The sequence below is a fragment of the Pigmentiphaga humi genome (genome assembly GCF_900606115.1).
Taxonomy (GTDB): Bacteria; Pseudomonadota; Gammaproteobacteria; order Burkholderiales; family Burkholderiaceae_B; genus Pigmentiphaga; species Pigmentiphaga humi.
On the sequence record NZ_UWPJ01000014.1, the window covers coordinates 113,044 to 169,286 of the forward strand.

At 67.9% G+C, this 56,243-nt stretch carries 53 protein-coding genes (2 of these 53 only partly in view); 19 read left to right on the forward strand and 34 right to left on the reverse strand.

What is annotated here, in order from left to right:
* The 3 genes from PIGHUM_RS07860 to PIGHUM_RS07870 form a co-directional block, all read left to right on the forward strand.
* Positions 1–12, forward strand: the final stretch of a protein-coding gene (locus PIGHUM_RS07860) for a ribonucleotide-diphosphate reductase subunit beta (protein ID WP_124078912.1). Its footprint begins 1,146 nt before the window's first position; only the last 12 of its 1,158 coding nucleotides appear in the window; the start codon falls outside the window, past its left edge; the stop codon is at positions 10–12.
* Between the two features lie 382 nt (positions 13–394).
* Positions 395–961 (forward strand): histone H1-like DNA-binding protein, encoded by a 567-nt coding sequence (locus PIGHUM_RS07865; RefSeq protein WP_124078915.1) that lies wholly within the window; start codon positions 395–397, stop codon positions 959–961.
* A 213-nt stretch (positions 962–1,174) separates the two neighbouring features.
* A complete protein-coding gene (locus PIGHUM_RS07870; protein WP_124078917.1) occupies positions 1,175–1,732 on the forward strand; it encodes a YggT family protein in 558 nt (185 codons plus the stop codon).
* A 252-nt stretch (positions 1,733–1,984) separates the two neighbouring features.
* On the opposite strand, the gene PIGHUM_RS07875 is transcribed toward PIGHUM_RS07870, so the two are convergent.
* The 9 genes from PIGHUM_RS07875 to PIGHUM_RS07915 form a co-directional block, all read right to left on the reverse strand.
* Entirely contained in the window at positions 1,985–2,485 is a 501-nt protein-coding gene (locus tag PIGHUM_RS07875) for an outer membrane lipoprotein (RefSeq protein WP_124078919.1), read from the reverse strand.
* Positions 2,486–2,651: 166 nt separating this feature from the next.
* Positions 2,652–3,608 carry a carbohydrate kinase family protein gene (locus PIGHUM_RS07880; protein WP_124078921.1) on the reverse strand — a complete coding sequence of 319 codons (957 nt, stop codon included), beginning with the start codon at positions 3,606–3,608 and terminating at the stop codon, positions 2,652–2,654.
* A gap of 5 nt (positions 3,609–3,613) precedes the next feature.
* Positions 3,614–4,840, reverse strand: a complete 1,227-nt coding sequence (locus tag PIGHUM_RS07885; protein WP_124078922.1) for a zinc-ribbon and DUF3426 domain-containing protein — start codon at positions 4,838–4,840, stop codon at positions 3,614–3,616.
* A gap of 12 nt (positions 4,841–4,852) precedes the next feature.
* Positions 4,853–5,746, reverse strand: coding sequence for a 50S ribosomal protein L11 methyltransferase (gene prmA, locus PIGHUM_RS07890; protein WP_124078924.1), 894 nt, complete (start codon positions 5,744–5,746; stop codon positions 4,853–4,855).
* Positions 5,747–5,755: 9 nt separating this feature from the next.
* Positions 5,756–7,105 (reverse strand): acetyl-CoA carboxylase biotin carboxylase subunit, encoded by a 1,350-nt coding sequence (accC, locus tag PIGHUM_RS07895; protein ID WP_124078926.1) that lies wholly within the window; start codon positions 7,103–7,105, stop codon positions 5,756–5,758.
* 165 nt (positions 7,106–7,270) lie between these two features.
* Positions 7,271–7,732 carry an acetyl-CoA carboxylase biotin carboxyl carrier protein gene (gene accB, locus PIGHUM_RS07900; protein ID WP_124078928.1) on the reverse strand — a complete coding sequence of 154 codons (462 nt, stop codon included), beginning with the start codon at positions 7,730–7,732 and terminating at the stop codon, positions 7,271–7,273.
* 21 nt (positions 7,733–7,753) lie between these two features.
* Positions 7,754–8,188 (reverse strand): type II 3-dehydroquinate dehydratase, encoded by a 435-nt coding sequence (gene aroQ / locus PIGHUM_RS07905; RefSeq protein WP_124078930.1) that lies wholly within the window; start codon positions 8,186–8,188, stop codon positions 7,754–7,756.
* 125 nt (positions 8,189–8,313) lie between these two features.
* Positions 8,314–8,853, reverse strand: a complete 540-nt coding sequence (locus tag PIGHUM_RS07910; protein ID WP_124078932.1) for a TlpA family protein disulfide reductase — start codon at positions 8,851–8,853, stop codon at positions 8,314–8,316.
* 26 nt (positions 8,854–8,879) lie between these two features.
* The gene (locus tag PIGHUM_RS07915) at positions 8,880–9,497 is read right to left on the reverse strand and encodes a hypothetical protein (RefSeq protein WP_124078934.1); all 618 of its coding nucleotides are present in this window, start codon (positions 9,495–9,497) and stop codon (positions 8,880–8,882) included.
* A 183-nt stretch (positions 9,498–9,680) separates the two neighbouring features.
* Between PIGHUM_RS07915 and mpl the strand changes: the two genes are divergently transcribed.
* Genes mpl through PIGHUM_RS07930 form a run of 3 tightly spaced genes read left to right on the forward strand, consistent with a single transcriptional unit; the run spans position 9,681 to position 13,789 of the window.
* Positions 9,681–11,084 carry a UDP-N-acetylmuramate:L-alanyl-gamma-D-glutamyl-meso-diaminopimelate ligase gene (mpl, locus tag PIGHUM_RS07920; RefSeq protein WP_124078936.1) on the forward strand — a complete coding sequence of 468 codons (1,404 nt, stop codon included), beginning with the start codon at positions 9,681–9,683 and terminating at the stop codon, positions 11,082–11,084.
* On the forward strand, positions 11,081–11,689 hold the full coding sequence (locus PIGHUM_RS07925) for a YqiA/YcfP family alpha/beta fold hydrolase (RefSeq protein WP_124078938.1): 609 nt from the start codon (positions 11,081–11,083) through the stop codon (positions 11,687–11,689). The genes mpl and PIGHUM_RS07925 overlap by 4 nt, the downstream gene beginning before the upstream one ends.
* A gap of 6 nt (positions 11,690–11,695) precedes the next feature.
* On the forward strand, positions 11,696–13,789 hold the full coding sequence (locus tag PIGHUM_RS07930) for a ribonuclease catalytic domain-containing protein (protein WP_124078940.1): 2,094 nt from the start codon (positions 11,696–11,698) through the stop codon (positions 13,787–13,789).
* Here PIGHUM_RS07930 and PIGHUM_RS07935 read toward each other — a convergent pair.
* Genes PIGHUM_RS07935 through PIGHUM_RS07950 form a run of 4 tightly spaced genes read right to left on the reverse strand, consistent with a single transcriptional unit; the run spans position 13,786 to position 17,368 of the window.
* Positions 13,786–14,202, reverse strand: coding sequence for a RidA family protein (locus PIGHUM_RS07935; protein ID WP_124078942.1), 417 nt, complete (start codon positions 14,200–14,202; stop codon positions 13,786–13,788). The two genes, PIGHUM_RS07930 and PIGHUM_RS07935, sit on opposite strands and share 4 nt — an antisense overlap.
* Before the next feature lie 17 nt (positions 14,203–14,219).
* On the reverse strand, positions 14,220–15,134 hold the full coding sequence (locus tag PIGHUM_RS07940; protein WP_124078944.1) for an alpha/beta hydrolase: 915 nt from the start codon (positions 15,132–15,134) through the stop codon (positions 14,220–14,222).
* Between the two features lie 19 nt (positions 15,135–15,153).
* Positions 15,154–16,377, reverse strand: coding sequence for an FAD-dependent oxidoreductase (locus PIGHUM_RS07945; protein ID WP_124078946.1), 1,224 nt, complete (start codon positions 16,375–16,377; stop codon positions 15,154–15,156).
* A gap of 13 nt (positions 16,378–16,390) precedes the next feature.
* On the reverse strand, positions 16,391–17,368 hold the full coding sequence (locus PIGHUM_RS07950; RefSeq protein WP_124078947.1) for a Bug family tripartite tricarboxylate transporter substrate binding protein: 978 nt from the start codon (positions 17,366–17,368) through the stop codon (positions 16,391–16,393).
* A 205-nt stretch (positions 17,369–17,573) separates the two neighbouring features.
* Here PIGHUM_RS07950 and PIGHUM_RS07955 point away from each other — a divergent pair, with 205 nt between their 5' ends.
* The 6 genes from PIGHUM_RS07955 (at position 17,574) to mgtE (ending at position 23,415) form a co-directional block, all read left to right on the forward strand.
* Positions 17,574–17,978: a VOC family protein gene (locus PIGHUM_RS07955; RefSeq protein ID WP_124078948.1), complete on the forward strand. Its 405-nt coding sequence runs from the start codon at positions 17,574–17,576 to the stop codon at positions 17,976–17,978.
* 117 nt (positions 17,979–18,095) lie between these two features.
* Positions 18,096–19,064, forward strand: coding sequence for an NAD(P)-dependent oxidoreductase (locus PIGHUM_RS07960; protein WP_124078949.1), 969 nt, complete (start codon positions 18,096–18,098; stop codon positions 19,062–19,064).
* A 94-nt stretch (positions 19,065–19,158) separates the two neighbouring features.
* Complete coding sequence (locus PIGHUM_RS07965) at positions 19,159–20,046, forward strand: TonB family protein (protein WP_124078951.1); 888 nt, start codon at positions 19,159–19,161, stop codon at positions 20,044–20,046.
* Positions 20,046–20,879, forward strand: a complete 834-nt coding sequence (gene aroE, locus PIGHUM_RS07970) for a shikimate dehydrogenase (protein WP_124078953.1) — start codon at positions 20,046–20,048, stop codon at positions 20,877–20,879. Before PIGHUM_RS07965 ends, aroE begins: the two co-directional genes overlap by 1 nt.
* 2 nt (positions 20,880–20,881) lie before the next feature.
* Positions 20,882–21,655 carry a monofunctional biosynthetic peptidoglycan transglycosylase gene (mtgA, locus tag PIGHUM_RS07975; protein ID WP_425466694.1) on the forward strand — a complete coding sequence of 258 codons (774 nt, stop codon included), beginning with the start codon at positions 20,882–20,884 and terminating at the stop codon, positions 21,653–21,655.
* A gap of 290 nt (positions 21,656–21,945) precedes the next feature.
* On the forward strand, positions 21,946–23,415 hold the full coding sequence (gene mgtE, locus PIGHUM_RS07980; protein WP_124078955.1) for a magnesium transporter: 1,470 nt from the start codon (positions 21,946–21,948) through the stop codon (positions 23,413–23,415).
* A gap of 52 nt (positions 23,416–23,467) precedes the next feature.
* Here mgtE and PIGHUM_RS07985 read toward each other — a convergent pair whose 3' ends face one another.
* Together PIGHUM_RS07985 and PIGHUM_RS07990 are read right to left on the reverse strand one after the other, a co-directional pair.
* Positions 23,468–24,451 carry a Bug family tripartite tricarboxylate transporter substrate binding protein gene (locus PIGHUM_RS07985; RefSeq protein WP_124078956.1) on the reverse strand — a complete coding sequence of 328 codons (984 nt, stop codon included), beginning with the start codon at positions 24,449–24,451 and terminating at the stop codon, positions 23,468–23,470.
* A 74-nt stretch (positions 24,452–24,525) separates the two neighbouring features.
* Positions 24,526–25,596, reverse strand: coding sequence for a mandelate racemase/muconate lactonizing enzyme family protein (locus PIGHUM_RS07990; RefSeq protein WP_124078959.1), 1,071 nt, complete (start codon positions 25,594–25,596; stop codon positions 24,526–24,528).
* A gap of 129 nt (positions 25,597–25,725) precedes the next feature.
* Here PIGHUM_RS07990 and PIGHUM_RS07995 point away from each other — a divergent pair, with 129 nt between their 5' ends.
* Positions 25,726–26,688: a LysR substrate-binding domain-containing protein gene (locus PIGHUM_RS07995; RefSeq protein WP_160142199.1), complete on the forward strand. Its 963-nt coding sequence runs from the start codon at positions 25,726–25,728 to the stop codon at positions 26,686–26,688.
* A 34-nt stretch (positions 26,689–26,722) separates the two neighbouring features.
* Here PIGHUM_RS07995 and PIGHUM_RS08000 read toward each other — a convergent pair whose 3' ends face one another.
* Positions 26,723–27,040: a YciI family protein gene (locus PIGHUM_RS08000; protein ID WP_124078962.1), complete on the reverse strand. Its 318-nt coding sequence runs from the start codon at positions 27,038–27,040 to the stop codon at positions 26,723–26,725.
* A 169-nt stretch (positions 27,041–27,209) separates the two neighbouring features.
* On the opposite strand from PIGHUM_RS08000, the gene PIGHUM_RS08005 reads away from it, so the two are divergent.
* On the forward strand, positions 27,210–27,707 hold the full coding sequence (locus tag PIGHUM_RS08005; protein ID WP_124078964.1) for a RidA family protein: 498 nt from the start codon (positions 27,210–27,212) through the stop codon (positions 27,705–27,707).
* A 118-nt stretch (positions 27,708–27,825) separates the two neighbouring features.
* Complete coding sequence (locus tag PIGHUM_RS08010) at positions 27,826–28,698, forward strand: GNAT family N-acetyltransferase (protein WP_124078965.1); 873 nt, start codon at positions 27,826–27,828, stop codon at positions 28,696–28,698.
* Here PIGHUM_RS08010 and PIGHUM_RS08015 read toward each other — a convergent pair.
* On the reverse strand, positions 28,676–29,953 hold the full coding sequence (locus PIGHUM_RS08015) for an aromatic ring-hydroxylating oxygenase subunit alpha (protein ID WP_246013021.1): 1,278 nt from the start codon (positions 29,951–29,953) through the stop codon (positions 28,676–28,678). The genes PIGHUM_RS08010 and PIGHUM_RS08015 overlap by 23 nt on opposite strands.
* Before the next feature lie 305 nt (positions 29,954–30,258).
* On the opposite strand from PIGHUM_RS08015, the gene PIGHUM_RS08020 reads away from it, so the two are divergent.
* Positions 30,259–30,999: a FadR/GntR family transcriptional regulator gene (locus PIGHUM_RS08020; protein ID WP_160142200.1), complete on the forward strand. Its 741-nt coding sequence runs from the start codon at positions 30,259–30,261 to the stop codon at positions 30,997–30,999.
* A 261-nt stretch (positions 31,000–31,260) separates the two neighbouring features.
* Positions 31,261–32,241 (forward strand): Bug family tripartite tricarboxylate transporter substrate binding protein, encoded by a 981-nt coding sequence (locus PIGHUM_RS08025; protein WP_124078970.1) that lies wholly within the window; start codon positions 31,261–31,263, stop codon positions 32,239–32,241.
* Between the two features lie 161 nt (positions 32,242–32,402).
* Here the strand turns inward: PIGHUM_RS08025 and secA are convergent, their stop codons facing one another.
* The 4 genes from secA to PIGHUM_RS08045 all read right to left on the reverse strand — a co-directional run bounded on the left by secA (position 32,403) and on the right by PIGHUM_RS08045 (position 38,195).
* Positions 32,403–35,147 (reverse strand): preprotein translocase subunit SecA, encoded by a 2,745-nt coding sequence (gene secA / locus PIGHUM_RS08030; RefSeq protein ID WP_124078972.1) that lies wholly within the window; start codon positions 35,145–35,147, stop codon positions 32,403–32,405.
* 205 nt (positions 35,148–35,352) lie between these two features.
* Positions 35,353–36,318, reverse strand: coding sequence for a tripartite tricarboxylate transporter substrate binding protein (locus PIGHUM_RS08035; protein ID WP_160142201.1), 966 nt, complete (start codon positions 36,316–36,318; stop codon positions 35,353–35,355).
* A 117-nt stretch (positions 36,319–36,435) separates the two neighbouring features.
* Positions 36,436–37,317, reverse strand: coding sequence for a substrate-binding domain-containing protein (locus PIGHUM_RS08040; protein ID WP_124078976.1), 882 nt, complete (start codon positions 37,315–37,317; stop codon positions 36,436–36,438).
* Entirely contained in the window at positions 37,317–38,195 is an 879-nt protein-coding gene (locus PIGHUM_RS08045) for an amidohydrolase family protein (RefSeq protein ID WP_246013023.1), read from the reverse strand. The genes PIGHUM_RS08040 and PIGHUM_RS08045 overlap by 1 nt, the downstream gene beginning before the upstream one ends.
* A 104-nt stretch (positions 38,196–38,299) precedes the next feature.
* Here PIGHUM_RS08045 and PIGHUM_RS08050 point away from each other — a divergent pair, with 104 nt between their 5' ends.
* Positions 38,300–39,235 carry a LysR substrate-binding domain-containing protein gene (locus PIGHUM_RS08050; RefSeq protein WP_124078978.1) on the forward strand — a complete coding sequence of 312 codons (936 nt, stop codon included), beginning with the start codon at positions 38,300–38,302 and terminating at the stop codon, positions 39,233–39,235.
* Between the two features lie 18 nt (positions 39,236–39,253).
* Here PIGHUM_RS08050 and PIGHUM_RS08055 read toward each other — a convergent pair whose 3' ends face one another.
* Positions 39,254–40,210, reverse strand: a complete 957-nt coding sequence (locus tag PIGHUM_RS08055) for a M23 family metallopeptidase (protein ID WP_124078980.1) — start codon at positions 40,208–40,210, stop codon at positions 39,254–39,256.
* Positions 40,211–40,291: 81 nt separating this feature from the next.
* On the opposite strand from PIGHUM_RS08055, the gene PIGHUM_RS08060 reads away from it, so the two are divergent.
* Positions 40,292–40,831: a DciA family protein gene (locus PIGHUM_RS08060; protein ID WP_160142202.1), complete on the forward strand. Its 540-nt coding sequence runs from the start codon at positions 40,292–40,294 to the stop codon at positions 40,829–40,831.
* A 21-nt stretch (positions 40,832–40,852) separates the two neighbouring features.
* Here the strand turns inward: PIGHUM_RS08060 and lpxC are convergent, their stop codons facing one another.
* The 12 genes from lpxC to murF all read right to left on the reverse strand — a co-directional run.
* Positions 40,853–41,776, reverse strand: coding sequence for a UDP-3-O-acyl-N-acetylglucosamine deacetylase (gene lpxC, locus PIGHUM_RS08065; RefSeq protein WP_124078982.1), 924 nt, complete (start codon positions 41,774–41,776; stop codon positions 40,853–40,855).
* 205 nt (positions 41,777–41,981) lie between these two features.
* Entirely contained in the window at positions 41,982–42,485 is a 504-nt protein-coding gene (locus PIGHUM_RS08070; protein WP_124078985.1) for a peroxiredoxin, read from the reverse strand.
* 268 nt (positions 42,486–42,753) lie between these two features.
* A complete protein-coding gene (ftsZ, locus tag PIGHUM_RS08075) occupies positions 42,754–43,932 on the reverse strand; it encodes a cell division protein FtsZ (protein WP_124078986.1) in 1,179 nt (392 codons plus the stop codon).
* 281 nt (positions 43,933–44,213) lie between these two features.
* Positions 44,214–45,446 (reverse strand): cell division protein FtsA, encoded by a 1,233-nt coding sequence (gene ftsA / locus PIGHUM_RS08080; RefSeq protein WP_124078987.1) that lies wholly within the window; start codon positions 45,444–45,446, stop codon positions 44,214–44,216.
* Positions 45,443–46,264, reverse strand: a complete 822-nt coding sequence (locus PIGHUM_RS08085; RefSeq protein WP_124078988.1) for a cell division protein FtsQ/DivIB — start codon at positions 46,262–46,264, stop codon at positions 45,443–45,445. Before PIGHUM_RS08085 ends, ftsA begins: the two co-directional genes overlap by 4 nt.
* Positions 46,265–46,284: 20 nt before the next feature.
* The gene (locus PIGHUM_RS08090; protein ID WP_124078990.1) at positions 46,285–47,229 is read right to left on the reverse strand and encodes a D-alanine--D-alanine ligase; all 945 of its coding nucleotides are present in this window, start codon (positions 47,227–47,229) and stop codon (positions 46,285–46,287) included.
* The gene (gene murC, locus PIGHUM_RS08095) at positions 47,226–48,668 is read right to left on the reverse strand and encodes a UDP-N-acetylmuramate--L-alanine ligase (RefSeq protein ID WP_124078991.1); all 1,443 of its coding nucleotides are present in this window, start codon (positions 48,666–48,668) and stop codon (positions 47,226–47,228) included. The genes PIGHUM_RS08090 and murC overlap by 4 nt, the downstream gene beginning before the upstream one ends.
* Before the next feature lie 5 nt (positions 48,669–48,673).
* Entirely contained in the window at positions 48,674–49,720 is a 1,047-nt protein-coding gene (murG, locus tag PIGHUM_RS08100; protein WP_124079069.1) for an undecaprenyldiphospho-muramoylpentapeptide beta-N-acetylglucosaminyltransferase, read from the reverse strand.
* 41 nt (positions 49,721–49,761) lie between these two features.
* Positions 49,762–50,955 carry a putative lipid II flippase FtsW gene (gene ftsW, locus PIGHUM_RS08105; RefSeq protein ID WP_124078993.1) on the reverse strand — a complete coding sequence of 398 codons (1,194 nt, stop codon included), beginning with the start codon at positions 50,953–50,955 and terminating at the stop codon, positions 49,762–49,764.
* A gap of 4 nt (positions 50,956–50,959) precedes the next feature.
* The gene (gene murD, locus PIGHUM_RS08110; protein WP_124079071.1) at positions 50,960–52,498 is read right to left on the reverse strand and encodes a UDP-N-acetylmuramoyl-L-alanine--D-glutamate ligase; all 1,539 of its coding nucleotides are present in this window, start codon (positions 52,496–52,498) and stop codon (positions 50,960–50,962) included.
* 5 nt (positions 52,499–52,503) lie between these two features.
* Positions 52,504–53,673: a phospho-N-acetylmuramoyl-pentapeptide-transferase gene (gene mraY, locus PIGHUM_RS08115; protein WP_124078995.1), complete on the reverse strand. Its 1,170-nt coding sequence runs from the start codon at positions 53,671–53,673 to the stop codon at positions 52,504–52,506.
* Positions 53,663–56,243, reverse strand: the 3' portion of a protein-coding gene (gene murF, locus PIGHUM_RS08120; RefSeq protein ID WP_246013025.1) for a bifunctional UDP-N-acetylmuramoyl-L-alanyl-D-glutamate--2,6-diaminopimelate ligase MurE/UDP-N-acetylmuramoyl-tripeptide--D-alanyl-D-alanine ligase MurF. It continues 377 nt past the right edge of the window; 2,581 of the gene's 2,958 nt are visible here — the last part of the coding sequence; its start codon lies beyond the right edge, outside the window — the gene reads right to left on this strand; its stop codon occupies positions 53,663–53,665. The genes mraY and murF overlap by 11 nt, the downstream gene beginning before the upstream one ends.

Genomic DNA, 56,243 nt, shown 5'->3' on the forward strand with positions numbered 1-56,243 from the left:
AACTGGGATTGACCACACACGACAGGATCAGGCGCCTCGTGCGCCCGGCGGGGTCCGGATGCGTTTAGACGCGGGAGCGGCAGGCAAAAACCTGCACCCCAGCGCACCATCCGGCCCCTGCGTTCGCATCCCGCGTGAAACACGCGTATGCGCACGCTCCCGGGCCCACTCCGCGCCATCCGGCAGGCGGCAAGCCGCCTGCCTAGTCATTCGACATGTCTCGCACCGGTTGCGGGGCATGTCGAATGGCTGTGTGCAGCATTCATTAGCGCAAACCGGTTGCGTTGCTGGAGTCATGGTTCAGCAACAAGGCTTGCGCCGATGAATAGCCCGTTAGGATGGTCCGAGCGGGTTCGTGTTCTGGGTCCCTGAACGTCTCGTAAAGGAGCAGACCATGGCGACAGCCAAGAAGGCCGCGAAGAAAGCGGTAGCCAAGAAGGCCCCGGCGGCCAAGAAAGCCCCGGCCAAAAAGGCAGCAGTGAAGAAGGTCGCGGCCAAGGCCCCGGCCAAGAAAGCGGCAGTGAAGAAGGTCGCAGCCAAGAAGGCCGCACCGGCCAAGAAGGCAGCGGTGAAGAAGGTCGCCGCCAAGAAAGCTGCACCGGCCAAGAAAGCCGCGGTGAAGAAGGTTGCCGCCAAGAAAGCCGCACCGGCCAAGAAAGCCGCGGTGAAGAAGGTCGCTGCCAAGAAGGCCGCACCGGCCAAGAAAGCCGTGGCGAAAAAAGCCGCAGTGAAGAAGGTCGCCGCCAAGAAGGCCGCACCAGCCAAGAAGGCTGCCGTCAAGAAGACGGCTGCCAAGAAGGCTACGTCGGCCAAAACAGCGGCTCCGGCCAAGAAGGCTTCCCCCAAGAAGCCAGCTGCCAAAAAGCCTGCCCCGGCCCCTGCCGCAGCTCCTGCGCCAGCGGCCAAGCAGACCCTCAACCCCGCAGCCGCTTGGCCCTTCCCCACGGGAAGCCGCCCTTAACCGGCAAACCCTCCACCAAGGTTCCACCTTGGTGGAGGCCCGCTTCGCGGGCCTCCCGGAGGGAAGCGGCGATGGTGGATTGGCAGAGCCGGATCCGATGCGCCGCGGTCGGCGGGTGTTTGAGGGGTTCGCGCGGTCGTACTGGCAAAGGGGCGAGGGTTACAATCGGTTTTCTAAATCTTACCGTTTGCTGAAAACCGCCTCGGAGCCCCCATGTTCGGCGATATCGTCCCCTTCCTGCTCAACACTCTGTTCACGCTATATGGGGCGGTGCTGCTGTTGCGGCTATGGCTGCAATTTGCCCGCATGCCTGCGCACAATCCGATCTCGCGTACGGTATTCCAGGTCACCGACTGGATCGTCATCCCGCTGCGCCGGCTGCTCGGCGGCCGAGGCGGCGTGGACTGGGCATGCCTGGTTGCGGCCTGGCTGACGGCGCTGGTGTTCCTGATGGCCGTCATGCTCGTGCGGGGCTTCAACCCGCTGGCCATCATGCCTCAGGGGCTTTGGATCGCGCTGGTGATGATGCTCAAGTGGGGCATCAACCTGATGATGTGGGTCACGCTGCTGATGGTGATCCTGTCCTGGGTGAACCCGAGCGCGCCCGCGATGCCGGTACTGCAAGGACTGACCGCGCCGCTGCTCGATCCCATACGCCGCGTGCTGCCGTCAATGGGCGGACTGGATCTTTCGCCGCTGGTGCTGTTCCTGCTGACCCAGGTCGCGCTAATGATGCTGTCACGCCTGGGCCTGCCCATCTTCGGGCTGTAGGGCAGCCCACCAGGGAAACCCACCCCCTACCCGCTGACGCGGGCCCCCTCAAGGGGGCGGCACTGGCGGACCGGCAAAGCCGGATCCGCTGTGCCCTGGGTTAGGCATCCGAAATATCAACGATCGTAGCAAAAGACCCGCCGCAACAAGCCAAGACGCCCTTCCCAGACCCAGGAAGCGGTGGATCCGGCTCCGCCGGTCCACCCGCTTCGCCCCCCGGGGGGCGCGCGTCAGCGCGTAGGGGGGGCACCATCACATATGCGTGACGCGCGTCACGCCGTTGCCGCTGACCAGGCGCACGCGGTCGCCGACGTAGAACATTTCGTCGGCTTCCTGCACGATGGAGCGCAGTTCGCCGTTCTGCATGCGTATGGTGATTTCCAGGCCGTTGCGCTTGGATGCGCTGTTTTCGATGGCCTGGCCGGCGATCCCGCCGGCGATGGCGCCCAGCACGGAAGTGATGATCTGGCCGCGGCCGCCGCCTATGCCGCTGCCGGCCACGCCGCCGACGATGGCGCCGCCCGCGGTGCCCACACCGGTCTGGCCACGGTCGATGGAAACCTGGCGCACGCCCTCTACGGTGCCGAAACGCACGACTTGTTCGCGCTGCGCCTGGTTCGATTTGTAGACGGATGCGGAATTGCTGCCCGACGCGCACCCTGCCAGCAGCGCCACCGCGGTCAGCGCGGCAGCCAGGGCGGCGGTCCGGCCACGGCCGGGCGCCTCGGGACGGGAGGAAATGGATCGATTCATAGAGCTATCCTGATGGGATGCGGCCAAGCCGCGCGTATCCCCGCGTAGACGAAACGAGATTGGACTCTTTTTATACCCCGCGGTTCTCCACCAGGCTTGCGGTCGGCGCCCAGCCGAAAGCCAAGGTTGTTTCAAACCATGACCACCGCCAGCGCCGACTGCGCCTTCAGGCCTGCGGCAGCGCCAGCCCGTAGCTGCGCTCGAGCAGCGCGCCGATCTCTTCGCGCGTCGTGTGGTGGTTCTGCGGTCCGCGGCTGGCGATCTTGATGGCGCCCATCAGGCTGGCCAGCTTGCAGCTGTCTTCCCACTGCCAGCCCAGCGAGATCCCGTACAGCAGTCCGGCGCGATAGGCATCGCCGCAACCGGTGGGATCGACCACCGCCTCGGCCTGCACCGGCGCGATGGAGATTTCCCGGCCGCCCGTCAACAGCGTGGATCCTTGCTCGCCGCGCGTGATGACCGCGGCCTGCAGGCCGCGCGCGATATCCGCCATGCTGCGGCCGGTGCGCTGCTCCACGACGTGGGCCTCGTAGTCGTTGACGGTCAGTACCTGCGCCAGGCCGAGCATCTGCTCCAGGTCTTCGCCGCTGAACAGCGGCATCGCCTGGCCCAGATCGAAGATGAACGGGATGCCGCGCGCATGCAGGCGGCGGGCATGGGCGAACATGCCGTCCTTGGCGTCCGGAGCCACGATGCCCCAGGCGCCCGGCGCCTCGCTCAGGTCGTTGGTGGCGGAAGCCGACATGGCGCCGGGGTGGAAAGCGGTGATCTGGTTGTCCGCCAGGTCGGTGGTGATGAAGCACTGCGCCGTGAAGGTATCGGGCACGATCTTCACCCAGCCGGTATTGGTGCCCTGATCGCGCATGCGACGCAGATAATCGCCGGCATCTTCGCCCACCGTGGCCACGGGGACTGGCGTGCCGCCGAGCAGGCGCATGTTGTAGGCGATGTTGCCGGCGCACCCGCCGTATTCCTTGCGCATGGAGGGCACCAGGAACGATACGCTCAGCGAATGGACCTGATCGGGCAGGATGTGTTCCTGGAATCTGCCTTCGAACACCATGATCGTGTCGAACGCAACAGAGCCGCAGATGATGACGGGAGCGGTGACGGGATGGGCCATGGCGGTCAGGGATAGAAAATAGCGACGCGGTAGCCGGTGGCATGCGCGTCCAGCGTTTCGATGGGAATGCGCAGGACCCGCTCTTCGAGCGGGGCCAGCGGCCGGGAGAATTCTTGCGGCGACAGATAGACCGAGGGCAGCAGGATGCGGCGCGCGGCCACCTGGTCCGACAAATCCATCAGGGACAGCTCGATCGCCGGCCAGGCCTGGGCGAACGATGCCCGGTTGCGCAGCACCACGCGCAGCCCCAGCCGGCGCACCGATGAACCGACCGCCGGCGCGACCTGGCCGCTGATTTCGTCATCGGCAACCGGCGGGGCGAAACCGGGCGATGCCGGCGACCAGGGCTCGACCGACGACGACACGATGGCCAGCAGTTCGGGCGCGCGCGGATACCCCACCGTGCAGGCGAAGCGCAAGCACAAGCGTTCGAGCGCGGGACGCAGGACTGGCGCACGGGTCGCCAGCTCGGTACGGAAGACCCACGCGGCCTGGCCGAGCAATACCAGCAGCGCGATCAGCGCGGCCAGGCTCCACAGCCACCATGCGCGCCGGCGGCGACGGCGAGCCTGCTCGTCGAGGAAACCTGGAGCGGGCGGCGGCTTCGGCCCGGACATGCGCGCCTCGGCCACCAGCGGCGCGGGTGCGGGAGCATCCGGTTCAGGTTCGATACGATGCGGAGCGTCGACCGGCGTCTCGGTGCGAGACCGGCGCGCGCGCACCACCGAAGGCGTGTCGCCGTCGGCAGCCGGCGCGGTGGACCAGGCGGCAGTATCGGCAGCGGGCGCATCCGGCAACGCATCGGGCGTTTCGTCCGCGACCGGCACGGATGCGTCCGCCCGCGGCAACGGCGGTGCGGCAGGGGCGGGGGCCGCGCCGAAGCCATCGCCGCTCTCCCCGACCGATACGGAGCGTTCGGGATCCGGTTCGGATTCGGGTTCGGACATGGCAGGCGCCACCACCCCGTCCGGCGAGCCGCTCGGGGGCAAGTCCGCCTGCAACGCCTCCGCGCGCTCGCCGCGCCGGCGCAGCACCATGGGGACCACGTCGCCAGCCAGCCGCATCTCGGGTGGACGCGGCTTGCCCGCCTCATCGAGCTCGACCAGATTGGCCGTGCTATCGAAGACCTCGTTGCAAACCCCGCACCGCGCCCAGCCTCCGCGCAGCCTGAGCTGGTCGGGGGCGACCCGGAATGCGGTGGCGCAATGCGGGCAGCGCGTGGCGAGAACCATAAGGCTTATCCGTCAGGCGGGGCGCTGCCCGTGCAGGCACACCCAGCCGTCGAGCGCGCGCCAGACGCGCATCGTGATCCAGGGCGCATAGGCGGCCGCGACCTCTTCGGCCTGGCGCTCGAGCACGCCCGACAACACCAGGTCGCCGCCGGGCAGCACCCTGTCGCACAGCATGGGTGCAAGCACCTTCAGCGGGTTGGACAAGATGTTGGCGACGACCACGTCGGCGCGCCAGCCCTGGCGCATGTCGGGCAGGCCGGTTTCCATCTCCACCGAGTTGGCCGCGGCATTGGCCTGCGCCGACTGCACCGCCTGCGGATCGATGTCGATGCCGACCGTTTCCCCCGCGCCCAGCTTGCGCGCGGCGATCGCCAGGATGCCGGAGCCGCAGCCGTAGTCGAGCACGCTGCCGCCCGCCTCCAGGTTGCCGGCCAGCCAGGCCAGGCACAGGTGCGTGGTCGGATGGCTGCCGGTGCCGAATGCCAGGCCGGGGTCCAGGCGGATCGACACCGTGCCGGGCCGGTCCGGCACCTCGTGCCAGGTCGGCACGATCCAGATGCGCTGGTCGACCTCGATGGGCTCGAACTGGGACTGCGTGAGCCGCACCCAATCGGCGTCCGGCACCTCGCGCAATTGCCATGACGGCGCATCGGCCAGCCCGCAGGCGGCGCACGCATCGGCCAGCAACTGGGCGGGATCCTCGCCGTCGGGCAGCAGCGCCACGACGCGGTTGCGCGACCAGGCCTGGGTTTCCGGCTCCAGCCCGGGCTCGCCGAACAGCGGCTGTTCAGCGTCGGTGCCGAAGTCGGCGTCCTCGACCGAGACCGACAGCACGCCGGCCTCCAGCAAGGCGTCCGACAGCGGTTCGGCCAGTTGCTCGGGGCAGTCGAACACCAGTTCGCGCATGATGGGCTCTTACTCCGGACGCTGCGCCAGCTTGTGCTCCAGATAATGGATGTTGGTGCCGCCTTCGATGAAGCGGGCATCCTGGAGCAGTTCGCGGTGCAGTGCGATATTGGTCGAAATGCCTTCGACCGCCATTTCCGACAGGGCGATGCGCATGCGGGCCAGGGCCTGGTCGCGGGTATCGCCATAGGCGATGACCTTGGCGATCATCGAGTCGTAGTTGGGCGGCACGAAATAGCCGTTGTAGACGTGCGAATCGACGCGGATCCCCGGCCCGCCCGGAACGTGCCAGTTCAGGATGCGGCCCGGGCTGGGCGTGAAGCGGAACGGATCCTCGGCGTTGATGCGGCACTCGATGGCATGGCCGCGGAACACGACGTCGCGCTGGCGCAGTTTCAGTTTCTCGCCGCCCGCGATGCGGATCTGCTCCTGCACGAGGTCCACGCCCGTGATGGCTTCGGTGACCGGGTGCTCGACCTGGATGCGGGTGTTCATTTCGATGAAATAGAACTCGCCGTTTTCGTACAGGAACTCGAACGTGCCCGCGCCGCGATAGCCGATCTTGCGGCAGGCGTCGGCGCAGCGGTCGCCGATGCGCTCGATCAGGCGGCGCGGAATGTGCGGCGCCGGCGCCTCCTCGATGACCTTCTGGTGGCGGCGCTGCATGGAGCAGTCGCGCTCGCCCAGCCACAGCGCGCCCTTCTGGCCGTCGGCCAGCACCTGGATCTCGACGTGGCGGGGGTTCTCGAGGAACTTCTCCATATACACGTCGGGATTGTTGAACGCAGCGGCCGCTTCCGAGCGCGTCATGGTGACGGCATTGAGCAGCGCAGCTTCCGTGTGGACCACGCGCATGCCGCGGCCACCGCCGCCGCCGGCGGCCTTGATGATGACCGGATAGCCGATTTTGCGGGCAATCTGGACGATTTCCTTGGGATCTTCCGGCAAAGCGCCATCCGAACCCGGCACGACCGGGACACCCGCGGCGATCATGGCATGCTTGGCGCTGACCTTGTCGCCCATCAGGCGGATGGACTCGGGCTTGGGGCCGATGAAGACGAAGCCGCTCTTTTCGACGCGCTCGGCGAAATCGGCGTTCTCGGACAGAAAGCCGTAGCCGGGGTGGATGGCCTCGGCATCGGTCACTTCGGCCGCCGAGATGATGGCCGGCATGTTCAGGTAGCTCTCGCGCGAAGGCGCGGGCCCGATGCAGACCGACTCGTCCGCCAGCTTGACGTATTTCGCCTCGCGATCGGCCTCGGAGTGCACGACCACGCTCTTGATCCCCAGCTCGCGGCAGGCGCGCTGGATGCGCAGGGCGATTTCCCCGCGGTTGGCGATCAGGATCTTTTCAAACATGAACGAATGTCCTGAAAAAGTCGGACGGCTGGCCGGGACGGATTCGCTGCGCCGCGCTGCCGCGGCGGGGTGCCTCGACGGCACCGCATGGCGCCCCGGCGCCCCGACTGATCATACGGTGATGAGCGCACCGGCGGATTGATGCCGGCGCGTGCGGTGTCGGTTTCAGCCGATCACGAACAGGGGTTGGCCGAATTCGACCGGCTGGCCGTTCTCGACCAGGATTTCCTTGATGGTGCCGGCCTTGTCTGCTTCGATCTCGTTGAGCAGCTTCATGGCTTCGATGATGCACAGCGGATCGCCTTCCTTGACGGCCTGGCCGACGTCCACGAATGCCGACGCGCCCGGATTGGGCGCGCGATAGAAGGTGCCGACCATCGGCGACTTGACCACGTGGCCCTGCGCCACCACCGGCGCGGCGACGGGCGCCTCGGCGGGGGCGGCCGCCGGCGCGACAGGCGCCTGCGGCATGACCTGGTAGGTCGGCATGCCCGGCACGCCGGCGATCTGGCCGCCCTGGGCGAACTTGACGATGCGTACCTTGCCTTCGCCTTCGGTGATTTCGAGTTCGGCAATACCGGACTCGGCAACCAGGTCGATCAGGGTTTTCAGTTTTCTAAGATCCATGGGGCTTCCCCAATAATTTTCTTAATGCGACAGCGCGTAGCGCACCGCCGCGTCATAGCCATCGGCGCCCAAGCCGGCGATCACGCCGACGGCCAGGTCGGAAAAATACGAACGGTGGCGGAAAGCTTCCCGCTTGTGCACGTTCGACAAATGCACTTCGATGAACGGCAGCGCGACCGCCGCCAGCGCATCGCGTATCGCTACGCTGGTATGCGTGTAGGCCGCCGGATTGATCACGATGAAATCGACGCCTTCGCCCAGGGCGGCCTGGATGCGGTCCACCAGCGCGCCTTCGTGATTGCTCTGGAACGACTCGAGCGCCGCGCCGTGCTGCTGCGCCAGCGCACGCAGCCGCGCATCGATATCGGCCAGCGTGGTCGCGCCATAGATACCGGGCTCGCGCGTGCCGAGCATATTCAGATTGGGGCCGTGCAGAACCAGTATGCGATGGGCCATGTTGCCTGCAATACGATGCGAAGGGCGCGATTTTTACGCAAAACACGCCCTACTGTCTATCAATTGTAACCATTTCGGCGCATAAAACCCGTATCCGGGCAAGTATCTGCGCGCGGCGCCTCCGCTCAGGCGGCGGTCAGCGCCCCCCTCAAGGCGTCCAGCTTGATCCTCCCAGTATAGTGGTGGATTACTGCGCCTTTTTCGTCGATCACGACCGTATACGGCAGGCCGCCGGCACTGTTGCCCAGCACGCGCGCCAGTTCCGTGCCTACATTGCCGGCCACCAATAAAGGGTAGCCTACCGGTACTTTTTGAACGAACGCCCGCATATTGGCCGCCGAATCGATACCGATGCCGACGAACTGGACACTTCCGGCCAGCTCACGGTGCAGCGCATCCAGCTCGGGCATCTCGTCCACGCAGGGCGGGCACCAGGTTGCCCAGAAATTCACCACCAGGCGGCGGCCGCGCCACTGGTCGAATTTGTACGCGCGCCCCTCCAGGTCGTCCAGGGTTTGCGTATAAAAAATGTCCGAGGCGCCGTCCGCCTGACCGGCCTGCCGCCACGCCAATCCGACGCCGACCGCCGCGGCGGCCAGCCCCGCCCCGCCGTAGGCCAGCCAGCGGCGCCGGCCGGGCTTCGCGGCATCTTGTCGCTGCGCCATGGCGTTTTTCTCTTCCTCCGGCGCGCTCATGCCCGGCCCCCCTGTGCGGTGTCGGCCATATCGTCGATCAGCCGTGCCACGGCGCGGGCGTCGCCACGGTCGGCGCGACCGTCGGGACCCGGCTTGAGCGCGCCGCGCAGGGCCTGTTCATCGTAGAGACTCAGCATGACACCTTCATCCTGCCAAACGAAATACAAGGCCTCGACCTTGCCCCGTCCGCGGAAGTCGGGACGCTCCCCCACTTCATACTTGATGCCGCGATTGATGAGGAAGATCTCCACTTCTTTGGAGGAATCGGCGAAACACTGCAAGGCGATATCGGTATGTTCCCCGGCCGTGCCGTTCCATACCGGACCGGCCAGGTAGGGGCGGAACGGCTCGAGCAGCTCCATCAGCGACAGCGCCACCTGGCGCAGCGAGGCCAACCGCGCCGGCTGGGTATCTCCCATGAACAGCGCCTGATAGTCGCGCACCTCGCTCTCGATCTCGTCGTTGTCCGGCAGCACGTCGCCGCGCGGCAAGGTGCCCGGCCCGACCAATAGCCGGACGGCCTTGCGCTTGGCGGTACTGTAATCCAGCCCATCCTCCGCGATCATCCGCGCCGCCGCAGCGGCGATTTCCTGGCGCAAAGAAGAAAACGACATGATTGCTCCAAGAGTCAGATGAAGGATGATACTCCGAGGGTGGTGCTACGCAGAGGAGCTCCTCCGCTTCAACCCGAGACATCCCCGCAGACCCAGGAAGCGGTGGATCCGGCTCCGCCGGTCCACCCGCTTCGCCTCCTGGGGGCGCGCGTAAGCGCGTAGGGGGGATATACAATCTTTTTCATGCACCTACATATACTCGGTATTTGCGGCACTTTCATGGGCGGCCTGGCTTTGATCGCGCGGGCGGCCGGCCACCGGGTGACCGGCTGCGACGCCGGCGTCTACCCGCCCATGAGTACCCAGCTCCAGGAGCAGGGCATCGAATTGATAGAGGGCTTCGGCGCGGACCAGGCGGGTCTGAGCCCGGACCTGTTCGTGGTGGGCAACGTGGTCAGCCGCGGCAACCCGCTGATGGAAGCCATCCTCGACCAAGGACTGCCCTATACCTCCGGGCCGCAATGGCTGGGCGAGCACGTACTCGCCGGCCGCCACGTGCTCGCGGTGGCCGGCACGCACGGCAAGACCACCACCACCGCGATGCTGGCCTGGATACTCGAAGCCGCCGGCCTCGCGCCCTCTTTCCTGGTCGGCGGCGTGCCGCAGGACTTCGGGCTGTCGGCGCGGCTGCTGCCGGCTGCCGGAGCCGGCCGGACACCCTTCGTGATCGAGGCGGACGAATACGACACGGCGTTTTTCGACAAACGCTCCAAATTCGTCCACTACCGGCCGCGCACCGCGATCCTGAACAACCTGGAATACGATCACGCGGACATCTTCCCCGATCTTGCCGCGATCGAAACCCAATTTCATCATTTGGTCCGCACCGTTCCCGGCCAGGGGCGAATCGTCGCTGCCGCCGGCTCGCCGGCCCTGGATCGCGTTCTTGCGCGAGGATGCTGGTCGGAAGTCGTCGAATTCGGCGCAGATGGCGCCTGGCAGGCAGGCCCGGACGAGGCCGACGGCAGCTTCGAGGTGGCACGCGGCGGGAAGCCGATAGGCCGCGTGGCCTGGAGCCTGAGCGGCGAGCACAACCGGATGAACGCCCTGGCCGCCATCGCCGCAGCCGAACACGTCGGCGTCGCGCCGGCCGACGCGGCCGCGGCGCTGACCCGCTTCGCCGGCGTCAAGCGCCGCATGGAACTGCGCGGCACGGTGGCCGGCATCCGGGTCTACGACGACTTCGCCCACCACCCCACCGCCATCGAGACCACGCTGGCCGGGCTGCGCAAGCGTGAGCGCGCCGGCCGCATCCTGGCCGTGCTCGAGCCGCGTTCCAACACCATGAAGCTGGGCGCGATGAAGGCCTTGCTGCCCGGCTCGCTGGCCCAGGCCGATCTGGTGTTCTGCTATGGCGCCCAGGAAGGCAGGCATGCGCTGGGCTGGGATCCCGCCGAGGCGCTGGCGCCGCTGGGCGCGCGGGCTTCGGCCTGGTCCGAATTGCCGGCCCTGGTCGAGGCCGTCGCCGGCGCCGCCCAGCCCGGCGACCATATCGTGGTCATGAGCAACGGCGGCTTCGGCGGCGTGCACGACAAGCTGCTGCAGGTCTTGCGCAGCCGCCATGCCCAGCCGGGGACGTCCGCATGATCCTCTATCTGCATGGCTTCCGCTCCTCGCCGGCCTCGCACAAGGCGCGCCTGATGGCCGAGGCCATGCGCGCCCGCGGCCGCCAGCGGGAATGGGCCTGCCCGCAATTGCCGGCCAGCCCGCGCGAGGCCATGGAACTGGCCGAGAGCCTGGCGCGCGGCATGCAGGCGCACGCCCGCGCCGCGGGCGCCGAGCTGACCCTGGTCGGTTCTTCGCTGGGCGGCTACTACGCCACCTGGCTGGCCGAACAACTGGGCTGCCGCGCGGCACTGCTCAACCCGGTGGTGCACGCGGAGCGCGACCTCTCCACCCAGGTGGGCGAGCATCTGTCCTTCCACGACGGCCAGCCGTTCTCGTTCACCGCGGCGCACGTCGCGGAACTGGCGCCCTATGCCGTGGCCCGCATCAGCCGCCCCGCCCGCTACTATTTACTGGCGGCCACCGGCGACGAAGTGCTGGACTGGCGCGAAATGCGCGACCACTATCCCGGCGCCCGGCAACACATCATCGACGGCGGCGACCACGGCATCGGCGATTTCGCGCGCTACCTGCCCGAAGTGCTGGAGTTCGCGCTGGCCGCCGGCAACGACGCATTTTCTGGATAACACGCAATGCATGTCCTTTACGAGGATGACGGCGGCTTCAAGGCCGCCACCATCCTGAGCGAGACCGACGCCAGCCTGCAGGTCGAGGCCGCCAGCGGCAAACGCAGCAAGATCAAGAAGTCCGCGGTCATCGTCCGCTTCGAGCAGCCTTCCCCCGAGACGCTGCTCAAGGAGGCCGAGGCGGGCTCGCAGGATCTCGACCTGGAGTTCCTGTGGGAATGCGCCCCCAAGGAAGATTTCGACATCCCCGTGCTGGCCGAGGAGTACTACGGCCATCCGCCCAGCGCCGTCGAACTCACCGGCCTGCTGTTGCGCGTGCACGGCGCGCCGGTCTATTTCCATCGCCGCGGCAAGGGCAAATACCGCCCCGCCCCGCCCGACATCCTGGCCGCCGCGCTGGCCGCGCTGGAAAAGAAGAAGCGCCAGGCCGAGCAGCAGCAGGCCTGGGTGGACGAAATCAAGGCCGGCACGCTGCCCGAGCCGCTGGCGCGCCAGGCCGAGACGCTGCTGTTCAGACCCGACAAGAACACGCTCGAATGGAAAGCGCTGGATGCCGCCTGCACGCAGTTGCACAAGCGCCCGGAGCGGCTGCTGATGGACCTGGGCGCCTTCCCGAGCGCGCTGGCCATCCATACCCGCCGCTTCTACGCCCAGCACTTTCCGCGCGGCGCGGGCTTCGCGCCGGCCGAACTGCCGCCCATCGCCCAGGAACTGCCGCTGGCCGAGGTCGAGGCCTATTCGATCGACGACATCACCACGACCGAAATCGACGATGCGCTGTCGGTCCGGGAGCTGGACGGCGGCACGCTGCGCGTGGGCATTCACATCGCCGTCCCGGGCCTGGTCGTGACGCGCGACAGCCCGCTGGACGCGCTGGCGCGCGCGCGCATGTCCACCGTCTACATGCCCGGCGCCAAGATCCCGATGCAGCCGGACGAAGTCATCGCGGCGTTCTCGCTCGATGCGGGCCGGCCGGTGCCGGTGCTGTCGCTCTACGTGAACGCGAACCCGGACAGCGGCGAGATCCTGGCCCATGAATCGCGCCTGGAGCGCATCGTGGTACGCGAGAATCTGCGCCACAACCAGTTGGACGACCTCGTCAGCGAAGCCGCGCTGGACGACGCCGCCGCCGAGCTGCCCTACGGCCACGTGTTCCGGCCGCTGTGGCGCCTGGCCCAGGCCTTGTCGGCGCGCCGCGACGAAGTGCGCGGCAAGCCCGAGTCGAACAACCGGGTCGATTTCAGCTTCTACGTGGACGGCGACCCCGAGCATCCCGAGACGGCCCGCATCCGCATCGAACAGCGCAAGCGCAATGCGCCGCTGGACCGCATGGTCGCCGAGTACATGATCCTGGCCAACAACCTGTGGGGCGGCCTGCTGGCTTCCTGCGGCGTGCCGGGCATTTATCGCTCGCAGCAGATGGGCCGGGTGCGCATGGGCACGGCCGCCGCGCCGCACGACTCCATAGGCGTGCCGCAGTACGCGTGGTGCACCTCGCCGCTGCGCCGCTATGTCGATCTGATCAACCAGTGCCAGTTGATCGCCGCGGTCGAGCATGGCGTCTCGGCCCGGCTGGTGGCGCCGTTCAAGCCGCGCGAGGCCGATCTCTACGCCGTCATCAGCGCCTTCGAAGCCAAGTACTCGGCCTACGCCGATTTCCAGCAGGCCATGGAGCGCTTCTGGTGCCTGCGCTGGATCAAGCAGGAAAACCTGCGGCGCATCGAGGCCGTGGTCCTGCGCGAAGACCTGGTCCGGCTCAAGGACGCGCCCTTCTATACGCGCGTCGGCACGCTGCCCCAGCTCGAGCGCGGCCAGCACGTATTGCTGGAAGTGATGGGCGACGACGAGCTCGACCTGACGCTGGACTGCCGCTTCCTGGATGTTGTGGACACCGCGCCCGGCACGGCCGAAGAGGTCGATGACGAACCCGACGCGACGGCGGCTGCCGAGATAGCCGAAGTCGACGCAGCCGATGGTCCGGACCTCGAAGACCGCCGGCTCGACACGCCCCAGGACGAGACGACGCCGGACGATGCCCCGGCCGGCGCCGAAAACGGCGCCGGCACGATGGCAGCAGAACGCCAGCCGGATTCGCTCTAGGCCTGAGGCAGATAGGCGACGGCCTTCATCTCGACGATCATGTCCGGCTTGGGCAGTTCTCGCACGCCCACGGTCGTGCGCGCGGCGCGCGCCGAGGCGAAGTATTCGCCGTACACGGCGTTGTAGCGGGGGAAGTCGCGCATGTCGGTCAGGAACACCGTGACGTCGATGCAATGGGACAGGTCCGCTCCCGCCTCGGCCAGGGCCGACCGCATGTTTTCGATCACCGTCCGCGTCTGCACTTCGATGTCGTGCGCGACGCTGCCGTCGGCGTGCCGGGTGGTCCCCGCGATGGAGCCGTCCGGCAGCCGCGCGCTGGTGCCTGAGAGGTAGATGAAATCGCCGGCGCGCACATGGGCCGGATACGCGCCCAGCGGCTGTGGGCGCGTGGATTCGGTCGGGGAAGCATTCATAGGATTTCCAGGTTGACTCACAGGCCGGCGAAGAAGTCGAGGATCTCGCGGCCCAGCAGTTCTTCGCCGCTATCGAAATGCGCCACGATGGACGTATGGTTGTGGCGCGTCAGCTGGATGAAGCGCGGCACCTTGCCGCGCGCCTCGCACAGGCGCTGGCAGAACTCCACGCCGTAGAGATCCAGGTAGGGATTCTCGTACTCGGCGATGGCGATCATCACCGGCATGTCCGAGCGGGCCGCGTAGCCGATGGGGGAACACGCCTCGTAGCGGGCCGCGTCCTCGCCGAAGTAGGCGGCCACCGCCTTGGCGTTGGGATTGCCCGGCAGCACGTCCGCCTTCAGGCGCGCGCTGACCAGCACCGCGCCCTTGACCGCCGGATCGGCCCGGTAGCCGCGGTGGGGATCGAAGCAATACGACGCCACGTGCGTGCCGCCTGCCGAATGGCCGATCAGGAAGATGCGCGCCGGATTGCCGCCATACCCGGCGATGTTGCGCGCCACCCATTGCACCGCGGCGGCCACGTCGTCGGTGCCGCCGGGAAACGGCGCCTCGGCGGCCAGGCGGTATTCCATATTGACCGCCACCATCCCCTGCCGCGCGAACCAGTACGAGACGTTGTCGTAGATGTGTCCGTTGGCGCTCTTGGAGCCGCGAATGAAGGCCCCGCCATGGACGAACACCACCACGTCGGCGTTGCGCGCGTCCGCCGGCTGGAAAACGTCCAGCACCTGGCGCGCGCTCGCGCCGTAGGACAGGTCGCGGCTCACCGCGATGCCGTCCTTGGGCGCGGCGGCGACCAGCGGCGTGTACATCTCCACGACCCGCGCGCGAAAGCCGTTGATGTTCGTGCCCCAGACAGGGCCGAGCCGCACCAGCTCGGCCGCGTGCTCGGGCGGCAGGCTGCCCAGCGTGCGCATGGGATCGATCATGGTCACCTCTCCGTTCTCCTCATTCGACGGCATTGGCCGTTTCCAGGCTTTCCAACAGCGACGCCCGGCGCATGTACTGGCGGGCGCCGGCGGCATCCTCGGCGATCCGGGTCAACTCGTCGAAGCGCTTCTGGCGGGTGGAAGGATCTTTCTCTTCCAGCATTTTCTTGTTGGCGATGGTCTGCGCCTGCACGAACTCGACGGCCGCGTGGCGCCGCTGGCGGCTGTAGCGGTCCAGCAGCGCGTCGTCGCCGCCGCCCAGCACCGCCCCCAGCTTGTGCGCCAGGTTGATCGCGTCGTGGATGCCGCCGTTCATGCCCATCCCGCCGATGGGATTGTTCACGTGCGCCGCATCCCCCGCCAGCAGCAGGCGCCCCCTGCGGAAAGTCTGCGCCACGCGCTGGTTCACGCCGTACACGTTGACGTAGGCGATCTCGTAGCTCCCTTGCTTGGGAAAGAACTTCTGCAGGCGCTGCTCGATGCCGCCGGCGCTCAAGGCCTCTTCTTCGGTCTCGTCCGCGCGCGTCGGGAAGATCGCGCGCCACAGGCCGTTGCCGTCTTCGCCGCGCACCTTGAACAGGTTGCACCACTCGTCGGGATCGGAAAAGTAATTGCGGTAGGCATAGTCCGGGTTGCCCTGCTGGAAGTCGTAGGAGGTCGCGATCTTGATGAAGCGCTCCTGGTAGGTGAAGCCCTCGAACGGAATGCCTGCCGCCTTGCGCACCGTGCTGCGGCCACCGTCCGCGCCGATCAGGTAGGCGCCGCGATGCCGCTGCTCGCTGCCGTCCGGCGCGGCGACGACGATCTCGACATGGCCGTCGAACTGCTCGATCGTCTTGACCGCATGGCCGTAGCGCACGTCGAAATCCGACTCGTTGGCGTACTGCTGGGCGATGTCGCGCGTCAACTTGTATTGCTCGTACTGCAGCACGAAGGGGAAGCGGAACACGTCCGCCATGCGGCGCAGGTCGAACTCGGCCACCAGGCGGCCGGATACCCGGTCGCGGAACTGGTAGGTCTCGGAGATCAGGCCGCGCGGAATGATGGCCTGCGTCACGTCCAGCTCGTCCAGCATGGCCAACGTGGTGGGGTGTATCGACGCGGCGCGCTGGTCCTTGACCGGACCCGGCTCCTGTTCGAAAACGGTCACCGCGATGCCCTGCCGGTTCAGCGCCAGCGCACACACCATGCCCACCGGCCCTGCGCCGACGATCAGTACACGCTGCTTGTCGGATTGATTCATATCTCCTGCCTCCTCATTCCGGCTTGATGCCGGCCATTTCGATAATCGGCTTCCAGACCGCGATGTCCTGCTGAATGCGTTTGACGAAATCCTGCCTGGCCTCGGGCAGCGGCGTGATTCCCGCATCCTCCAGGCGCTTGCGGAACGCCGGATCCGCCTGGGCGGCGAGCACCGCGTCGGCGATCTTGTCCACGGCCTCGGCCGGCATGCCGGCGGGGCCGAGCAGGCCGTTCCAGGTCTCGACCGCCGGAATGCCCGGCAGGGACTCGGCCAGGGTCGGCACATTGGGCAGCTGCTTGATGCGCGAGCTGCCCGAGACGCTGAGCAGGCGCACCCGGTTGTCGTTCATATAAGGCACGACCTCGGAAAGATTGCCCGAATACATGTCGATCTGTCCGGCGATCACGTCCAGCAGCGCGGGCGCCGCGCCGCGATACGACACCTCGGTGATGTCGATGCCGGCCTGCCGGGCGAAAACGATGCTCGACAGGTGCGTCAAGCCGCCCAGGCCGGCATTGCCCACGTTCAGCTTGCCCGGATTTTTCTTCGCGTAGGCGACCAGCTCGGCGATGTTGCGCACCGGCAGGTTGGCGTTGGCGGTGATGACGAAGGGATTGCCGCCGACGTTGGCGATGGGCACGAAATCCTTGATGGGGTCGTAGCGGATCTTGTTGGTGAACGGCGCCGTCGAGATCTGCGTCAAGGTACCGAAGAAAAGCGTATAGCCGTCCGGCGCGGAACGGGCGACGTACTCGGCCGCGATCAGGCCCGCCGCGCCCGCCTTGTTGTCCACCACAACCGGTGTCTTGAAAGACTTGGACAACTGCTCGGCGATCATCCTGGCCATCAGGTCGGTGTTGCCGCCTGGTGCGTAAGGCACCACGACGGTGATCGGCCGCGACGGCCAGGTCGAAGCCGCCGCCGAAGCGCCGAAGGCCACGGCCGAGGCGGCTAGGGCGCCGGCCACGAGGGATTTAAAGGACATCGTCATGACACACACTCCAGATTGTTGACGTCGACTGGATGCACCGGATTGGTACATCCATGCGTGCAAAACAACTACGTGCAAATCACATGCCAAACAAATTTCCTGGTACTCAACAAAATTTGTTTGAAGCTTTATACCAAACTTTGGTATACATTTGGTATAGTTTTGAACACCACAGCTCATCCAACTCGGACTTCAAGGAGTCATCATGGAAAAACTCAGGCATATCGCACTGTCGGTGGAAGATCCCGAAGCGGCCGCGCAATTCTTCGAACAGGCGTTCGGCATGCGCCGCGCCGGCAATGCCATGCGCGGCGTCTACATGACCGACGGCATCATGAACGTGGCCCTGCTGAACTTCGCCAACGAAACCGTTCCGGGCTATGCCGGGCTCAAGGACGTGCGCGGCGTCATCCACTTCGGCATGTGGGTGGAGAACCTGGAAGAGGCGGAAAAGCGGATCGTGGAAGCGGGCGGCACCTACCTGACGGGCCGCAAGGAAACCGATCCCAATGTGTTCTACGAGGTAAAGTACCGGATGCCCGACGGCACGGTTTTCGACGTCACGGAAAGCGGCTGGCGCGGCGCGGTCAAGGAAGTCCAGCCTGCCTGAAGCGGTGCGCGGCCCCATCCAGGGCACAGCGGATCTGGCTTCGCCAGTCCGCCAGTGCCGCCCCTGGGGGCGCGCGTCAGCGCGTAGGGGGAGGGGCTTTCACCTTCAGGAAAACTCATGCCCACCCAAGTCTTATCCATCATCGCCCTGCCCCCCGCCATGCGCGAAGGGCTGGGCCGCCACTATCAACTGCACGACTGCGCCGGCGGCCCCGATACCGTCGACTGGACCGCTCCGGCGCTCGCACAGGTGCGCGCGGTCGTCACCAACGGTTCGATAGGATTCACCAGCCAGCAGATGGACCGCCTGCCCGGCCTGGCCGTGATCTGCGCCATGGGCGCAGGCACCGAGAACATCGACGTCGAGGCGGCCAAGGCGCGCAACATCGCCGTTACCAACTCCGCCGGCGCCAACGCCGCCACGGTGGCCGACCACGCCCTCGGCCTGGCGCTCGCCCTGGCGCGCGGCTACCGGCCGATCAGCGAGCGGCTGGCCCGGGGCGAAGCCTGGAGCTCGCTGCGCGCGCCCCGGCCCAGCCTGGACAAATCGCGCGTGGGCATCATAGGCATGGGCCAGATCGGCCGCATGGTGGCGGCGCGCGCCGCGGCCTGCGGCGCAGCCATCGCCTATCACGGGCCCTCGGCCAAGAGCGATGCGCCCGGCACCTATTACCCCGACCTGATCGAGATGGCGCGCGACAGCGAGTTCCTGTTCGCCTGCTGCCCCGGCGGGCCGCGCACCCGCCACCTGCTCGACGCCCGGGTATTCGAGGCGCTGGGGCCGCGCGGCTTCGTCATCAACGTCTCGCGCGGCACCGTGCTCAAGACCGCCGACCTGCTGGAAGCGCTGCGCCAGGGCAAGCTGGCCGGCGCCGGGCTGGACGTCCTGGAAGAAGAGCCGGCCCCGCCGCCGGCCCTGGTGAGCGAACTGGCGGGCATGGACAATGTCCTGCTCACGCCGCACATCTCGGGCCGCTCGCCGGCCGCCGTGCTGGTACAGCTGGAAATCCTGCTGGAGAGCCTGGACGATGCGCTGGCCGGACGCCGGCCCCGCTACGCCGTGGACCGCGCCGGCGCCGAAGGCTGACGTTTACAATCGCGGGGTGCCGCACCATCCCGCTTCCCCCTCCCCCTCTCGTTCGCCAGCGCGCCGCCCCGCCCACGGGCGCGGCGCGCTCGTCATGCAGGCCTTGGCCGCGCTGCCGGCGCGCCTTGGCGAAGACTGGCGCACCCGCCCCGAACGCCGCTACCTGATGAGCGCGATCGCCATCTCGATGGCGGCCCACCTCATCCTGTTCGCGCTGCACTTCACCATGCCGCCGCAAGCCCGCTCGCCGGAGCGCGACGCCGGCCTCGAAGTCATCCTGCTCAATGCGGGCACCCGCGAAGCCCCCGCGCATGCCCAACTGCTGGCGCAGGTCGCCAGCGATGGCGGCGGCGATGCCCGCGACGGCCATGCGCGCTCGCCGGTGCCGCGCAGCGCCGCGGCGCGCGACGGCGAGCGCCTGGCGCAATTGCAGCAGCGCCAGGCGGCGCTGGAAGCCCAGCAGCGGGAGCTGGCGGCCGCCCTGGCGCAGCGGCGCGTACCGGCGCCCATGCACGGTACCGCCGGCACCCCGCGCCCGGAACAGAGCGGGTCCGCCGCGCAGGCCGAACAGTTGGCGCGCCGGTTCGCCGAGATTTCCGAACGCATCGACGACTACAACAAGCGGCCGCGCAAGCATTTCTTCGCTCCCTCCACGTCCGAACACCGCTTCGCGGTCTACGTGGAGCAATGGCGCCACCGCATCGAGGAGATCGGCAACCGCAACTACCCGGCGGGCGCCCGCGGCAAAGTCTACGGCTCGCTGCGCATGACGGTCTACGTGCGCAGCGACGGCACGGTCGAAAGCATGGACATCGACAAGCCTTCGGAACATAAAATACTGAACGACGCAGCGCGGCGCACCGTCTCGCTGGCCGCGCCCTTCGCTCCGTTTCCGCCCCAGATCTCGCGCGACACCGACGTCCTGGCGATCACGCGCACCTGGTATTTCACCAACGACACGCTTTCCGCGAAGCCCCGCTGATGTCCTCGACCCGTTCCCGCTATGCCGTCTTCGGCAACCCCGTCGGCCACAGCAAGTCGCCGTGGATACATGCGCGCTTCGCCGCCCAGACCGGCCAGCAGCTGAGCTACGAGGCCATCTGCGCGCCGGTGGACGGCTTTCCCGGCGCGGTGCGCGCGTTCTTCGAGAACGGCGGCGCCGGCGCCAACGTGACCGTGCCGTTCAAACTGCAAGCCTATGAACTCGCCGCGGCCGACCTGAGTCCGCGCGCGCGCGCGGCCGGCGCGGTCAATACCTTGTGGCTCGACGCCGCCGGCCTGCTGCACGGCTGCAATACCGACGGCGTGGGGCTGGTCGCCGACCTGCGCCGGCTCGACGCCCCGCTGGCGGGCGCGCGCGTGCTGGTCGCGGGCGCCGGCGGCGCGGCGCGCGGCATCCTGCTGCCGCTGATCGAAGCCGGCTGCCGCAGCCTGCACATCGCCAACCGCACCCCCGAACGCGCCCGCGAGCTTGCCGCCGCGTTCGGGCAGCATGACGTTCCGGTCCATGGCGGCGGCTATGCCGAGCTGCCGGCCGGGCACGGCTGGGACCTCGTCCTCAACGCCACCGCCAGCAGCCTGGAAGACGCGGCGCCGCCGCTGCCCGCCGGCGCCTATGCGCCCGGCGCCCTCGCCTACGACCTCATGTACGGCGCCCGGCCCACCCGCTTCATGCGGCAGGCGGGCGAGGCCGGCGCGCGCACCGCCGACGGCCTGGGCATGCTGGTAGCGCAGGCGGCCGAGAGCTTCTTCATCTGGCGCGGCGTGCGGCCCGACGCGGCTCCCGTGCTGGCCGAGCTTCGCTCAACTTTCTAATCATGAAACGCGCCTCACGCCCGCAGCGGTCGATGCCGGCGCGCCTGGGCCGGTTCGTGGCGCAAGTGGCCGGCGCGGCGGTGCTGCTGGTGCTGCTCTACCAGGCCTGGCTGTTCGGCTGGGTGGTCTGGTATGCCAGCATGCCGCCGGCCTCGACCTCGGTCATGCGCGCGGAGCTGAGCCGGCTGCAGCAAAAAGACCCCGGCCGCCGCCTGAACTATCAATGGGTGGACTACGAGCGCATCAGCAACCACCTCAAGCGCGCCGCCGTCGCCGCCGAAGACGCCAACTTCCTGGAGCACGGCGGCATAGACTGGGACGCGGTCGAGAAGGCCTATGCGCACAACCGGCAATTGGCCGAAGCCGCCGAACGCGCCCTGGCCCGCGGCCGCCAGCCTTCGTCGCGGCCCATGCGCGGCGGTTCGACCATCACCCAGCAGGTCGCCAAGAACCTGTTCCTGTCGAATTCGCGCAACTACCTGCGCAAAGGCCAGGAGGTCGTCATTACCTACATGATCGAACTGGTGATGAGCAAGCGCCGCATCCTGGAGCTTTACCTCAACGTGGCCGAATGGGGTGAAGGCGTGTTCGGCGCCGAGGCGGCCGCGCGCCATTACTTCGGCACCTCCGCCGCCAATCTGTCTGCCTACCAGGCCGCGCGGCTCGCCTCCATGCTGCCCCGCCCGCGCTTCTACGACAGAAACCGCGGCTCGGCCTATCTGGCCTCGCGCACCGACCGGCTGCTGCGCTGGCTGCCCGGCGCGGCCATCCCCTGATCCGGCGGGGCCGGCCAGCCCATCCGTCGCGCGCCGGCCATGCAATTGCAACCAAAATCGGCCACCATGACCGCCGCGCTGACGAATGCCCACGGGCACGCGTACAATTGCGGCGTCGTCAACTTCGCAGTGCCTGCGCGCTGCTTTCCCGGCATGGCCTCACAGCCACGACCTAGACCCGTACTACCAGCCGGCTTCCCGTTTTCCGGCTTCCGTCCGAGCCCGTTCTGAGCCCGCCCCGGGTGCCAGACCCCAGGCCCGCGCGGGGCCGCTTTGTGTTTTCCCGCGCGATGGTCGAACAAGCAACACATCCCAAATCGCTCGAGCGCAATCGGCTCGAACCCGAAGATGCCCAGGAAGCTCTGGAGCACGTCCAGGAACTGCTGCGGCGCCAGCATCTGGTCGAAGAACTGGTGCACCGGCAGGAAGTCGGCGATACCCGCGCTCCGCTGGTCGAGGCCCTGGTCCAGCGCCAGCACGACGCCGAACTGAGCGCGCTGCTGGAAGACCTGCATCCCGCCGACGTCGCCTTCATCCTCGAATCCCTGCCCAAGGAAGACCGGCAGGTAGTCTGGCAGCTGGTACATGCCGACCGGGTCGGCGAAATCCTGCTCGAAGTCGCCGATTGGGTGCGCGAATCGCTGATCTCCACCATGGATCAGCAAGAACTGGTCGCGGCCACCGAGAACCTCGAAGCCGACGAACTGGCCGACCTGGCCCCCGACCTGCCGCCCGAAGTGGTGGCCGAGGTCCAGAAAGGGCTGACCGACGAAGAACGCGCCCGCCTCACCGAAGTCATGAGCTACCCCGAGAACTCGGTGGGCGCGATCATGGACTTCGAGATGGTGCGCGTGCGCAACGACGTCACGCTGGAAGTGGTGCTGCGCTATCTGCGCCGGCTCAACGAGCTGCCCGACCATACCGACCAGATCTTCGTGGTGGACCGCCTCGACAAGCTGCAAGGCAGTCTGCCCATCAACCGCCTGATCGTCAGCGACCCCGACACCCAGGTCACCGACGTCATGGATACCGAGATCCTGACGCTCGCCCCGCTGGACGAGGCCGACGAAGCCGCCGCGGCGTTCGAGCGCTACGACCTGGTCTCGGCGCCGGTGGTGGACGCGATCGGCCGCCTGATCGGCCGCGTGACCGTGAACGAAGTCGTGGACGTGATCCGCGAGGCCTCCGACGAACAGGCCCTGTCCAAGGCCGGCCTGCAGGAAGAAGACATCTTCGCGCCCATCGCCCAGGCCATCCGCAACCGCGCGCCGTGGCTGCTGATCAACCTATGCACGGCCTCGGTCGCCGCCTTCGTGGCTTCGCGCTTCGAAGACACCGTCGGGCACATCGTCATCCTGGCCTTTCTGATGTCCATCGTCGCCGGCATAGGCGGCAACTCCGGCAACCAGACCATGACGCTGATCATCCGCGCGCTGGCCGTCGGCCGGATCAACGCGGCCAACGTCGGCAAGCTGGTCCGGCGCGAGCTGCAGATCGCCGTGCTGGTCGGCCTCGGCGGCGGCCTGGTCGCGGCCCTGTTCGCCTGGGCCATCTCGGGCCGCTATTCGCTCGGCCTGGTCATGATGGCCGCCATGGTGCTGAACCTGCTGGTCGGCGCCAGCATCGGCATGCTGGTGCCGCTGGCCCGCAACCGCTTCGGCAAGGATCCGGCCATCGGCTCGTCGGTGCTGCTGACCTTCGCCACGGACACGATGGGGTTCTTCATCTTCCTCGGGCTGGCGACGGTATTCCTGCTGTAGGCGGTGCCGCCCCTGTCGCGCGCGGCGGGGAGCGGCAAGGAGAACCCGGCGATCAATCGACCTGGATGTTGCGGGCCTTGATCAGCTGGGCCCAGCGCGCCTGTTCCGACCGCATCAGCGCGGCCATCTCGGCAGGCTGGTCCAGGGCCGGCTGGGAGCCGATGTCCTTGAGCGCCTTGACCAGTTCCGGCTCCGCCAGGGCGCGGCCGAGGGCCGCGTGCACGGCGGCGACGCGGTCGGCGGACATGCCGGCGGGACCCAGCACGCCGAACCAACTCACGCCGTCCACGCCGGGATAGCCCTGCTCGGCGATCGTCGGGATGTCCGGAGCAGAGGCGCTGCGTTCGGCGCCGACCAGGCCGAGCGCCTTGACCCTGCCGCTCTGGAGCAGCGGCAGGGCGGCGGGCAGGTCGACGAACACCCCGGCGATCTGCCCGCCCATCACGTCCGTCAAGGCCGGCGCCACGCCTTTGTAGGGCACGTGGACGAAGTTGCCCCGGGTCGCGTCCTTCATCAGCTCCATGTAGAGATGGGTAATGTTGCCGGTTCCCGCCGAGCCGATGGCGACGGGCGCCGACGACTTCTGCGCATAGGCGACGAATTCCTTCATGTTGTTCGCGGGCAGTTGCCTGCCCACGAGCAGCGCCGAGCCATTGGCCACCACGCGGCCGATGGGGCTCAGGTCCTTGAGCGGGTCGTAGCTCAAGTCCTTGTAGAGCACCGGGCTGATGGTCAGCATGCCGGAAGTGGCGAACAGCAGGGTCGAACCGTCGGGCGCCGCCTTGGCGACCGCCTGCACGCCGATGACGCCGTTGGCCCCCGGGCGGTTGTCGATGATGACGGTGGCGTCCATCTGCGGACCCAGGCGCTCGCCCAACTTGCGGGCAATGAGATCGGCCGGCCCGCCGGGCGAGAACGGGACGACCATCCTGATCTGCCGCGGCTGGGATTGGGCGGACGCGGCGCCCGCCAGCGACGCCAGGACGAGCACGGCGCACCCGATGGCGCGAAATGGAAGAACGTTGCGGTGGTTCATGATTTTCCTTGCACTGTGTATGCCGGGGATCGATCCGGGCGGACGCTCCCGGACCGCAGAACACGATGGACGCGTCACGCCGCGCGCCGTACCACGCCCACGCCCGGCCCTGCCGGCACGTGGAGGAACCCGTCCTCCACCTTCAGTCCCTCGAAGGGATCGTTCAGGAGCTTCTGGAATTCGGCCAGTTCGCACGCGTAGGTGATGTTGGGCAGCGCCGCCGCCAGGTGCAGGGCATGGGCGGCCAGCAGCTGGCTGCCCACGTTCGCCCCCATCCGGCATCCCAGGTGCGCCACTTCGCAGACCCGGGCGGCGGTCTGGACCGCCCGGAGCCCGCCCATCTTCGGCACCTTCAGGCTGATCGCGTTGACCGAGCGGCTCGCCGCCAGCCGGTAGGTCGACGACGCGCAGTACGCGCTTTCATCGGCCTCGATCGCGATGCTGGAGACCCGCGTGACTTCCTGCAGGCCGTCCAGGTCGTCCGCCCGCACCGGCTGCTCGATGATGTCGACGTCGAACTCCACCGCCCGCTGCGCGAAGACGATGGCGTCCTTGGCCCGGTACGACTGATTGGGGTCGGCCACCAGCCTGACCGCGTCGCCCACCTGGCGCCGCACGGCGCGCAGGCGCTCGATGTCCTCGCGCACGCTGCCGCCGACCTTGAGCTTCAAGTGCGTATAGCCCTGGTCCACCAGGCGCTGGGCGCGCTCGGCCATCTCGGGCGGCGTCTTCAGGCCCAGCATGCGGCAGATCGCGATGCGGTCGGTCGTCTTGCCGCCGAGCAGCTCGTACAGCGGCACGCCGAGCAGGCGCGCCTTGAGGTCGTGCAGGGCGCAATCGATGGCCGCCTTGGCCGGGTTGTTGCCGACCAGGGCCGCCTGTACGTGCGCCAGGTTGGCCTCGATCGCCAGCGCGTCCTGGCCGACCAGCGCCGGGCAGATGCGCCGCAAGGCCCCTTCCACGCCCATGGCCGTGGCCGCCAGGTGGGGGAAAGCCGCGGCGTAGCCCCAGCCCTCGGTGCCGTCCTCGGCAGTCAGGGTCAGCAGGCAGGCGTCGTTGGTCGGATAGGCCTGGCCGGCGAACTTCCAGTTCGGATCCTCGTCGGGCAGGCTGAGGTGTTCGATGGTAAACGAGGTAATCTGCAAGGCGCTCTCCTGCGCGTCAGGGGGATGCGAACCACTCTATCAGCGGGTGCGCCGTGCGATCATTCGTATTCGGGCGCCCGGTCTAACCAAATGGTTATGAGCCTGGCCGGCCCATCATTGGGAACCGCCATGGAGATCGAGCGATCCATCGAGCGCGTGCTGACCACCCAGGTCAAGCTGCGCCATCTGCTCATGCTGAAAACCGTGGCCGAGTGCGGCACGGTCTCGCGTGCCGCCGAACAGCTGCACATGTCGCAGCCGGCCGTATCCAAGACCATCCACGAACTGGAATCGCTGCTGGGCGAACGGCTGCTCGAACGCACGGCCCGAGGCGTGGTGCCGACCGTCTTCGGCGGCTACGTGTTGCGCTACGCGCGCTCGCTCCATGCGGAAATCAAGCGCGCCGCCGAAGAGCTGACGGCGCTGCGGCAAGGCGCCGGCGGACGGCTCACGGTGGGAAGCTATATGGTGGCGCTGCCCTCGCTGGTGCCGCGCGCGCTGTCCTTGTTCCTGGCGGGCGGAGACGGCCCCCGGGTTTCGGTCGTCGACGGCAGCAAGGAGAAACTGCTGAGCGGGCTGCAGGCGGGCGAAATCGACATCGTCGTCGGCCGCATGGCCGAACAGGAACACCCCGACACCTACCGCCAGATCCCGCTGTATTTCGAGCCCATGGTACTGGTGGCCGGACGGCAGAATCCGCTGGCGGCCCAGGCCGCGCTCACGCCCGCCGACCTGGCGGTGCAGGAATGGGTCATGCCCCATGCCAGCAGCGTGGCCCGCGCGCCGATACACATGTTCTTCGCCCGCGAAGGCCTGGACCTGCCCCGCCGCATCGTCGAAACGCTGTCCTTCCCCCTCATCCGCGCCCTGCTCCTGCAGCGCGACATGGTCGCCGCCCTGCCCTGGCAGATCGTCCAGGCCGACATCGAACTCGGCATCCTCGCCAGATTGCCCATCGACATCGGCTATCCCGCCCTGCCCGTGGGCATCATCCTCAACACGGGCAGCACGCTGTCCGCGGCGGGCCAGCGCATGGTGGACAGCCTGCGGCTGGCGGCGAGCGAACTGTTCCACTCGCCGCAGGCGCGCTAGCCGCGGCCCGGCGGCCAGGCATCGCCCGCGGACGCTAGTTTCCTTCGGCCGACGCCGGCGCGGCGGCGGGATTCCACTGCCCGCGCCGCATGCGCGAAATGCGCACGCTCTTGAACAGCCCGGCCTTGCGGAACGGCTCGTTCAGGGAAAAAGCCTCGGCCTCGGCATAGCCGGGCACGTTCAGGATCAGCACGCTGCCGGTGCGCCGCACGCCATCTTCGGCCAGCATCGCGCCGCCGAGAACCAGCTGGTCCTCGAACCGCGCCAAATACGCCAGATGGTCCGGCTTGACCCGGGCCCGGATCTCCGCGGCGCCCTCGTCCCTGTCTTCTTGATAAATGATGTAAAGCATGCGCGCTCCTGTCGAAAACGGCCATCTTAGGCGGCGCGGCGCCCGCTCCGCATTCCTGTTTCGGCCCCGCCCCCAACCAGACGGTTATGGCTGCGGCCCAAGATTTCAGGCCGGCGGACCGCTGCAGGCGGGACAATTTCCTCTGCTCCACGACCAGGAAAACTTCGCCATGTCCACGTCCACAGCCGACCGCCTGCGCGCGCTCGGCATCGCTCTTCCCCCGGCGCCGCGCGCACGCGCGGCCCGCATCCGCATGACCCGCCGGCTGGGGAACCTGTTGTACGTCTCGGGCCAGCTGGCCAGCACCGGCACGGCACTGCACGTCGGCCGCGTGGGCGACACGATGACGCTGGAACAAGCGCAGCATGCCGCGCGCGCCAGCGCATTGAACGTGCTGGCGCAGGCCCACGAATCCCTGCCGGGCGGACTGGACGACATTCTGTCCGTCGTCAATCTGCGCGGCTTCGTCGCCGCCACGCCGGATTTCGTGCAGATCGCCGACGTGGTCAACGGCGCCTCGGACCTGATAATGGAAGTATTCGGCGAGGCGGGCGCCCACACCCGCACGGCGGTAGGCGTGGCCAGCATGCCGCACGGGGTGGTGGTGGAGATCGAGGCGATGTTCGAGGTGAGCCCACCCCCTACCCGCTGCGCGGGCCCCCTCTAGGGGGCGACGCGAGCGGACCGGCGGAGCCGGATCCCCGGCCCCCGCGCGGCGCGTTCTGGCTGCGCCGGGACGAGGCGCGGTATTCTTGCCCCAGTCCTCTCTCCAGCCAGGAACAGCCATGCCCGCGACCCGACCCGGCGATGCCTATGAAGTGCGCACCATGCAGCCTGCCGAAGTGGCGCTGGCGGTGGACTGGGCAGCCGGCGAAGGCTGGAATCCCGGCCTGCAGGACGCCGACAGCTTCCTCGCGGCCGACGCGGACGGGTTCTGGATCGGGCTGCACGGCGGCAGGCCGGCAAGCTGCCTGTCGGCCGTCCGCTATGGCGCAGGCTTCGGCTTCATCGGCTTCTACATCGTCCATCCCGATTACCGGGGGCGCGGCTATGGCCTGCGCCTGTGGCAAGCCGCGCTCGATGCCCTGGGCGGCGCGCGCACGCTGGGCCTGGACGGCGTAGTCGAGCGACAGCACGATTACCGGCGCAGCGGGTTCGAACTGGCGCACCGGAACATCCGCTTCGGCGGCATCGCGGCGCCCCGCCCCCGGGCCGGAACGCCGCGGGACATCGTGCCGCTTTCGGCAGTGGCGCTGGGCGACGTCCTGGCTTACGATCGCCCCTGCTTCCCCGCGCCGCGGGAAGATTTCCTGCGGGCCTGGCTGGCCCAGCCCGGCATGATCGGGCGCGCCTGGATGCCGGGCGGCAGCCTGGCCGGCTATGGCGTGGCGCGCCCGTGCCGGCAGGGCTGGAAAATCGGCCCGCTGTTCGCCGACACGCCGGCGGGCGCCGACGCGCTCGCGCACGCCCTGGTGGACGCGCTGCCGCCGGGCTCGCCGTATTGGCTGGACGTCCCGGCCCCGAATGCGCACGCGCTGGCGCTGGCCGACCGGCTGCAACTGGTCCAGAGCTTCGAGACCGCCCGCATGTACCGCGGCGCCGCGCCGGACCTGCCCCTGGACCGGATCTACGGGATCACGTCGTTCGAGCTGGGCTGACCGAAGACGGCGCCGCTCCCGCCGCCACCGCGGCTTCGTGCCCTGCCGCCTGGAGCCGGTCGAGCCCCATTGCCTGCCGGTAGGCTTGTGCGACAGCCTCGGGCTGTCCCGCCTGGAAGGGGTAATGGAACAGGTGGCGGCCGAAGATGGGATGCGCGCGCAGTTCGTCCAGCGGCAACCCTTCCGTGAAGATTTCACGATGCGCCATGGGCAGGACGATTCGCCGATTCTTGTCCGGGTCGCGCAGCAGCCCCTTCGGATCCGCTCCCGCAGCGACTGCCTCGAGCTCCTCGAAGAACCTGCGGCGGATCATGGTGATGCCTTTGTCGCTGGGGCTCAGCATCTCGAGGCTGCGGTCGGCGACGACGCCCTGTCCCACCCAGGCGACGAAGTCCTGGTTCATCACGTGGGAACTGATCCAGCTGCCCTCGTCGTCCCGGATCGGGCCGTACCAGGTCGGAATGGACTCCTGCGCGTAAGGCTCGGCCTCCCTGGGCACGCGCGTGAACGACCAGCAGACGCTCAGCGTGTGTTCATCGTCGATCGGCACGCGCCATTCGAAGTGGTCTCCGAGGAAGACCCCGTTCGGCCACAGGCACACGCGCCCCACGGCCCATAGCGGATCCTGCCTGGTCGCATTGCCGCGCACCCGCTTATAGAGGAATCCGTGTTCGAACTCCTCGAAGCCCACCTCTTTGTGAGGCGCGGAATAGGGATGCAGCACGCCCTTCTGCCGAAGGCTCCAGTTGTTGTGCATCCATTCGAAATGCACCGGGTCGATGGAGTTTTCCTGGCACTGGAACCAGTTGCAGGGAATCTCGGAAAGCACGATCTGGCGAAAGCCGTTGGGCCACGAGAAAGCTTCCCAATCCGGCAGTTCCGGCGCCGGCTGCGGTCCCATGTAGGCCCATAGCAGGCCGCCTTTCTCGGCCACCGGATAGGCCTTCAAATGCACCCGCTCCTTCATCCGCGCATCGGCGTGCGCAACGTCTTCGTAGGGCTGCTCGATACAGGCGCCCGTGCTGTCGAAGCACCAGCCGTGATAGTTGCACCGTATGCCTTCGCGTTCGGGAAAGCCGTAGCTCAGGTCGGCCCGCCGGTGCGCGCAATGGCGGTCCACCAGGCCCCAGTTGCCGCTCAGGTCCCGGTACATCACCAGGTCTTCGCCAAAGAGCCGCAGCGCCTTGGTGGCCCGGCGGTCGAACTCGGTGACCCCGGCCACCGGCATCCAATAGCGGCGCAACAGATCTCCCATGGGAGTGCCCGGCCCGACACGGGTCAACAACGCGTTTTTCTCTGCATTCAGCATGGGTTCCTCTGAGGTTGGCCCCCTGCGCGCGTTGCGCGTCCCTCGGGGGGCTCTGCTTGCGGAGCGGCGAAGCCGGATCCGCCGTGCCCTGGGTCGGGCAATGCTTTATCGGAATGTTATTTAATATATATCATACATAACCATTGCGCCAAGCCGATGTGCGGACGGGATGAATGAGGCGGCGGCCGGGATGGCCGGTGGGCAGTCCTATAATGCTCCGGGCTGCTTTTACCGCGCACAAAGGATCCGTATTGGCCAGCAAACCCTCCCGATCGTCGCCCGCCTGGGCCAGTCTTCCCAACGAAACCCTGTCCGGCGGGATCGTGGCGCAGATACGCACGGCAGTCTTCAATCGCGAGATCAAGGCAGGCGAGTTCCTCGGCAGCGAGGCGGCGCTCTCGGAACAATTCGGCGTCAGCCGCATGGCGGCGCGCGACGCGCTGCGCACGCTGGAAGGCCTGGGCATCGTCGAAATCAGAATGGGCGCGCGCGGCGGCGTCTGGGTGGCGCAGGGCGACCCGGACCGGCTGGCCGATGCGCTGGCCATACACCTGAAACTGATCGACGTCAGCTCGGGGGAAGTCTTCGATGCGCAAATGGCGATCGAGGAAAAGGCTGCCGGCCTGGCAGCCGAACGGCGCAACGACGCCGATCTGGACGACCTGCGCGCCAAGCTGGATGAACTCGCAGCGCTCAAGGCGGATCTCGACCGCTTCGCCGATGCCTCGATGCGTTTCCACGAAGGCATCGTGCTCGCCGCCCACAGCCGCATCCTGCTGGCCCAGTTCCGCGCGCTCAGCCTGGTGCTCGGCCCGGTATTGCGGCCGCACCTGACCTCCGCCTCGGCGACGCGCATCGTGCGCCATCACAAGCTGCTGCTGGAGGCCATCGAAACCGGCGATGCACAGCAGGCCGCCCAGATCATGCGCGACAGGCTCGCCTACCAGCGCGTCAAGACGATCTCCGTCGAGAACCGCAAAACGCAGTCATAAGCCGCCGCCGCGCCACGCATTTCCCGGGCCGCCACGGCCACGGGCCACCGGCCGTTCTCCTTTCGTCTCCGCTGGACGGCGCTGTTGCGTCCGCGGCTTCGCGGATGCGCCGCGGGCGACGATGACAACACGCTTTACATTGTCGAGCGGTACGCGTAGTGTATATATATCATACTTAAAAATACGATCCTGATCGTCCCGGACGCCAGAAGCCGGGCGATTGCGCGCCCGACCGCATGACAAAACATCACGGAGACAAGCATGAAGCAGGTTTCAACATTCGTTCCGGCCGTGGCGGCGGCGTGCCTGGCCGCCTGTAGCATAGGCGCGCAAGCGGAAGAAGCAGCAGCCTACCCGCAGCGCACCATCAAGATCGTCGTTCCCTACAGCCCCGGCACGAGCGCCGACAACATCGCGCGCCGCGCCGCCGAATATCTTTCCCGCAGCCTGGGACAGAATGTCTACGTGGAGAACCGCTCCGGCGCGAGCGGCGTCGTCGGCACCTCCTATGCCGCCAACGCGGCGCCCGATGGCTATACGCTGATGGCCGGCCCCACCACCCTGGTCATCACCCCCGCCTTCCGCGCGACGCCCTACGATCCCGTCAAGAGCTTCACGCCGATCGGCCAGATCGCGGAAAGCGCGCAAGTCATCGTGACGGGCGCCGCCACGCCGGCCGGCACCTTCCCCGAACTGGTGTCCTACCTCAAGGCGCAAGGCGACGGCGCCTCGTACGCATCGCCCGGCATCGCGTCCACCGCGCACTTGTACTCGACCGTGCTGCAGAACATAGTGGGAACGAAGATGCGCCACATCCCCGCCGGCAGCCTGAACAGCGCCATCATGGATATCGTGCAGGGCAGCGTCAGCATGATGATCGCGCCGATCGAGGCGGCGCGCCCGTTCATTGCGTCAGGCAAGCTCAAGGCCATCGCGCAGACGGGCGCCAGCCGCTCGCCCCTCTTGCCCGAAACGCCCACCCTGGCCGAACAGGGCTACCGGGATTACCAGCTTGCCGTGTGGATAGGCCTGTATGCGCCCAAGGGTACGCCTGCCGGGATCGTCGACAGGATCAATCGCGAACTGCGCGCCGGGTTCGGCACGGAAGCGATCCGCGCCGAACTGGCCAATACGGGCTTTACCGTGGCGCTCGGATCGCCGGAAGATCTCGGCACGCTCACGCGCACCGAATTCGACCGCTGGCGCCAGGTCATCAAGTCCGAGGGAATCAGTCCTGAATAGGTCCCCCCCCTACGCGCTGACGCGCGCCCCCCCAAGGGGGCGGCACTGGCGGACCGGCAAAGCCGGATCCGCTGTGCCCTGGGTTTAACCTGACGAGCCTCGTGGGGTGGTGGCGGGCGGTCGGATCCACGCCTTCCCGGGACGGATGAGGTGTATCTGGATCAGCTCAGCTTGCCGTGGCACTGCTTGTACTTCTTGCCGCTGCCGCAGGGGCAAGGGTCGTTGCGGCCGACCTTGGGCAGCACGTTGCGCAGCGGTTCCTGGCCCGAACCCGATGTGGCGTTGGCGCTTGCCAGGGCCTCGTCGTAGTCGGAGTGGTGGTACTGGACGTTCTGCACTTGCGCATGGGCGGCGTCCTGTTCGGCCTGCTCGACCTGTTCGGCCGACTGCACGCGCACGGTCATCAGCACCTTGACCACGTCGTTGCGGATCCGGTCCAGCATGGCCGAGAACAGTTCGAAAGCCTCGCGCTTGTATTCCTGCTTGGGGTTCTTCTGCGCATAGCCGCGCAGGTGGATGCCCTGGCGCAGGTGGTCGAGCATGGACAGGTGCTCGCGCCAATGCGTGTCGATGGACTGCAGCACGATCGAGCGCTCGAACTGGCTCCACATTTCCGCACCCACCAGCGCCACCTTGGCGTCGTAGGCCTCGGCCGCGGCCTTGAGCACGCGCTCGAGCAGGTCGTCGTCGGTCAGGGAGCTCTCGGATTCGAGCGCGGCGGCCAGCGGCACGGCCACTTGCCAATCCAGTTCCAGCGCCTTTTCCAGGCCGGGTACGTCCCACTGCTCTTCGACCGAATCGGCCGGCACGAAATTGCGCACCACCTCGGTGAAGGCGGCGCCGCGCAGGTTGGCGACCACGTCGGAGACCGATGCGGCCTCCAGCACTTCGTTGCGCTGGGAATAGATGACCTTGCGCTGGTCGTTGGCGACGTCGTCGTATTCGAGCAGCTGCTTGCGGATGTCGAAGTTGCGGGCTTCGACCTTGCGCTGCGCCGACTCGATCGAGCGAGTGACCATGCCCGCCTCGATGGGCTCGCCCTCGGGCAGCTTCAGGCGTTCCATGATGGCGCGCACGCGGTCGCCCGCGAAGATGCGCATCAGCGAATCGTCCAGCGAGAGGTAGAAACGCGACGAACCCGGATCGCCCTGGCGGCCGGCGCGGCCGCGCAGCTGGTTGTCGATACGGCGCGACTCGTGACGCTCGGTGCCGATGATGCGCAGGCCGCCCGCGGCCTTGACCTGCTCGTTCAGCGGCTTCCATTCGTCGCGCACCTTGGCGATGCGCGCCTCTTTTTCTTCCTCGGAACTCGACTCGTCGGAGCGGATCAGATCGACCTGCTTGTCCACGCTGCCGCCCAGCACGATGTCGGTGCCGCGGCCGGCCATGTTGGTGGCGATGGTGATGTGGCCCGGCTTGCCGGCCTCGGCCACGATCTCGGCCTCGCGCGCATGCTGCTTGGCGTTGAGCACGTCGTGCTTGAGGCCGGCCTTGGTCAGCAGGGCCGACAGCACCTCGGAGTTCTCGATGCTGGTGGTGCCGACCAGCACCGGCTGGCCGCGCTTCTGGCACTCGCGGATGTCGTCCAGGATGGCGTTGTACTTTTCCTTGTCGGTCTTGAAGACCTGGTCGTTCTGGTCGACGCGGATCATGGGCCGGTTGGTCGGCATGATCACGGTCTCCAGGCGGTAGATCTCCTGGAACTCGTAGGCTTCGGTGTCGGCCGTGCCGGTCATGCCGGCCAGCTTCTCGTACATCCGGAAGTAGTTCTGGAAGGTGATCGAGGCGAGCGTCTGGTTCTCGTTCTGGATCTTGGCGCCTTCCTTGGCCTCGACCGCCTGGTGCAGGCCGTCGGACCAGCGGCGGCCCACCATCAGGCGGCCGGTGAATTCGTCGACGATGACGACTTCGCCGTCCTGCACCACGTAGTGCTGGTCGCGGAAGAACAGGTTGTGCGCCCGCAGCGCGGCCATCAGGTGATGCATCAGGCTGATGTGGCGCGGTTCGTACAGCGACTCGCCCTCGGGCAGCAGGCCCTGGCGCTCGAGGATCTGCTCGGCCTTCTCGTGGCCGGCCTCGGAGAGATAGACCTGGTGGCTCTTCTCGTCCACCCAGAAATCGCCTTCGGGCTCGGGCTCGTTGGTTTTGGGCTCGGAAGCCATCCGGGTGAGCAGCGGCGGCACCGCGTTCATCCGGATGTACATCTCGGTATGGTCTTCGGCCTGGCCGGAGATGATCAGCGGCGTGCGCGCCTCGTCGATCAGGATCGAATCGACCTCGTCGACCACCGCGTAGAACAGCGCGCGCTGGCGGCGGTCCTCGACGCGGTACTCCATGTTGTCGCGCAGGTAGTCGAAGCCGAACTCGTTATTGGTGCCGTAGGTGATGTCGGCCTGGTAGGCAGCCTTCTTCTCCTCGTTGGGCTGTTGCGAGACGACCACGCCCACCGTCAGGCCCAGGAAGCGGTACAGCCGTCCCATCCAGTCCGAGTCGCGCTGCGCCAGGTAGTCGTTGACCGTGACCACGTGCACGCCCTTGCCGGCGATGGCGTTCAGGTAGGTCGGCAGCGTCGCCACCAGCGTCTTGCCTTCGCCGGTGCGCATTTCCGCGATGCGGCCGGAGTGCAGCACGATGCCGCCCAGCAGCTGGACGTCGAAATGCCGCATCCCGAGCACGCGCTTGCCGCCTTCGCGCACCACGGCAAAGGCCTCGGGCAGCAGGTCGTCCAGGGATTCGCCGTTCTGGTGGCGCTGCTGGAACTCCTTCGTACGAGCCACAAGCTGCTCGTCGCTGAGCGCGGCCGTCTGGGACTCCAGCGCATTGATGCGATCGACCAACTTGCCGTACTGCTTCAGCAGCCGATCGTTGCGGCTACCGAAAATTTTCTTGAGCAGAGAGGAAACCATGCGCGATATTTGCAAGCACCAGGGCGCCAGATGAAAAACGCGGGCGTCCCAGCCAGGATATGGGATAAGCCGACCAGTTTAGCACTGGTGGCTCCCCCTAACTCCACGAGGCCCGCGGGGTTTTAAACCCAGGGCACAGCGGATCCGGCTCCGCCGGTCCGCCAGTGCCGCCCCCTGGGGGGCGCGCGAAGCGCGTAGGGGGGGGTCAATCCCGCGTCAGCTTCGCCTCCTTGACGATGCGCGCCATCAGCTTCTGGTCTTCCAGGAACACCTTGTTGAACTCGGCCACGCTGGACGGCGCGGGGATGACGCCCTGGGTATCGAGGCGCTCCCTCACGGCGGGCTGCGCCAGGACCTTGTTCACCGCGGCGTTGATCTTCTGCACCGTCGCGGCCGGGGTCGAGGCGGGGGCGAGCAGGCCGAACCACGATTCGAACACGTAGGAAGGCAGCCCGGCCTGGGCGATGGCCGGGACGTTGGGCAGCAGCGCCGAAGGCTGGCGCGAGGTCACGCCGATGATGCGCAGGCGGTTGTCCTGCACGTAGGCCCCGACCCCGGCGTTGGGCACGATCACCGCCTGCGCCCGGCCGCCGGCCACGTCGTTGGCGGCTTCCTGGGTCGATTTGTACGGAATGTGCATCATGTCCAGCTTGGCGGAGCTCAGGAAATAAGCCATCGCCAGGTGGGTGGAGCTGCCGATGCCGGCCGAACCGTAGTTCAGTTCGCCCGGGCGTTTCTTCGCGTAGTCGATGAACTCGGCCACGTTCTTGGCCGGCAGCGCGCTGCTGATCATCAGCACGTAGCTCTGCGTGCCGATGTTGGCAACCGGGGCGAAATCCTTGATCGGATCGTAGTGGGGCTTGGCGCCCAGCTCGGCCGTGACGAAGTGGCTGGACGCGGCCATCAGCAGCGTCTTGCCGTCCGGCTCAGCGCGGCCGACGTTGGAGGTGCCGATGGCGCCGCCCGCGCCGGGACGGCTTTCGATGATGAAGGTCTGGCCCAGCTCCTGCGCCACTTCCTGGTAGAAGGTGCGCGCCAGCAGTTCACGCGCTCCGCCGGGCGCGAACGGAACGACGATGCGGGTGACCGGGCCGCCGATCTGGGCCTGGACGGCATGAATGGGAGCCGCTGCCGCGATACCGGTAGCGAGAATTGCGAACCATTTCTTCATGGTGTCTCCATGTTCCATATATATGTGCGTATGGATCTGCACGATGGCGTGGCGCCGCCCATCGTTCGGGGCCGGCGCCGCGCCGGGTTGGCCGGCCGGGGATGCGGCCGGCGGCGATCAGAGAATGCGGGTCACGTCGTCGAACAATTCGTCCACGGCATAGCAGCGCGGGATCAGCCTTTGCCGATAGGAATAGCGAATGATCAGCTCCAGCGCATGGCGATTGGCCTCGACCCCGAACGGGGTCAGGTCAGGCGTGTCCGCCCCCGCGCGGGCCACGTCCTTGCTCTGCTGCAGCATGCGGTAGATTTCCCGCACCGCGTCCGGCCGCTGCTCGCACAGTGTGCGGTTGATGGCCATCATGTGGTTGATCGGGACCATCGCGTGGCGCGCGCCCCAGGCCGCCGCGGCGACGTGGGGATCGGGCAGCACCGGTGCCAGGCGCGGGTCGTCGGGTAGGTCGGTGCCGACGATGGCGGCATCCAGCTCGCCCGCCAGCAGCATTTCCACCGCGCTGCGGCCTTCCTCACGGCGCACGCCGGGCGGATCCGGAAACTCGGCCAGATGGCCGTCCTCGGCCGTCACCCACTGGATGCTGTCCAGATCCACGCCGTAGTCTTCGGCCAGGATGCCGCGCACCCAGGCCACGGTGGTCTGCGCGTAGGCGCGGATGCCGATGCGCTTGCCCGCCAGTTCGGCCACGCGCAGCTTGCCGCGCTCGGCGTTGTAGACCAGGCAATGGTGCTGGAAGCGGCCTGCGCCCACCACCGCCGGCATCAGCACCAGCGGCTTGCCATAGGCCTTGGCTTGCAGGAAAGTGACCAGCGCCAGCTCGGCCACCTCGAAAGCGCCGTCGCGCACCACGCGCTTGAACGCGCGGTTGGCCGTCTTGACGGGATCGAAATCGAAGCTCACCAGCGGCGAGGCGATCTCGCCGCGCTTGAGCGCCAGGGTGTTGGGATAATCGCCCAGCAGGGTGCGCAGACGCAGTTGCTCCATCACGCCCTCCCGCCGTCGCCCAGCGCCGGATAGATGGCGCGGGCCGTGCGGTGGAAGATCCACTCCCGTTCTTCGGCCGACAGCGAGGCGGTGGCGTCCAGCGCCTCTTGCAGCAATGCCGCCAGCGAACCCGCGGAAGCCGGGAAGTTCGAGCCCCAGGCGATGCGCGAGGCGCCGAAGGTGTCCACCACCTTGCGCATGAAACTGGCTTGCGTGGCCCGGCCCAGCTTGGACTCGCGCACGTTGTGCGTGGTCAGCTTGAAGAACAGCCGAGAATGGCGCGCCAGCCGGAACAGGCTCTCGGCGGCCGCGTAGGGCGCGCCGTCTTCGACGGGGGGACGGGCGAAATGGTCGAGCAGCACGCGCACGCCCGGGAAGCGCTCGAGAATGTTCTCCAATTGCGGCAGGCCGGGAGCGCGCAGTTGCACGCACACGGGAATGTCCAGCTCCTGGGCGCGCTCCCAGGCGGGAAAGCCGAGCGGATCGTCCAGCCGGGCGCCCTGGTCGGCGGCGGTATGGCCGGCAATGAACACGCGCATGCCGTGCAGGCCCAGCCCATGCCAGTGGTCGATGCGCTCGACTGCATCCGGGGCGGTCAGGCCGATGGAATAGACGCCGATGAAACGATCCGGGCGGGCCGCCGCGGAATCGGCGACGTAGCGGTTGTCGTGGCCGTAACAGGTCGAAGCCTGCACCAGCGCGGCCTGGGCGATGCCGGCCTCGTCCATGGCGGCGAGCATGCCGTCGCGGGCGACCGGCCGCTCGCGCGACCAGTCCGATTGTTTGCCTGCCAGCGGAGCCAGCGGATAGGCCGCCTGGTCGGGGGCGATCACATGGGTATGCAGGTCGATGATGGAAGTCGGCTTGGCGCTGGGCACGTTCTCTCCTTTTTGCGAGGCGCCCATCATGCACGGCCGGACATAAGTAAACTACTTAAAAATCAGCGATTCATCATTAGCATCCACTTATACCAAGACCGGCCATGGCAAAACTCGATTGGTACATACGCGCCAACCTCAAGCCGCGCCACCTGCAATTGCTGGTGGCCCTGGACGAATTGCGCAACCTGGGCAAGGTGGCCGTCAACCTGAACGTCACCCAGCCGGCCGTCTCGCTGGCCCTGTCCGAACTGGAGAAAGGGCTGGGCTTCAAGCTCTTCGACCGCACCGCCCGCGGCGTCCAGCCCAATGCCTACGGCGAATGCATGATCCGCCAGGCGCGCACCATGCTCAGCACGCTGGCCCAGACCCGCGACGAACTGCGCGCCCTGCAGTCTGGCGCTTCCGGCAGGACGGCCCTGGGCGCCATGCCGGCCATGACCTCGGCGCTCGTGCCGCATGCGCTGGCCGCGCTCAAACGCATTTCGCCCACGACTTCGGTGCAGATCCACGAGGGCTCGATGGATACCCTGCTGCCCGACCTGCGCCGCGGCAACCTGGACGTGCTCGTGGGCCGCCTGAGCAGCCGCCCGTCGGCCGATTTCGCGGAAGAGGAATTGTTCGGCGGCGCCAGCCAGGTCGTGGTGGGCTGCCAGCATCCTCTGGCCGGCGCGAAACAGCTGCACTGGCGCGACCTCGGCAAGTATCCGTGGGTGCTGCCGCCGACGACGTCGCTGCCCCGCGAGCCGCTGGAAGCCACCTTCCAGGAGCACGGCATCCCCATCCCCAGAGATACCATCGAGACCGTATCGGTGCCGGTGATCGCCAGCTACCTGCGCTCGACCGAAGCGGTGGGACTGCTCTCGCCCGTGGCCGCCCGCCACTATTGCGGGCTGGGCATGCTCGTCGTCCTGCCGCTGGAATTGCGCGGGCTGCTGCGGCCCATCGGCCTGACCTGGAGCAAGCAGCACGCGCTCTCGCCCGCCAGCGAATTGCTGATGCGCTGCCTGCGCGAGGTCTCCTCGAGCCTGAAGCATTGAGCAGACCTGGCCCCGGGTTCAGTCCAGCGGCCCTTGCGCGGGGAGGGTCACGACCTTGGAGAACACTTCGACCGGCCGCTTGCCTGGGCCATGGGCGAGGAAGTTGTTGGGATTGACGGCGACGCCGCCCAGGCGCACCTCGAAATGCAGGTGCGAGCCGGTGGAGCGCCCGGTGCTGCCGACCAGCGCGACGCGCTGGCCGCGCTTGACCAGGTCGCCGGGCTTGACCAGCAGCTTGGAACTATGGGCGTAGCGGGTGATCAAGTCGTTGCCGTGGTCGATGTCGACCATGTAGCCATAGCCGGCATGGTATTCGGCCGCGAGCACCACGCCGCCCGCGGCGGCCACGATGGGCGTTCCCCGCGGCGCCGTGAAATCGATGCCCTCGTGCAGCGAGCGGGTGCCGGTGAACGGGTCGATGCGCCAGCCGAAGGAAGAGCCGTTGTAGCCCTCGGCTACCGGCATGACCGTGGGCGTCATGGATTTGCGCACCGACAGCGTGGTCAGTTGGGCATCGAGCACGCTCAGGTAATCGGACCGCTCGGCCAGTTGGGACTCCAGGCGGTCGAGTTCGGAACTGACGTCCTGGGGCGACATGGGATGGGGATCGACCAGCAGGCCGCCGCGGCCCGGCGCGCCCTTGGCCGAAAACGCGGGCGTTACGCCGGCCAGGCCGGCGACGCGCTCACCCAGGGCGTCGAGCTGCATCAGCTTGGCCTGCATCTCGCCCACCCGCTTGGCCAGCACGTTGATGTTTTCCTTGAGCACCGCCTGTTGGCGCGCCTGTTCGCGATTGTGCTCGACGAGGCTGGGACCGCTCTGGGACCCGGTAAAGCTGGAAGTCGCGTAATGGAGCAGCGCGGCGCCCACGACCACGGCGGCAAGCGCCGCGGCGGCGGCCCCGGCGACGAGGCGGGGTGTGATGGTCAGCGTCCGTGCCTCGGGCAGGCGCGGATGCACTATGATGATCTGCACGGAACGTGCCTCCTGGCGTAAAGACGCGCCTTGCTCGGCGCCCGTATCCTCTTCGATGGTTCCCGAAACGACTGGAAGCTCTTGATCAACGCATTTCGAACCCGCCCTGCCGGCGCGCCCATCCGGCGGCGCAAGCAGACCTATGCCGATCCCGCGCAGCAGACCGGCGCCCTGACGTGCCTGGGCCGCGACGGCAAGGGCGCCAGCCTGCTCGGCACCGCCCGGCGCCTGCTGGAACTGGAACGGCACGTCTGCGCCGCGCTGCCCGACCCGCTCGGACCGTCATGCCGGGTGCTTCGCTTCGAAGACGGCCAGCTGACGCTGGGCGTGCCCGCCTCCAGCCATTCGGCAAAACTGCGCCAGCTGGGCCCCCGGCTCGCCGCCGCCCTGGAAAAGCAAGGGTGGCAGGTTAACGGAATCACGGTTCGGGTTCAAGCAACGCTTACCCGGCTCGATACGATGGATTTGTCCTACCCCCCCCCTCCCGCCAACCCGCCCAGGCTCGTCGGCCAGGCCGGCATGCAGGCGCTTTCCGAGTTGCAGGAACAGTTGCGCGCCGGCCCGCTGGCCGAGGCCGTGGCCCGGCTGCTGGCGCACCAGCGCAAGAAAGGGAAGGAGTAAAACGCCTGCCTGCCGGCAGGCTCAGGCGAGAACCCAGTCCGAGCGGAAAGCCTGGGGCGCGTCCGCCTTGGACTCGAACGACGCCAGCTCCCAGGCGTCGGCCTGCTGCAGCAGCGCGCGCACCAGCTGGTTGTTCATGCCGTGGCCCGACTTGTGCGCGACATAGCGGGCGATCAGGGGCTTGCCGATCAGGTACAGGTCGCCGATGGCGTCCAGGATCTTGTGCTTGACGAACTCGTCCTCGTAGCGCAGCCCGTCGCTGTTCAGGACGCGGAACTCGTCCATCACGATGGCGTTGTCGAGGCTGCCGCCGCGCGCCAGGCCCGCCGCCCGCAGGTTTTCGACGTCCTGCATGAAGCCGAAAGTACGGGCGCGGGCAATCTCCTTGATATAGGAATGCTCGGCGAAATCGATCTCGGCGAAATTGGCGGTCGCGTCGATGGCCGGATGATGGAAATCGATGGAAAAAGCCAGCGCGAACCCGTCGTAGGGCTCCAGGCGCGCCCACTTGGCGGCGGCGCCTTCGCCTTCGCGCACCTCGACCGGCTTGAGCACCCGGATGAAGCGCTTGGGCGCGTTCTGTTCCTCGATACCGGCGGACTGCAGCAGGAATACGAAAGTGCCGGCGCTGCCGTCCATGATCGGGACTTCTTCGGCGGTGAGGTCGACGTGCAGATTGTCGATGCCCAGCCCGGCGCAGGCGGACATCAGGTGTTCCACCGTCGAGACCCGCACGTCGCCCTGCTGCAGCACCGACGCCATGCGCGTGTCGCCGATCCCCAGCGCCGAGGCGGGCAGGTCCACGGGCTCGGGCAGGTCGATGCGATGGAAAACGATGCCGGTATGGGGCGCGGCCGGCCGCAGCGTGATCTCTACCCGCCGGCCGGAATGCAGGCCGACCCCGGTCGTGCGGGTAACGCTTCGGATGGTGCGCTGGGCGATCATGATGGGAAGATAGGGGTTAATACCGTATTGTAACGTCAGTATGCTAGAGCGCCCGGGCAGGAAAAGGTTCGGTAAACAACTTGAAAGACTTTTGTGCGCCCGTTTTGCAACCGTTGACCAGCATGCATCGTGCCCGGCCGGCGGTCGGGCGCGAGCGCCCCGGTTTCAGGCGGCCGGCCCCTCCCGGGAGCCGGCCGCCCGAGCATTACAGTTGCTTGAGCAGGGTCTCGGCGTCGCTGACTTCGTACTTGCCGCCCGCTTCGACGTTCAGCTGCTTGACCACGCCGTCGTCCAACAGCATGGAATAACGCTGCGAACGCACGCCCATGCCGCGCTCGGTCAGGTCCAGTTCCAGGCCCAGCGCCTTGGACCACTTGGCCGAGCCGTCGGCCAGCATGCGGATCTTGCCCTGGCTGCCCTGGTCCTTGGCCCACGCGCCCATCACGAACGCGTCATTGGTCGCCACGCACCAGATCTCGTCCACGCCCTTGGCCTTCAGCGCGTCGTGGTTCTGCAGGTAGCTGGGCACGTGCTTGGCCGAGCAGGTCGGCGTGAATGCGCCCGGCACGGCGAACACAGCCACCTTCTTGCCCTTGGCCAGGTCGGCCACGGCAAATGCATTGGGCCCCAGCGCGCAACCCTCGGTCTCCACCGCGATGAATTCGGTCAAGGTACCGTCCGGCACGCGATCGCCAACTTTGATGGTCATGGCTGACTCCTTTGTATCCAGTATTGAAGAAGGGAAAACACCGGCAGGCAGTATAGGCTCCCCGCTTCCCCACGAGAAGAAATCCCCCACCGGCAGCAAAAAAATGCCCGGGAAAAACCGGGCATAGGGGGTAAGGGGCGCAGCCCCATAAACGACCCAGGGCACAGCGGATCCGGCTCCGCCGGTCCGCCAGTGCCGCCCCTGGGGGGCGCGCGTAAGCGCGTAGGGGGGGCCCAACCAGCAAACAGGCTGGTTGAGCCCTCCAGGCTCAATCGGCCTGTTTGCGCAGGAATGCCGGGATGTCCAGGTGATCCATGCCCGAGCTTTCCAGCGCCTGCACGCGCATCGAGGCGTCGCGCGGATTGCGGAACACGGTGGGGGTGTCGTAGTCGTGGTAGTTGGTGGCGCCGGCGGCCTGAACGCTGTAGGCGGCCAGGTTGTCGGTGCCGGTGCGCAGCTGCGGCACGGTGTTCTGCACCAGCTGGGGCTTGGCCTTGGCGCGGCCCAGGCCGGTGGCGACCACGGTGACGCGCAGGTCTTCGCCCATCGCGTCGTCGTACGACACGCCGAAGATCACGGTGGCGTCTTCCGCGGCGTAGCTGCGGATGGTGTCCATGATCTCGCGGGTTTCCTTCATCTTCAGCGAACGGCTGGCGGTGATGTTGACCAGCACGCCGCGGGCGCCGTTCAGGTCGATGCCTTCCAGCAGCGGGCACGCGATGGCCTGCTCGGACGCCACGCGGGCGCGGTCCACGCCGCTGGCGATGGCCGTGCCCATCATGGCCTTGCCCTGCTCGCTCATGATGGTCTTGACGTCTTCGAAGTCGACGTTGACGTTGCCGTCCACGTTGATGATCTCGGCGATGCCGGCGCATGCGTTGTGCAGCACGTCGTCGGCGGCCTTGAAGCAGTCTTCCTGGGTGGCGTCGTCGCCCATCAGCTCGTAGAGGTTCTCGTTGAGCACGACGATCAGCGAATGCACGTGCTGCGACAGCGCGTCGATGCCCTCTTCGGCCATGCGCATGCGCTTGCCGCCTTCGAAGTTGAAGGGCTTGGTGACCACGGCCACGGTCAGGATGCCGAGTTCCTTGGCGACCTCGGCCACGACCGGGCCGGCGCCCGTGCCGGTGCCGCCGCCCATGCCGGCGGTGATGAACACCATGTTGGCCCCGTGCAGCGCTTCGCGGATCTCTTCGCGGGCGGTCTCGGCAGCGGCGCGGCCCTGCTCGGGCTTGGCGCCGGCGCCCAGACCGCTGCGGCCCAGGCGGATCTGCACCGGCGCATTGGTATGCGCCAGCGATTGCGCGTCGGTGTTGGCGCAGACGAAGTCCACGCCTTGCACGCCACGGCGGATCATGTGGGCCACGGCGTTGCCGCCGGCACCACCCACGCCCACGACCTTGATGACCGTGCCACGGGTATCGGTATCTAGCATTTCGAACTTCATTGGATCACCTCCGGGGGTTTCTGGCGGATAAGTGGGCGGGCGGGAAATATGAAATGTGAAATGTGATCTGGCCGGATCGACCAATGACCCCGCCTCGGGATCGCGCTTCACGTTTCACCTTCCCCTGCCTGCCTCCTGATGCACTCGTTAATAAAAGGTTGAACGACTCGGGACTCTGGACTGAACTGCTCCGGACGACTCGCGCCGCCGGCACTCGGGCTGCTGCTGCATGGCTTCAAAGAACGGGTACTGCGTGAAAAAACGAACCGGCCTGGACGACTTCAGAAATTGCCCAGGAACCACTCTTTCATACGCGCGAACACCTGCGTGACGTTGCCGGTCTGCTGCGCCACCTTGCGGCCGCGCATGCGTTGCAGCCTGGCTTCGGCCATCAGGCCCATCACGGTGGAAAAGCGCGGGCTGCGCACCACGTCGGCCAGGCCGCCGGCATACTCGGGCACACCCAGGCGTACCGGTTTGAGGAAGATATCCTCGGCCAGTTCCACCATGCCGGGCATTTGCGACGTGCCGCCGGTCAGGACGATGCCGGACGACAGCAATTCGTCGTAGCCGGACTCGCGGATGACCTGCTGCACGAACGTGAACAGCTCTTCCACGCGCGGTTCGATGACCGCGCCCAGGGCCTGCCGCGACAGTTGGCGCGGACCGCGGTCGCCCAGGCCGGACACCTCGATGCGTTCGTCACCGCTGGCCAGCACCTGCTTGGCCACGCCGTAGCGCAGTTTGATTTCCTCGGCGTCGGGGGTCGGCGTGCGCAGCGCGGCCGCGATGTCGCCGGTGATCTGGTCGCCGGCGATGGGAATGACCGCCGTATGGCGGATCGCGCCGCCGGTGAAGATGGCGATGTCGGTCGTGCCGCCGCCGATGTCCACCAGCGCCACGCCCAGTTCCTTCTCGTCGGGCGTCAGACACGCCAGGCTCGAGGCCAGCGGCTGCAGGATCAGGTCCTGCACTTCCAGGCCGCAGCGGCGCACGCACTTGACGATGTTCTGCGCCGCGCTGACCGCGCCGGTGACGATGTGCACCCGCACTTCCAGGCGGATGCCGCTCATGCCGATGGGCTCGCGGATGTCTTCCTGGCCGTCGACGATGAACTCCTGCGTCAGCACGTGCAGCACCTGCTGGTCGGTCGGGATGTTGATCGCCTTGGCGGTCTCGATCACCCGCGCCACGTCTGTCGCGGTGACTTCCTTGTCCTTGATCGCCACCATGCCGCTCGAGTTGAAGCTGCGGATATGGCTGCCGGCGATGCCGGTGAATACGTCGCGGATCTTGCAGTCGGCCATCAACTCGGCTTCCTCCAGCGCGCGCTGGATGGAATTGACCGTGGTCTCGATGTTGACGACCACGCCCTTGCGCATGCCGCGCGACTCGTGCTGCCCCAGGCCGAGCACTTCGAAACGCCCTTCGGGCAGCATCTCGGCCACGACCGCCACCACTTTGCTGGTGCCGATGTCGAGGGCAACGATCAGGTCCTTGGTTTCACGAGTCATGGTCTTTTCTGGTTAGGTTGCATGGTTGATGCCGGCTTCGCCGGTTTCGTCCTCGCGCCGGCCGCCGGGGGCCGCGCGGTCGTCACCGCGAATCCATTGGGGTAGCGCAGGTCCGCGTGCTCGAGCTTGCCGATCCGCCCCTCGATGACCGGTATGGCCTGGACGAAGCGCTGCACGCGCGACTCCAGCGAAGCCGTGTCCGACCCCGGCGCGGTGGTCGGCTCGCGCCCCAGGTCGATGACCGCGCCGTTGGACAGTTGCACCTGCCAGGCGTAGCGCGGGCTGAGCACCACGCGCAGCGGATCGAGCTTGAGCGGCGCGAACCAGCGCAGCAGTTCGGCATAGCGCTGCGCCACCAGTTTTTCCGAACCGTCCGGCCCGCCGAATATCGGCAGCTGCTGGCGGTCGTCCTCCGCTTCGCCCAGGTTCGCCGTGAACGATTCGCCGTAGGTATTGAGCAGCCGGCTCTCGTTCCACAAGCCCAGCGCCTGGTGTTCCTGCATGGTCACCACCAGCGCGTTGGGCCACTGCCGCCGCACCGAGACCTGGCGCACCCACGGCACGGTCTCGAACACCTGGCGCACCTGTTCCAGGTCGGCGGTGAAGAAGTTGCCCATCAGCCGTCCCGCGATCGCGGTGTGCACGCTGGCCGGCGTGACGTGCTCCAGGCGGCCGTCCTCCGCTTCGATCCAGATCGCCTGCAGCGCGAACACCGGCCGATGCGCCAGCCACAGCAGCGCGCTCGCCGCCAGCACGGCCGCCGCGGCGAGGTAGAGGGTGTTGGCCACCAGGTTCAGGGTACGCGAATCGTTCCACACAGAGCTTCCGTTCCAAACACTTACGACAACCGGCCCGAGACCTTGCAGCGCGCATCCCGCAGGATTTCCACGCACAAGGCCTCATAGCTCATGCCGCTGGCGGCAGCCGCCATCGGCACCAGGGAATGGCCGGTCATGCCGGGCGAAGTGTTGACCTCCAGCAAATAGGGTTGGTTGTCGGCATCCAGCATCACGTCGGCGCGGCCCCAGCCTTCGCAGCCCAGGGTGCGGTAGGCCGCCACGCTGATCTCCTGCACGCGCTGCGCCACCGCTTCGGGCAGCGGCGCCGGGCACAGGTAGCGGGTGTCGTCGGTGAAATACTTGTGCTCGTAGTCGTAGTTGCCCTCGGGCGCGACGATCTCGATCACCGGCAGGGCCCGCGCGGCATCGCCCGTCCCCAGGATCGCCACGGTCAGCTCGCGCCCGCTGATGAAGGATTCGGCCAGCACCTGCTCGTCGTACTCGGCGGCCAGCGCGTAGGCCGGACTCATGGCGGCGGCGTCGCTCACCTTGGTCACGCCTATGGTCGAGCCTTCGTGCGGCGGCTTGACGATCAGCGGCAAGCCCAGGCGCGCGGCTGCGGCGGCGAGGTCGGAGCGGCGGTCCAGCACTTCGAAGCGCGGGGTCGGCAGGCCCTCGTTGATCCAGATCCGCTTGGTCATGGTCTTGTCCATGGCCAGCGCCGAGGCCAGCGGCCCACTGCCGGTATAGGGCACTTGCAGCAGTTCGAGGGCGCCCTGGATCGTGCCGTCTTCGCCGTAGCGGCCGTGCAGCGCGATGAAGACGCGATCGAAGCGCTCCTCGGCCAGTTCCGCCAGCGAGCGTACGCCGGTATCGAACAAATGGGCCTCGATGCCGGCGCTGCGCAGCGCCTGATGCACGCCCGTGCCGGACATGATGGACACGTCGCGCTCGGCGGACTTGCCGCCGTAGAGGACGCCGACCTTGCCAAACTGCGCGCTCATGGCTGCGCTCCTTCCTGATTCGATGCCGGGGCCGCGAACATGGCCCCGATCCGCGCCGGCATGGCGCCGATGGAGCCGGCGCCCATGGCGATGACCACGTCGCCGTCGCGCGCGAAATCGGCGATGGCGCGCGGCATGTCGGCGATGTCCTCGACGAATACCGGCTCGACCTTGCCGGCCACGCGCACCGCGCGGGCCAGCGAGCGGCCGTCGGCCGCCACGATGGGGGTCTCGCCGGCGGCGTACACCTCGGCCAGCAGCAGCGCGTCGGCGGTGCCCAGCACCTTGACGAAGTCCTCGAAGCAGTCGCGGGTGCGCGTATAGCGGTGCGGCTGGAAGGCCAGCACGATGCGCTGCTCGGGATAGGCGCCGCGCGCAGCCGCCAGCGTGGCGGCCATCTCGACCGGGTGGTGGCCGTAGTCGTCGACCAGCGTAAAAGTGCCGCCGCCGTGCTCGGCCGCCACCGGGAACTGGCCGGCGAGGCTGAAGCGGCGGTTGACGCCGCGGAACGCCGCCAGCGCCTCGCGGATCGCATCGTCCGACACGCCCAGCTCGGTCGCTACGGCGATGGTGGCCAGCGCATTGCGCACGTTGTGCTCGCCCGGCAGATTCAGCGTGATGTCCAGCGACGGCAGCTCGGCCTGGCGGTCGCGCCGCAGCACCGTGAAGCGCATCCGTGGCCCCTCGGCGGCGACGTCGACGGCGCGCACCTGGGCGTCCGGGCCGAAACCGTAGGTGGTCACCGGCCGCGAAATGAAGGGCAGTATCTCGCGCACGTTGGCGTCGTCGATGCACAGCACCGCGGTGCCGTAGAACGGCATGCGCTGGGTGAACTCGACGAAGGCGCTCTTGAGCCGCGCGAAGTCGTGCCCGTAGGTGTCCATGTGATCGGCGTCGATGTTGGTGATCACCGACATCACCGGCAGCAGGTTCAGGAACGAGGCGTCGGACTCGTCGGCCTCGACGACGATGAACTCGCCCTGCCCCAGCTTGGCATTGGCGCCGGCCGAGTTCAGGCGGCCGCCGATCACGAAAGTCGGATCCAGCCCGCCCGCGGCCAGGACGCTGGCGATCAGGCTGGTGGTGGTGGTCTTGCCGTGCGTGCCGGCCACCGCGATGCCGCGCTTGAGCCGCATCAGCTCGGCCAGCATGACGGCGCGCGGCACGACCGGGATGCGCTTGTTGCGCGCGGCGATCACTTCCGGGTTGTTGCCAGCCACCGCGGTGGACGTGACGATGGCGTCCACGCCCTCGACGTTCTCGGCGCTGTGGCCCTGGGTGATGTGCGCGCCCAGTTCCGCCAGCCGGCGGGTCGTGGCGTTGTCGGCCAGATCGGAGCCGCTGATGCGGTAGCCCAGGTTGAGCAGCACCTCGGCGATGCCACTCATGCCCGAGCCCCCTATGCCGACGAAATGAATGTGTCTGATTCGATGTCTCATGATCTCTACCGTCGGGCCTGCGCCTCGCAGATGTCGGCGATCCGCTCGGTGGCGAGAGGATGCGCCAGCGCGCGCGCGCGGGTCGCGGTTTCGGCCAGCTCGGCCCGATTGCGACGGCGCAGCCAGTCGGCCAGCCACTCGGCCGTCAGCTCGCGCTGCGGCTTGAGCCAGCCCGCCTGCGCATCGCTCAAATATCTGGCATTGGTGGTCTGGTGATCGTCCACCGCATGCGGGAAGGGCACGAACAGCGCGGCCACGCCGGCCACGCAGACTTCGGCCACGGTCATCGCGCCCGAACGGCAGACCACCAGGTCGGCGTCGGCATAGGCCGCCGCCATGTCGGCGATGAAGGCGCGGCAGTCGGCCTGCACGCCTGCCTCGGCGTAGGCAGCGCGCAGCGCGTCGATGTGCTGCTCGCCGGCCTGGTGCACGATCTGCGGACGCAGTTCGGCGGGCAGCGCCGCGATCGCGCGCGGCACCACGGTATTGAGCGCCTGCGCGCCCAGGCTGCCGCCCACCACCAGCACGCGCAGCGGGCCGCTGCGGCCGCCATAGCGTTCGGCCGGCGGGGCGACGGCGGCCACTTCCGGACGAACCGGGTTGCCGGTCAGCTCGCCCGGCAGCGCGCCCGGGAAGGCGGTCAGCACCTTGTCCGCCCAGCGCGCCAGCACGCGGTTGGTCATGCCGGCGACGGAATTCTGCTCGTGCACCACCAGCGGCGTGCCGCGCAGACGCGCCATCAAGCCGCCGGGCAGCGCCACATAGCCGCCCATGCCCAGCACCACGTCGGGCCGATGGCGGCGCAGCGCGGCCCGCGCCTGCCAGGCGGCGCGGCCCAGCGTGAACGGCAGCTTGAGCAGCGTGGCCGGCCCTTTGCCGCGCACGCCGGCAAAGCGCACCGGCGCCATCGGGATGCCTTGCGGCGGCACCAGCCGCCCTTCCATGGCATCGGGATTGCCCATCCAGACCACGTTCCAGCCGCGCGCGCGCAGCGCGCCCGCCACGGCCAGGCCCGGCATGATGTGGCCGCCTGTGCCGCCGGCCATCACCATCAGGGTGCGGGCGGCGTGGTTCGAGGAGGAGCGCAGTTCGCTCACAGCCGCCCTCCCCGCATCAGGATCCGGTTCTCGTAGTCCACGCGCATCAGCACGGCCAGCGCGCACAGGCTGGCGATGATGGACGAGCCGCCGAAGCTCATGAAGGGCAGCGTCAGGCCCTTGGTCGGCAGCAGCCCGAGGTTCACGCCCATGTTGATCAGCGCCTGCACGCCCAGCCACAGCGCGACGCCCTTGGCCACCAGGCCGCTGAACACGCGGTCCATGGCGATGGCCTGCCGGCCGATCTCGAAGCCGCGGCGCACGATGATGAAGAACAGCGAGATGACCACCAGCACGCCGACGAAACCCAGTTCCTCGCCGATCACCGCGAGCAGGAAGTCGGTGTGCGCCTCGGGCAGGTAATGCAGTTTCTCGACGCTGGCGCCCAGCCCCACGCCGAACCACTCGCCGCGGCCGAAGGCGATCAGCGAATGCGAGAGCTGGTAGGCCTTGCCCAGCGCGTTGACCTCGGTCCAGGGGTCGAGGTAGGCGAACAGGCGCTCGCGCCGCCACGGCGAGGTCCAGATCAGCAGCAGGAAAGTCGAGACCAGCACCGCAGCCAGACCGCCGAACATCTTGCCATTGATGCCGCCCAGGAACAGGATGCCCATGGAGATCGCCACGATCACCACGAACGCGCCCAGATCCGGCTCGAGCAGCAGGAACAGGCCGGTGAATCCTATCGCGCCGGCCATGGGCAGAAAGCCGCGCACGAAACTCTGCATGTAGGCCTGCTTGCGCACGGTGTAATCCGCCGCATAGATGAGCGCGGCCATCTTCATCATCTCGGAAGGCTGGAAGTTGACGAAGCCGAGCGGCAGCCAGCGGTGCGAGCCATTGACCTCCTTGCCTATGCCCGGGATCAGCACCGCTGCCAGCAGCAGCAGCGCCAGGCCGAAGAAAGGCCTGGAGAATTTCTGCCAGGTATTCATCCGGACGCTGAAGGTGATGACGGCCGCCACCACGCCCATCGACATGTACAGGGCGTGCCGCACCAGGAAATGGTAGTTGCCGTAGTTGGCGAACTTGGGCGAATCGGCCAGCGTGACCGAGGCCGAGTACACCATCACCAGCCCGAGCAGCAGCAGAGCGGCGGCCGAGGTCACCAGCACCGCGTCGTAGTTCAGCATGCGCGTGCGGCTGGGCCGCACCGCGTTGACGCTGCCGGTCAGTTCGGCGAACAGGCTCATGGCGTCACACCTCCCCCCGGTCGGCCGCCAACTCGTGCACCGCGTCGACGAATACGTCGGCGCGATGCTTGTAGTCGCGGAACATGTCGAAACTGGCGCAGGCGGGCGACAGCAGCACGGCATCGCCCGGCTCGGCCAGGCCCAGCCCGGCGGCGACCGCCGCCTCCAGGCTCGCAGCCTGCTCGAGCGGCACGCCGGCCCCGCCCAGCGCATCGGCGATCTGCGGCGCATCGCGCCCGATCAGCACCACGGCGCGCGCGGCCATGGCCACGGCGCGCGCCAGCGGCGCGAAATCCTGCCCTTTGCCCACGCCTCCGGCGATCAGCACGCAGCGCTGGCCCAGCCCTTCGAGCGCGGCCACGGTCGCGCCCACGTTGGTGCCCTTGCTGTCGTCGACGAAATCCACGCCGGCGATGCTGCGCACGAATTCGACGCGATGCGGCTCGCCGCGGTACTCGCGCACCGCGCGCAGCAGCGCGCCCCACGGCAGGCCCAGGCTGCGCGCGAGCAACAGCGCGGCCTGCGCGTTCAGGGCGTTGTGCAGGCCGCGGATCTGCAAGGCATCGACCGGCATCAGGCGGTTCAGCCGGCCTTCCGGGCGGGTGATCACCTCGCCTTTCTTGCGGCGCGGCGCGGGCATGTCGAAATCCTCGGCAGCCGCTTCGGCCAGCCAGGCGACGCCATGGCTGTGATCCAGGCCCAGGTCGCCGGTCAAGGCCGGCGCCTCGCGGCCGAAGCCGCGCACGCGCTCGCCGTCGAGCCGCTCGACCATCGCGGCGACCAGCGGGTCGTCGCGATTGACCACCGCGATCTTGGCCACCGCCAGCAGCCTGGCCTTGGCCGCGCCGTAGGCCTGCATGTCGCCGTGCCAGTCCAGGTGGTCCTGGGTCAGGTTCAGCACCGCGCCGGCGTGCGGCTCGAGGCTGTGGGTGGTTTCGAGCTGGAAGCTCGACAGCTCCAGCACCCAGGCATCCGGCAGGCGGTCCTCGTCCAGCGCCTTGCCCAGCGCGATCAGCGCGGCAGGGCTGATGTTGCCGGCCACCACGGCCGTCTTGCCGGCTGCTTCGAGCAGGTAGCCGGTCAGCGCGCACACCGTGGTCTTGCCATTGGTGCCGGTCACGGCCAGCACGCTGGGCGCATAGCCGCGGGTCGCCGCCAGGTCGGCCAGCGCCAGCGCGAACAGCTCGATCTCGCTGACGACCGGGATGCCCCGCTCGCGCGCGGCCAGGACCAGCTCGCGCGCCGGCGCCGCCTGGAGCGCCAGCCCCGGACTGATCACCACCCGCTCGACGCCGTCCAGCAGGCCGGGATCGAACATCGCGCCGCCCTCGCGCTCCACCAGCGCCGCCGGACCCAGCACGAACTCGGCCTGCTGCGCGCCGGCGCGCAACTCGGCCAGTCCGGCCGGCTCCGCGCGCGAATCGGCCACGCGCAGCGCGCCGCCCAGCCGGGCGCACCAGCGCACCGCGGCCGCACCCGACTCCCCCAGTCCCAGGACCAGGGTGGCGGGCGCTTGCGCGAGGGCTTGCTGCGGCGTATTCACAGGTGTCATCTCAGCTTCAAGGTCGCCAGGCCGATCAGCACCAGCATCATGGTGATGATCCAGAACCGCACGACGACCTGGGTTTCTTTCCAGCCGCTGACCTCGAAGTGATGGTGCAGCGGCGCCATCTTGAAGATCCGCCGGCCCTGGCCGTAGCGTTTCTTGGTGTACTTGAACCAGCTCACCTGCACGATCACCGACAGCGTCTCGACCACGAACACGCCGCCCATGATGAACAGCACGATCTCCTGGCGCACGATCACGGCGATGGTGCCCAGCGCTCCGCCCAGCGCCAGCGCGCCGACGTCGCCCATGAACACCTGGGCCGGATAGGCGTTGAACCACAGGAAGGCCAGCCCGGCGCCGCCGATCGCGGCGCAGATGACCATCAGCTCCGACGCGCCCGGAATGTACGGGAACAGCAGGTAGCGCGAATAATCGACCCGCCCCACCACGTAGGCGAACACTCCCAGCGCGGTGCCTACCAGCACGGTCGGCATGATGGCCAGCCCGTCCAGCCCGTCGGTCAGGTTGACCGCGTTGCTGGAGCCGACGATGACCGCCCAGGTCAGCCCGATGAAGCCGATCACCCCCAGCGGATAGCTCACGCTCTTGAAGAAAGGCACGATCAGGTCGGCCCGCTGCGGCAGGTGGTAGCCAAAGCCGCCCGATATCCAGTCGATCAGCAGCGACCAGGTTCCGGCCGCATCGGGCGCGGAAATCGCGAAGGCCAGGTAGACCGAGGCGACCAGGCCGATCAGCGTCTGCCAGAAGAACTTCTCGCGCGCCGGCATCCCCTCCGGATCGCGCCGCACCACCTTGCGGTAGTCGTCCGACCAGCCCACCCAGCCGAAGCCGAAGGTCACCAGCAGCACGACCCAGACGAAGCGGTTGCTCCAATCGGCCCACAGCAGCGTGGAAATGCCGACCGCGATCAGGATCAGCGCGCCGCCCATGGTAGGCGTGCCGCTCTTGATCAGGTGCGTCTCGGGACCATAGGCGCGCACGGCCTGGCCGATCTTGAGCGCGGTCAATTTGCGGATCACCCACGGCCCCGCCATCAGCCCGATGAGCAGCGCCGTCGCGCTGGCGAGCACCGCGCGCAGGGTGATGTAGCTGAACACCGAGAAAGCCCGGTAATCCTCGGATAACCATTGGGCCAATTCAAGCAGCATGCTTATTACTACCAATAGAAGAATGATCGGACGGGAGGCCGGCCAGCAACGCCTGCACGACCCGCTCCATGCGCATGAAGCGCGAACCCTTGACCAGCACCGCCGCGGGCGCCAGGACCTCGATGGCAGGAGCCACCGACTCGACCGCCTCGAAATGCGCCGCGCCGGCGCCGAACGCCTGCACGCTCGCCCGCGTGGCTTCGCCCAGCGCGAACAGGGCGTCGATGCCGCGTTCGCGGGCATAGGCGCCGACCTCGGCGTGCATGGCCGGCCCCTGGTCGCCGACTTCACCCATATCGCCCAGCACCAGCACCCGCGGCGCCGGCAGTTCGGCCAGCACGTCGATGGCGGCGCGCACCGAATCGGGATTGGCGTTGTAGGTGTCGTCGATCAGCAGCGCGCCGCCGGGCAAACCGTAGCGCTGCATGCGGCCTTTCACAGGCGCGAACTCGCCCAGTCCGCGCGCGATCGTGTTCAGATCCACGCCCGCGGCAAGCGCGCAGGCCGACGCAGCCAGCGCATTGCGCACGTTGTGCAGGCCAGCCGCCGCAAGCGCGACCTCCGCCTCGCCGGCCGGCGTGACGAGCGTGAAGCGGGTTTCGAACGGCAGGGCGCGGATGTCCCGCGCGCTCACCTCGAGCTCGCCCGCCAGTCCGAAGCGCAGGCAGCGGCGCGCGCCAGCCAGCTCCGCCCAGATCGGCGTATAAGCGTCGTCCCCGGGGAACACCGCCACGCCGTCGGCGGGCAGGGCCGCGATCACCGCGCCGTTCTCGCGCGCCACGGCCTCGACCGTATGCATGAATTCCTGGTGCTCGCGCTGCGCATTGTTGACCAGGCCCACGGTCGGCGCGGCGATGCGCGCCAGCTCGGCGATCTCGCCGGGATGGTTCATGCCCAGTTCGATGACGGCGCAGCGATGCGTACCGCGCAGCCGCATCAGCGTCAACGGCACGCCGATCTCGTTGTTCAGATTGCCCTGCGTCGCCAGCCGGGCATCGGCGCCCTGCCACGCGGCGAAAATCGCGGCCACCATTTCCTTGGTGGTGGTCTTGCCGTTGCTGCCGGCGACCCCGACGACGGGAATCGCATGGCGACCGCGCCAGGCCGCCGCCAGGTCGCCCAGCGCCCGGCGCGTGTCGGCCACGACGATCTGGGGCAGTCCGGCGCCATCGACCGGGCGCTGCACCACGGCCGCCGCCGCGCCGGCCTGTCCGGCCTGCGCCACATATTGATGGCCGTCAAAACGCTCGCCGCTCAGCGCGAAGAACAACTCGCCCGGCGACACCTTGCGGGAATCGCTGCCGATGCTGCCGAACAGCGCCTGCTCGGCGCCCGCCGGGCCGTGCACCACGCCGCGCATCGCACGGGCGGCATCGGCCAGCGTCATCAGCCCCGAGGCCGCGGCCGGCGAGCGATAGGCGCCGAGCGCCCGCGCCGCGTGCTCGGCGTCGGAAAACGCCTGACGCACGCCGCCGATCTCCTGATAGGCCTCGTGCCCTTTGCCGGCCAGCAGAACCACGTCGTTCGGGCCGGCGCCCGCGATGGTCTGCGCGATCGCCAGCGCGCGATCCGGCTCGACCGACACCCGCGCGCCCGCCGGCACGCCGGCCAGGATCTGTTCGATGATCGCGCCCGGCGCTTCGTTGCGCGGATTGTCGCTGCTCACGACGACCTCGTCGGCATGCGCCACCGCCACCCGGGCCATCTCGGGCCGCTTGCCAGCATCGCGATCGCCACCGCAGCCGAACAGGCAAATGCGGCGACCGCCGCGCGCCTGCGCCACCGGGGCGAGCGCATCGAGCGCGCGCGCCAGCGCATCCGGCGTGTGCGCGTAATCCACGACCACCAGCGGCCGTCCTTCGCCCGGCGCCGCGTCCGCCGCGCCCACGGCCTGCAGCCGGCCCGGCGCGGCCTGCGCGCGCGCCAGCGCCGCGGCCACCTGCCGCATGTTCCAGCCGAGCTCGAACAGCACCCCGGCCACGGCCAGCAGGTTCTCGACATTGTGTTCGCCCAGCAGGGTGACGGCGATCTGCACCGCCTGCTCGCGCCGATTGAGCGTGAACACCATGCCATGGCTGGTGGCATGCAGGTCGGAAGCCGTCACCGCGTGCCCGCCGGCCTCGCCGGACGTCGTCCGGCCATAGGGCACCAGCGCGACGCCGGGGCGGGCCTGCCGCAGTTGCGCGATCAGGCGCCGGCCGGCGGCATCGTCCTGGTTCACCACGGCCGCGGCCAGGCCGGGCCAGGCGAACAGGCGCGCCTTCTGCGCCTCGTAGTCGGCCATGTCGCGGTGATAATCCAGATGATCGCGCGTCAGGTTGGTGAATACGGCGATATCGACGTGCAGTCCGTCCAGGCGTCCTTCGGCAATACCGATGGACGAAGCCTCGATGGCCACGGCGGTCACGCCCGCGGCGCGCATATCGGCCAGCGCGCGATGCAGGGAAACGGCATCCGGCGTGGTCAGGCCCGTCGCCAGCGCCTGCGAGCCGCCCGCCGCGGACGGGATCTCGATGCCGAGCGTACCGATTGCGCCGCACGGGGTGCCCTGTGCGCTCAGCGCGCGGGCG

Coding starts and splice junctions, on each gene's coding strand:
- PIGHUM_RS08090 (WP_124078990.1), bottom strand. CDS start 47,229: ATGAGCGCGCAGTTTGGCAAGGTCGGCGTCCTCTACGGCGGCAAGTCC.
- prmA (WP_124078924.1), bottom strand. CDS start 5,746: ATGCGCGAACTGGTGTTCGACTGCCCCGAGCAACTGGCCGAACCGCTG.
- PIGHUM_RS08070 (WP_124078985.1), bottom strand. CDS start 42,485: ATGACCATCAAAGTTGGCGATCGCGTGCCGGACGGTACCTTGACCGAA.
- PIGHUM_RS07935 (WP_124078942.1), bottom strand. CDS start 14,202: ATGAATGCTTCCCCGACCGAATCCACGCGCCCACAGCCGCTGGGCGCG.
- PIGHUM_RS07950 (WP_124078947.1), bottom strand. CDS start 17,368: ATGACGATGTCCTTTAAATCCCTCGTGGCCGGCGCCCTAGCCGCCTCG.
- PIGHUM_RS07965 (WP_124078951.1), top strand. CDS start 19,159: ATGCAGGCCTTGGCCGCGCTGCCGGCGCGCCTTGGCGAAGACTGGCGC.
- PIGHUM_RS07995 (WP_160142199.1), top strand. CDS start 25,726: ATGGAGATCGAGCGATCCATCGAGCGCGTGCTGACCACCCAGGTCAAG.
- mraY (WP_124078995.1), bottom strand. CDS start 53,673: ATGCTGCTTGAATTGGCCCAATGGTTATCCGAGGATTACCGGGCTTTC.
- PIGHUM_RS08015 (WP_246013021.1), bottom strand. CDS start 29,953: ATGGGAGATCTGTTGCGCCGCTATTGGATGCCGGTGGCCGGGGTCACC.
- aroQ (WP_124078930.1), bottom strand. CDS start 8,188: ATGGCCCATCGCATACTGGTTCTGCACGGCCCCAATCTGAATATGCTC.
- PIGHUM_RS08025 (WP_124078970.1), top strand. CDS start 31,261: ATGAAGCAGGTTTCAACATTCGTTCCGGCCGTGGCGGCGGCGTGCCTG.
- PIGHUM_RS08000 (WP_124078962.1), bottom strand. CDS start 27,040: ATGCTTTACATCATTTATCAAGAAGACAGGGACGAGGGCGCCGCGGAG.
- PIGHUM_RS07870 (WP_124078917.1), top strand. CDS start 1,175: ATGTTCGGCGATATCGTCCCCTTCCTGCTCAACACTCTGTTCACGCTA.
- ftsW (WP_124078993.1), bottom strand. CDS start 50,955: ATGAGCCTGTTCGCCGAACTGACCGGCAGCGTCAACGCGGTGCGGCCC.
- PIGHUM_RS08040 (WP_124078976.1), bottom strand. CDS start 37,317: ATGGAGCAACTGCGTCTGCGCACCCTGCTGGGCGATTATCCCAACACC.
- PIGHUM_RS07915 (WP_124078934.1), bottom strand. CDS start 9,497: ATGTCGTTTTCTTCTTTGCGCCAGGAAATCGCCGCTGCGGCGGCGCGG.
- PIGHUM_RS08050 (WP_124078978.1), top strand. CDS start 38,300: ATGGCAAAACTCGATTGGTACATACGCGCCAACCTCAAGCCGCGCCAC.
- PIGHUM_RS07880 (WP_124078921.1), bottom strand. CDS start 3,608: ATGGCCCATCCCGTCACCGCTCCCGTCATCATCTGCGGCTCTGTTGCG.
- murC (WP_124078991.1), bottom strand. CDS start 48,668: ATGAGACATCGAATCAGACACATTCATTTCGTCGGCATAGGGGGCTCG.
- PIGHUM_RS07945 (WP_124078946.1), bottom strand. CDS start 16,377: ATGAATCAATCCGACAAGCAGCGTGTACTGATCGTCGGCGCAGGGCCG.
- ftsZ (WP_124078986.1), bottom strand. CDS start 43,932: ATGAAGTTCGAAATGCTAGATACCGATACCCGTGGCACGGTCATCAAG.
- PIGHUM_RS08010 (WP_124078965.1), top strand. CDS start 27,826: ATGCCCGCGACCCGACCCGGCGATGCCTATGAAGTGCGCACCATGCAG.
- murG (WP_124079069.1), bottom strand. CDS start 49,720: ATGGTGATGGCCGGCGGCACAGGCGGCCACATCATGCCGGGCCTGGCC.
- mpl (WP_124078936.1), top strand. CDS start 9,681: ATGCACCTACATATACTCGGTATTTGCGGCACTTTCATGGGCGGCCTG.
- secA (WP_124078972.1), bottom strand. CDS start 35,147: ATGGTTTCCTCTCTGCTCAAGAAAATTTTCGGTAGCCGCAACGATCGG.
- PIGHUM_RS07910 (WP_124078932.1), bottom strand. CDS start 8,853: ATGGCGCAGCGACAAGATGCCGCGAAGCCCGGCCGGCGCCGCTGGCTG.
- PIGHUM_RS07875 (WP_124078919.1), bottom strand. CDS start 2,485: ATGAATCGATCCATTTCCTCCCGTCCCGAGGCGCCCGGCCGTGGCCGG.
- PIGHUM_RS07985 (WP_124078956.1), bottom strand. CDS start 24,451: ATGAACCACCGCAACGTTCTTCCATTTCGCGCCATCGGGTGCGCCGTG.
- accB (WP_124078928.1), bottom strand. CDS start 7,732: ATGGATCTTAGAAAACTGAAAACCCTGATCGACCTGGTTGCCGAGTCC.
- PIGHUM_RS08035 (WP_160142201.1), bottom strand. CDS start 36,318: ATGAAGAAATGGTTCGCAATTCTCGCTACCGGTATCGCGGCAGCGGCT.
- accC (WP_124078926.1), bottom strand. CDS start 7,105: ATGTTTGAAAAGATCCTGATCGCCAACCGCGGGGAAATCGCCCTGCGC.
- PIGHUM_RS07885 (WP_124078922.1), bottom strand. CDS start 4,840: ATGGTTCTCGCCACGCGCTGCCCGCATTGCGCCACCGCATTCCGGGTC.
- PIGHUM_RS07955 (WP_124078948.1), top strand. CDS start 17,574: ATGGAAAAACTCAGGCATATCGCACTGTCGGTGGAAGATCCCGAAGCG.
- ftsA (WP_124078987.1), bottom strand. CDS start 45,446: ATGACTCGTGAAACCAAGGACCTGATCGTTGCCCTCGACATCGGCACC.
- lpxC (WP_124078982.1), bottom strand. CDS start 41,776: ATGATCGCCCAGCGCACCATCCGAAGCGTTACCCGCACGACCGGGGTC.
- PIGHUM_RS07925 (WP_124078938.1), top strand. CDS start 11,081: ATGATCCTCTATCTGCATGGCTTCCGCTCCTCGCCGGCCTCGCACAAG.
- PIGHUM_RS07960 (WP_124078949.1), top strand. CDS start 18,096: ATGCCCACCCAAGTCTTATCCATCATCGCCCTGCCCCCCGCCATGCGC.
- PIGHUM_RS08005 (WP_124078964.1), top strand. CDS start 27,210: ATGTCCACGTCCACAGCCGACCGCCTGCGCGCGCTCGGCATCGCTCTT.
- PIGHUM_RS07865 (WP_124078915.1), top strand. CDS start 395: ATGGCGACAGCCAAGAAGGCCGCGAAGAAAGCGGTAGCCAAGAAGGCC.
- PIGHUM_RS07930 (WP_124078940.1), top strand. CDS start 11,696: ATGCATGTCCTTTACGAGGATGACGGCGGCTTCAAGGCCGCCACCATC.
- aroE (WP_124078953.1), top strand. CDS start 20,046: ATGTCCTCGACCCGTTCCCGCTATGCCGTCTTCGGCAACCCCGTCGGC.
- PIGHUM_RS07940 (WP_124078944.1), bottom strand. CDS start 15,134: ATGATCGATCCCATGCGCACGCTGGGCAGCCTGCCGCCCGAGCACGCG.
- mtgA (WP_425466694.1), top strand. CDS start 20,882: ATGAAACGCGCCTCACGCCCGCAGCGGTCGATGCCGGCGCGCCTGGGC.
- mgtE (WP_124078955.1), top strand. CDS start 21,946: ATGGTCGAACAAGCAACACATCCCAAATCGCTCGAGCGCAATCGGCTC.